At 60.6% G+C, this 57,671-nt stretch carries 48 protein-coding genes and 1 riboswitch (2 of these 49 only partly in view); of the genes, 21 read left to right on the top strand and 27 right to left on the bottom strand.

Annotated features, from left to right (window positions below):
* Window positions 1-695 carry the final stretch of a PTS fructose transporter subunit IIBC gene (fruA, locus tag JS46_RS10185; RefSeq protein ID WP_033750344.1) on the top strand. 1,003 nt of this gene lie to the left of the window's left edge, so 695 of the gene's 1,698 nt are visible here — the last part of the coding sequence; its start codon lies beyond the left edge, outside the window; its stop codon occupies window positions 693-695.
* A gap of 286 nt (window positions 696-981) precedes the next feature.
* Here the strand turns inward: fruA and nfo are convergent, their stop codons facing one another.
* Both nfo and JS46_RS10175 read right to left on the bottom strand, forming a co-directional pair.
* The gene (gene nfo / locus JS46_RS10180) at window positions 982-1,827 is read right to left on the bottom strand and encodes a deoxyribonuclease IV (RefSeq protein ID WP_033750342.1); all 846 of its coding nucleotides are present in this window, start codon (window positions 1,825-1,827) and stop codon (window positions 982-984) included.
* Window positions 1,828-1,881: 54 nt separating this feature from the next.
* The gene (locus JS46_RS10175) at window positions 1,882-2,934 is read right to left on the bottom strand and encodes a YeiH family protein (RefSeq protein ID WP_033750339.1); all 1,053 of its coding nucleotides are present in this window, start codon (window positions 2,932-2,934) and stop codon (window positions 1,882-1,884) included.
* A 100-nt stretch (window positions 2,935-3,034) separates the two neighbouring features.
* On the opposite strand from JS46_RS10175, the gene JS46_RS10170 reads away from it, so the two are divergent.
* The 5 genes from JS46_RS10170 (at window position 3,035) to JS46_RS10150 (ending at window position 7,877) form a co-directional block, all read left to right on the top strand.
* A complete protein-coding gene (locus JS46_RS10170) occupies window positions 3,035-3,415 on the top strand; it encodes a YkvA family protein (protein ID WP_033750337.1) in 381 nt (126 codons plus the stop codon).
* A gap of 9 nt (window positions 3,416-3,424) precedes the next feature.
* Window positions 3,425-4,291: a DNA-binding transcriptional regulator YeiE gene (gene yieE / locus JS46_RS10165; RefSeq protein ID WP_033750334.1), complete on the top strand. Its 867-nt coding sequence runs from the start codon at window positions 3,425-3,427 to the stop codon at window positions 4,289-4,291.
* A 129-nt stretch (window positions 4,292-4,420) separates the two neighbouring features.
* Window positions 4,421-5,887 (top strand): amino acid permease, encoded by a 1,467-nt coding sequence (locus JS46_RS10160; protein ID WP_033750331.1) that lies wholly within the window; start codon window positions 4,421-4,423, stop codon window positions 5,885-5,887.
* Window positions 5,888-6,033: 146 nt separating this feature from the next.
* Entirely contained in the window at window positions 6,034-7,092 is a 1,059-nt protein-coding gene (locus JS46_RS10155; RefSeq protein ID WP_033750328.1) for an iron ABC transporter permease, read from the top strand.
* Window positions 7,089-7,877, top strand: coding sequence for an ABC transporter ATP-binding protein (locus JS46_RS10150; RefSeq protein ID WP_033750325.1), 789 nt, complete (start codon window positions 7,089-7,091; stop codon window positions 7,875-7,877). Before JS46_RS10155 ends, JS46_RS10150 begins: the two co-directional genes overlap by 4 nt.
* 31 nt (window positions 7,878-7,908) lie before the next feature.
* On the opposite strand, the gene fghA is transcribed toward JS46_RS10150, so the two are convergent.
* The 3 genes from fghA to JS46_RS10135 form a co-directional block, all read right to left on the bottom strand.
* Window positions 7,909-8,751, bottom strand: a complete 843-nt coding sequence (fghA, locus tag JS46_RS10145) for an S-formylglutathione hydrolase (RefSeq protein WP_033750323.1) — start codon at window positions 8,749-8,751, stop codon at window positions 7,909-7,911.
* A gap of 12 nt (window positions 8,752-8,763) precedes the next feature.
* Window positions 8,764-9,888: an S-(hydroxymethyl)glutathione dehydrogenase/class III alcohol dehydrogenase gene (locus tag JS46_RS10140; RefSeq protein WP_033750320.1), complete on the bottom strand. Its 1,125-nt coding sequence runs from the start codon at window positions 9,886-9,888 to the stop codon at window positions 8,764-8,766.
* An 88-nt stretch (window positions 9,889-9,976) separates the two neighbouring features.
* Window positions 9,977-10,888: a LysR family transcriptional regulator gene (locus tag JS46_RS10135; RefSeq protein ID WP_033750317.1), complete on the bottom strand. Its 912-nt coding sequence runs from the start codon at window positions 10,886-10,888 to the stop codon at window positions 9,977-9,979.
* Window positions 10,889-10,992: 104 nt separating this feature from the next.
* On the opposite strand from JS46_RS10135, the gene JS46_RS10130 reads away from it, so the two are divergent.
* From JS46_RS10130 to mglC, 7 genes are all read left to right on the top strand, one after another.
* Window positions 10,993-12,123, top strand: a complete 1,131-nt coding sequence (locus JS46_RS10130; protein ID WP_033750314.1) for a YbfB/YjiJ family MFS transporter — start codon at window positions 10,993-10,995, stop codon at window positions 12,121-12,123.
* Between the two features lie 122 nt (window positions 12,124-12,245).
* Complete coding sequence (gene folE / locus JS46_RS10125; RefSeq protein ID WP_033750312.1) at window positions 12,246-12,911, top strand: GTP cyclohydrolase I FolE; 666 nt, start codon at window positions 12,246-12,248, stop codon at window positions 12,909-12,911.
* Between the two features lie 67 nt (window positions 12,912-12,978).
* Window positions 12,979-14,139: a DUF418 domain-containing protein YeiB gene (yeiB, locus tag JS46_RS10120; RefSeq protein ID WP_033750310.1), complete on the top strand. Its 1,161-nt coding sequence runs from the start codon at window positions 12,979-12,981 to the stop codon at window positions 14,137-14,139.
* Between the two features lie 146 nt (window positions 14,140-14,285).
* Window positions 14,286-15,326: an HTH-type transcriptional regulator GalS gene (gene galS, locus JS46_RS10115; RefSeq protein ID WP_033750307.1), complete on the top strand. Its 1,041-nt coding sequence runs from the start codon at window positions 14,286-14,288 to the stop codon at window positions 15,324-15,326.
* Window positions 15,327-15,640: 314 nt separating this feature from the next.
* Window positions 15,641-16,636 (top strand): galactose/glucose ABC transporter substrate-binding protein MglB, encoded by a 996-nt coding sequence (gene mglB, locus JS46_RS10110; protein ID WP_033750304.1) that lies wholly within the window; start codon window positions 15,641-15,643, stop codon window positions 16,634-16,636.
* A gap of 69 nt (window positions 16,637-16,705) precedes the next feature.
* A complete protein-coding gene (gene mglA, locus JS46_RS10105; RefSeq protein WP_033750301.1) occupies window positions 16,706-18,226 on the top strand; it encodes a galactose/methyl galactoside ABC transporter ATP-binding protein MglA in 1,521 nt (506 codons plus the stop codon).
* A gap of 19 nt (window positions 18,227-18,245) precedes the next feature.
* Window positions 18,246-19,256 (top strand): galactose/methyl galactoside ABC transporter permease MglC, encoded by a 1,011-nt coding sequence (gene mglC / locus JS46_RS10100; RefSeq protein WP_033750298.1) that lies wholly within the window; start codon window positions 18,246-18,248, stop codon window positions 19,254-19,256.
* A 310-nt stretch (window positions 19,257-19,566) separates the two neighbouring features.
* On the opposite strand, the gene sanA is transcribed toward mglC, so the two are convergent.
* The 6 genes from sanA to metG all read right to left on the bottom strand — a co-directional run bounded on the left by sanA (window position 19,567) and on the right by metG (window position 26,637).
* Window positions 19,567-20,286 (bottom strand): outer membrane permeability protein SanA, encoded by a 720-nt coding sequence (sanA, locus tag JS46_RS10095; RefSeq protein WP_033750294.1) that lies wholly within the window; start codon window positions 20,284-20,286, stop codon window positions 19,567-19,569.
* A 135-nt stretch (window positions 20,287-20,421) separates the two neighbouring features.
* Complete coding sequence (locus JS46_RS10090) at window positions 20,422-22,119, bottom strand: NAD-dependent malic enzyme (RefSeq protein ID WP_033750291.1); 1,698 nt, start codon at window positions 22,117-22,119, stop codon at window positions 20,422-20,424.
* Between the two features lie 155 nt (window positions 22,120-22,274).
* A complete protein-coding gene (gene cdd / locus JS46_RS10085; RefSeq protein WP_033750287.1) occupies window positions 22,275-23,165 on the bottom strand; it encodes a cytidine deaminase in 891 nt (296 codons plus the stop codon).
* Between the two features lie 119 nt (window positions 23,166-23,284).
* Complete coding sequence (locus JS46_RS10080) at window positions 23,285-23,977, bottom strand: CidB/LrgB family autolysis modulator (RefSeq protein ID WP_033750285.1); 693 nt, start codon at window positions 23,975-23,977, stop codon at window positions 23,285-23,287.
* Entirely contained in the window at window positions 23,970-24,359 is a 390-nt protein-coding gene (locus tag JS46_RS10075) for a CidA/LrgA family protein (RefSeq protein ID WP_033750282.1), read from the bottom strand. The genes JS46_RS10080 and JS46_RS10075 overlap by 8 nt, the downstream gene beginning before the upstream one ends.
* A gap of 247 nt (window positions 24,360-24,606) precedes the next feature.
* Window positions 24,607-26,637 carry a methionine--tRNA ligase gene (gene metG / locus JS46_RS10070; RefSeq protein WP_033750279.1) on the bottom strand — a complete coding sequence of 677 codons (2,031 nt, stop codon included), beginning with the start codon at window positions 26,635-26,637 and terminating at the stop codon, window positions 24,607-24,609.
* A 163-nt stretch (window positions 26,638-26,800) separates the two neighbouring features.
* Here metG and apbC point away from each other — a divergent pair, with 163 nt between their 5' ends.
* Complete coding sequence (gene apbC / locus JS46_RS10065) at window positions 26,801-27,913, top strand: iron-sulfur cluster carrier protein ApbC (protein ID WP_033750276.1); 1,113 nt, start codon at window positions 26,801-26,803, stop codon at window positions 27,911-27,913.
* Window positions 27,914-27,934: 21 nt separating this feature from the next.
* On the opposite strand, the gene JS46_RS10060 is transcribed toward apbC, so the two are convergent.
* Window positions 27,935-28,363, bottom strand: coding sequence for a GNAT family N-acetyltransferase (locus tag JS46_RS10060; RefSeq protein WP_033750275.1), 429 nt, complete (start codon window positions 28,361-28,363; stop codon window positions 27,935-27,937).
* Window positions 28,364-28,650: 287 nt separating this feature from the next.
* Between JS46_RS10060 and ahpC the strand changes: the two genes are divergently transcribed.
* Window positions 28,651-29,214: an alkyl hydroperoxide reductase subunit C gene (ahpC, locus tag JS46_RS10055; RefSeq protein WP_033750273.1), complete on the top strand. Its 564-nt coding sequence runs from the start codon at window positions 28,651-28,653 to the stop codon at window positions 29,212-29,214.
* A gap of 71 nt (window positions 29,215-29,285) precedes the next feature.
* Window positions 29,286-30,854 carry an alkyl hydroperoxide reductase subunit F gene (ahpF, locus tag JS46_RS10050; protein ID WP_033750272.1) on the top strand — a complete coding sequence of 523 codons (1,569 nt, stop codon included), beginning with the start codon at window positions 29,286-29,288 and terminating at the stop codon, window positions 30,852-30,854.
* A gap of 53 nt (window positions 30,855-30,907) precedes the next feature.
* On the opposite strand, the gene JS46_RS10045 is transcribed toward ahpF, so the two are convergent.
* Together JS46_RS10045 and JS46_RS10040 are read right to left on the bottom strand one after the other, a co-directional pair.
* Entirely contained in the window at window positions 30,908-31,867 is a 960-nt protein-coding gene (locus JS46_RS10045; protein ID WP_033750753.1) for an AEC family transporter, read from the bottom strand.
* A 76-nt stretch (window positions 31,868-31,943) separates the two neighbouring features.
* Window positions 31,944-32,240, bottom strand: coding sequence for a yippee family protein (locus JS46_RS10040; RefSeq protein ID WP_227741490.1), 297 nt, complete (start codon window positions 32,238-32,240; stop codon window positions 31,944-31,946).
* A gap of 82 nt (window positions 32,241-32,322) precedes the next feature.
* A riboswitch (TPP riboswitch) is annotated at window positions 32,323-32,419 on the top strand.
* A 34-nt stretch (window positions 32,420-32,453) separates the two neighbouring features.
* Here JS46_RS10040 and thiM point away from each other — a divergent pair.
* The 3 genes from thiM to fbaB all read left to right on the top strand — a co-directional run bounded on the left by thiM (window position 32,454) and on the right by fbaB (window position 35,245).
* Window positions 32,454-33,248: a hydroxyethylthiazole kinase gene (gene thiM / locus JS46_RS10035; RefSeq protein ID WP_033750748.1), complete on the top strand. Its 795-nt coding sequence runs from the start codon at window positions 32,454-32,456 to the stop codon at window positions 33,246-33,248.
* Window positions 33,245-34,045, top strand: coding sequence for a bifunctional hydroxymethylpyrimidine kinase/phosphomethylpyrimidine kinase (gene thiD / locus JS46_RS10030; protein ID WP_033750269.1), 801 nt, complete (start codon window positions 33,245-33,247; stop codon window positions 34,043-34,045). The genes thiM and thiD overlap by 4 nt, the downstream gene beginning before the upstream one ends.
* 147 nt (window positions 34,046-34,192) lie before the next feature.
* A complete protein-coding gene (gene fbaB / locus JS46_RS10025) occupies window positions 34,193-35,245 on the top strand; it encodes a class I fructose-bisphosphate aldolase (protein WP_033750266.1) in 1,053 nt (350 codons plus the stop codon).
* 337 nt (window positions 35,246-35,582) lie between these two features.
* Here fbaB and JS46_RS10020 read toward each other — a convergent pair whose 3' ends face one another.
* From JS46_RS10020 to JS46_RS09960, 13 genes are all read right to left on the bottom strand, one after another.
* A complete protein-coding gene (locus JS46_RS10020) occupies window positions 35,583-36,269 on the bottom strand; it encodes a GntR family transcriptional regulator (protein ID WP_033750263.1) in 687 nt (228 codons plus the stop codon).
* 100 nt (window positions 36,270-36,369) lie between these two features.
* A complete protein-coding gene (locus tag JS46_RS10015) occupies window positions 36,370-37,830 on the bottom strand; it encodes a mannitol dehydrogenase family protein (RefSeq protein ID WP_033750260.1) in 1,461 nt (486 codons plus the stop codon).
* A 64-nt stretch (window positions 37,831-37,894) separates the two neighbouring features.
* Entirely contained in the window at window positions 37,895-39,178 is a 1,284-nt protein-coding gene (locus JS46_RS10010; protein ID WP_033750256.1) for an MFS transporter, read from the bottom strand.
* 82 nt (window positions 39,179-39,260) lie between these two features.
* Window positions 39,261-40,268: a Zn-dependent oxidoreductase gene (locus JS46_RS10005; protein ID WP_033750254.1), complete on the bottom strand. Its 1,008-nt coding sequence runs from the start codon at window positions 40,266-40,268 to the stop codon at window positions 39,261-39,263.
* A 10-nt stretch (window positions 40,269-40,278) separates the two neighbouring features.
* Window positions 40,279-41,493 carry a D-mannonate dehydratase ManD gene (gene manD, locus JS46_RS10000; protein ID WP_033750251.1) on the bottom strand — a complete coding sequence of 405 codons (1,215 nt, stop codon included), beginning with the start codon at window positions 41,491-41,493 and terminating at the stop codon, window positions 40,279-40,281.
* Between the two features lie 221 nt (window positions 41,494-41,714).
* The gene (yegS, locus tag JS46_RS09995; protein ID WP_033750248.1) at window positions 41,715-42,614 is read right to left on the bottom strand and encodes a lipid kinase YegS; all 900 of its coding nucleotides are present in this window, start codon (window positions 42,612-42,614) and stop codon (window positions 41,715-41,717) included.
* Window positions 42,615-42,836: 222 nt separating this feature from the next.
* Complete coding sequence (gene yegQ, locus JS46_RS09990; protein WP_033750245.1) at window positions 42,837-44,201, bottom strand: tRNA 5-hydroxyuridine modification protein YegQ; 1,365 nt, start codon at window positions 44,199-44,201, stop codon at window positions 42,837-42,839.
* A gap of 117 nt (window positions 44,202-44,318) precedes the next feature.
* The gene (gene baeR / locus JS46_RS09985; protein WP_033750242.1) at window positions 44,319-45,026 is read right to left on the bottom strand and encodes a two-component system response regulator BaeR; all 708 of its coding nucleotides are present in this window, start codon (window positions 45,024-45,026) and stop codon (window positions 44,319-44,321) included.
* A 6-nt stretch (window positions 45,027-45,032) separates the two neighbouring features.
* Window positions 45,033-46,421: a two-component system sensor histidine kinase BaeS gene (gene baeS, locus JS46_RS09980; RefSeq protein WP_033750239.1), complete on the bottom strand. Its 1,389-nt coding sequence runs from the start codon at window positions 46,419-46,421 to the stop codon at window positions 45,033-45,035.
* Window positions 46,418-47,824: a multidrug transporter subunit MdtD gene (gene mdtD / locus JS46_RS09975; protein ID WP_033750236.1), complete on the bottom strand. Its 1,407-nt coding sequence runs from the start codon at window positions 47,822-47,824 to the stop codon at window positions 46,418-46,420. The genes baeS and mdtD overlap by 4 nt, the downstream gene beginning before the upstream one ends.
* A gap of 14 nt (window positions 47,825-47,838) precedes the next feature.
* Window positions 47,839-50,913, bottom strand: coding sequence for a multidrug efflux RND transporter permease subunit MdtC (gene mdtC / locus JS46_RS09970; protein ID WP_033750233.1), 3,075 nt, complete (start codon window positions 50,911-50,913; stop codon window positions 47,839-47,841).
* Window positions 50,910-54,032, bottom strand: coding sequence for an MdtB/MuxB family multidrug efflux RND transporter permease subunit (locus JS46_RS09965; protein WP_033750230.1), 3,123 nt, complete (start codon window positions 54,030-54,032; stop codon window positions 50,910-50,912). Before JS46_RS09965 ends, mdtC begins: the two co-directional genes overlap by 4 nt.
* Complete coding sequence (locus tag JS46_RS09960) at window positions 54,032-55,255, bottom strand: MdtA/MuxA family multidrug efflux RND transporter periplasmic adaptor subunit (protein ID WP_033750227.1); 1,224 nt, start codon at window positions 55,253-55,255, stop codon at window positions 54,032-54,034. The genes JS46_RS09965 and JS46_RS09960 overlap by 1 nt, the downstream gene beginning before the upstream one ends.
* 238 nt (window positions 55,256-55,493) lie before the next feature.
* On the opposite strand from JS46_RS09960, the gene JS46_RS09955 reads away from it, so the two are divergent.
* Both JS46_RS09955 and JS46_RS09950 read left to right on the top strand, forming a co-directional pair.
* Window positions 55,494-56,453, top strand: a complete 960-nt coding sequence (locus JS46_RS09955) for an aldo/keto reductase (protein WP_033750224.1) — start codon at window positions 55,494-55,496, stop codon at window positions 56,451-56,453.
* 212 nt (window positions 56,454-56,665) lie between these two features.
* Window positions 56,666-57,671: the 5' portion of a carbohydrate porin gene (locus tag JS46_RS09950; protein ID WP_033750222.1), read on the top strand. It continues 335 nt past the right edge of the window; the window shows 1,006 of its 1,341 coding nt (coding positions 1-1,006); its start codon is at window positions 56,666-56,668; its stop codon lies off the right edge, out of view.

Raw genomic sequence — 57,671 nt, 5'->3', positions numbered from 1 at the left:
AGCTGATCAGCGGCAAGCTCAAGCTGCCGCAAAGTATGGAAGCGCTGAAGCCTATTTTGATTATCCCGCTGGTGGCCAGCCTGATTACCGGCCTGCTGATGATCTACGTGGTAGGCAAACCGGTCGCGGCGATCATGACCGGCCTGACCGCCTGGCTGGCGAACATGGGCACGGCGAACGCGGTGCTGCTGGGCGCGATTCTGGGCGGCATGATGTGTACCGATATGGGCGGTCCGGTGAATAAAGTGGCCTACGCCTTCGGCGTCGGCCTGCTGAGTTCGCAGACTTACGCGCCGATGGCGGCGATTATGGCGGCGGGCATGGTGCCGCCGCTGGCGATGGGCGTCGCGACCCTGGTAGCGCGCCGTAAGTTTAATAAAGGTCAGCAGGAGGGCGGTAAAGCGGCGCTGGTGCTGGGGCTCTGCTTTATCTCTGAGGGCGCGATTCCGTTTGCGGCACGCGATCCGATGCGCGTACTGCCGTGCTGTATCGTCGGCGGCGCACTGACCGGCGCTATCTCGATGTATATCGGCGCGAAGCTGATGGCGCCGCACGGCGGTCTGTTCGTGCTGCTTATTCCTGGCGCGATTACGCCGGTGCTGGGCTACCTGGTATCGATTATCGTCGGCACCGCGGTGGCGGGACTGGGTTACGCGATCCTGAAACGCCCGGAAGAGGAGCTGGCGAAAGCCTGATCCTTGCTGCGGGACGTCTGCGGACTCCCTACAGCGGCTGAGTAGTTTATAAAGCCGGTGACAGGGACCGAAGAGCAAAGCGTCCCGCGACAAGGACAAAAACGCCGGGAGCGTTTTTGAACAACGCAGCGCGTTGGCCCGGTAACGGGCGCACCTCAGGGATGAGGTGCGTATTGTGCGGGCCGAGCTGGCAGGGATGCCGTTTTTTGCGTCTTTGCGATCGGGCCCTGTCACCTGCGATGAGCACAGCATTAACAACGATAAGGGAGCCATGTGGCTCCCTCTTTTAGTTTTTCTGCTCTGCCTTTAGCCAGGCGATCTCATCCTTCCAGATATCCGGATTAATGGTCTCCAGAATCAGCGGAATACCATCAAAGCGCGCATCCTTCATCAGCCAGCTAAACGGCGTTTTGCCGATATTGCCTTCGCCCAGGCTGTGATGACGGTCGACGCGGCTGCCGAAGGCGCTCTTGGCGTCGTTCAGGTGCATGCCGCGCAGATACTGGAAGCCGACAATGCGCTCGAACTCGGCGAAGGTCTCTTCGCACGCCGCTTCGGTACGCAGATCGTAGCCGCCCGCGAAGGCATGACAGGTATCGATACAGACGCCGACGCGCGATTTATCCTCGACGTGCTCGATAATGGTCGCCAGATGTTCAAAGCGAAAGCCGAGGTTGCTGCCCTGGCCGGCGGTATTCTCGATCACCGCCACTACCTGCGAGGTCTTATCCAGCGCGAAATTCACCGACTCGGCGATGCGCTTCAGGCACGCCTCTTCGTCTATCTTGTTCAGATGACTGCCGGGATGGAAGTTAAGCAGCGTCAGACCCAGCTGCTCGGCGCGCTGCATCTCGTCGATAAAAGCGGCGCGCGACTTCTCCAGCGGCTCCGCTTCCGGATGGCCCAGGTTAATCAGAAAGCTGTCGTGCGGCAGGATCTGCTGCGGGCCAAAGTGATATTTTTCGCAGGCGGCCTTAAAGGCGTCGATGGTCTCCGCCGAAAGCGGGGCCGCCTTCCACTGCCGCTGATTCTTGGTAAACAGGGCAAACGCGGTGGCTTCCAGTTCATGGGCACGAATCACTGCCTGCTCTACGCCGCCAGACGCGCTGACGTGTGCGCCGATATATTTCATGCCGCTTCTCCAGAAAAGGCTGACTAAAAGAAGCCCGCATCATACCCGATGCATCTACTGCAAGAAATGCTGCGCCAGCAGATTGATGGCGCCGCCGCCGACGATCAGCCAGACAAAAACCATCAGCCCCAGCAGCAGCGGTTTCACGCCTGCCTGACGCAGCGCGCCGAAGCGCGTGGTGAGGCCGAGCGCCGCCATCGCCATCGCCAGCAGCAGGTTGGCGGCCTGATTAATATCGGCGACCCAGGCGGCCGGCAGCAGATGCAGCGAGTTGAACAGCGCCACGCCGATAAAACCGAGCGCGAACCAGGGAAACGCGATGCCCTGGCGCGGCGATTGCTGCGGCGCGCGGCGCAGCCAGCCGCTCAGGCAGAGCAGAAACGGCGCCAGCATCATGACGCGCAGCATTTTCGCGATCACCGCGCTGTTCTCCGCCTCCGGGCCGATTGCATGACCGGCCGCCACTACCTGCGCCACCTCATGGATGGTCGAGCCGGTAAAGATGCCGAACTGCGCGACGCTCAGCTGAGGGAAAGAGTGTTGCGCCACCAGCCAGAGCGGGGGATAGATCAGGATCGCGAGGGTGCCGAACAGCACCACGGTCGCCACCGCCACCGCCACTTTCGTCGGCGACGCTTTTACCACCGGCTCGGTGGCGAGCACCGCTGCCGCGCCGCAGATGCTGCTGCCCGCGCCGATCAGCCAGACCGTTTCGCGGTCAAGCTTCAGCAGCTTTACGCCCAGCAGACAGGTAATAAAGAAGGTTGAGCTCAGCGTCAGCACGTCGATCAGCACGCCGCTCGCGCCGACGTCGGCGATCTGCTGCAGCGTAATGCGAAAACCGAACAGAATAACGCCGAGGCGCAACAGCTTCTGCTTCGCCAGCAGCACGCCCGCGTCGCAGTGCGGGGCGAGAGAAGGGTAAAGCGTGTTGCCGACCAGAATGCCGAGCATAATCGCCAGCGTCAGCGCACCGAGGCCCAGACCGGCGATCTCCGGGCGCTGCGCCAGCCAGGCCGCACCGCCGGCAATCGCAGCGGTCAGCAGCAGGCCGGGAAAACGGTGTTGAATAAAAAAGGGAAGTCGGGGAAAAGTCAGCTCTGCCATAATCTGCTCCTTGTGTCAGGCAAAGCATGCGCCGCGCTGGCTTAAAAGTGAAATTGATAATATATTTATAATTAACCAGATAAAACGATAAGGCCGAAAGATGTTATTTGGACGTTTGCGCCGCTGGGCCGCCCTGATTAAAAAAGATGTGCTGACGCTGTGGTTCGCCTGTCGCGACCCGCGCACTCCATGGTGGTTCAAGCTGCTGGCGTTTGGGCTGGTGGCCTATGCGCTCAGCCCCATCGATCTGATCCCCGATTTCATCCCCATCGTCGGCCTGCTCGACGATGCGATTATCATTCCGCTTGGCGTGCTGATCCTGCTGCGTCTGCTGCCGCGCGACGTCCGTATCGGCAGCGCGGAGCGCGCCGAAGTGCAGCGCGCGCGTGGCAAAAAAGTGGTCAGCGGCTTCGGCCTGTTTCTGATGGTGCTGATCTGGCTGGGAGTGCTGTACTACCTTGTCCAGCGCTACGCGATGTAAGGAAAATCCATGCATATCACGCTGCGACAGATAGAAGTCTTTACCGAAGTGCTGAAAAGCGGCTCGACCACACAGGCCTCGCAGGTGCTGGCGCTCTCGCAGTCGGCGGTGAGTGCGGCGCTGGCGGATCTGGAAGGCCAGCTTGGCGTGCAGCTATTCGATCGCGTCGGCAAGCGGCTGGTGCTCAACGAACACGGCCGTTTGCTCTATCCGCGCGCCATTGGCCTGCTGGAGCAGGCGGGCGAAATCGAACAGCTGTTCAAAGAGGACAACGGCGCGATCCGCATCTACGCCAGCAGCACCATCGGCAATTACCTGCTGCCGGGCATGATAGCCGCCTATCGCCGCGACTTTCCCGGCCTGCCGCTGGAGCTGAGCGTCGGCAACAGCCAGGATGTGATTAACGCGGTGGCCGATTTTCGCGTCGACGTCGGCCTGATCGAAGGGCCGTGCCATATGACCGAGCTGGTAAGCGATGCCTGGCTGGAGGATGAGCTGGTGGTCTTCGCCGCGCCCGATGCGGAGATCCTGCGCCAGCCGGTGACGCTGGAAAGCCTCGGGAACGCGCCCTGGATCCTGCGCGAGCACGGCTCCGGCACGCGCGAAATCGTCGACTATCTGCTGCTCTCGCACCTGCCCGCGTTTCAACTGGGCATGGAGCTGGGCAATTCCGAGGCGATCAAGCATGCGGTGCGGCACAATATGGGCATCAGCTGCCTGTCGCGGCGCGTGATCGCCGATCTGCTGGAGGCGGGCACCTTAGTGGAGCTGACGATTCCGCTGCCGCGGCTGACGCGTACCCTGTACCGCATCCATCATCGTCAGAAGCACCTTTCCAGAGCGCTTGACCGCTTTCTCTCCTACTGCCGCGAGTAGCCGCAAGAGGTTTTTGCTTATAATTCAGCGGCGATCATGAAGGTAACTAATAACACGGCGTCAATGCTATACAGAGCAGGGTGAATTGCTACAATCGCGCCTCATTTTTAGCGAGCCTAGTGTTTACACATGCATAACGACACAAATACAACACAACAACCTGCGTTACGACGCGAGTTAAAGGCGCGTCACCTGACGATGATCGCCATCGGCGGATCGATCGGCACCGGCCTGTTCGTGGCCTCCGGCGCCACCATCTCCCAGGCGGGACCGGGCGGCGCGCTGCTCTCCTACGCGCTGATTGGCCTGATGGTCTACTTTCTGATGACCAGCCTCGGCGAGCTGGCAGCCTTTATGCCGGTTTCCGGCTCCTTCGCCACCTACGGCGCAAAGTATGTGGAAGAGGGCTTTGGTTTCGCCCTCGGCTGGAACTACTGGTACAACTGGGCGGTGACCATCGCCGTGGATCTCGTCGCCTCGCAGCTGGTGATGAACTACTGGTTTCCCGATACGCCGGGCTGGATCTGGAGCGCGCTGTTCCTCTGCCTGATGTTCCTGCTTAACGTTATTTCGGTCAAAGGCTTTGGCGAAGCGGAGTACTGGTTCTCGCTGATCAAGGTGGCGACCGTGATTATCTTTATCGTGGTCGGCGTACTGATGATCGTGGGCATCCTGCGCGGCGGCGAGCATGCTGGCTGGCATAACTGGCAGGTCGGCGACGCGCCGTTCGCCGGCGGATTCGCCGCGATGATCGGCGTGGCGATGATTGTCGGCTTCTCTTTCCAGGGCACCGAACTGATCGGCATCGCGGCGGGCGAATCAGAAGATCCGGCGAAAAACATTCCGCGCGCGGTGCGCCAGGTGTTCTGGCGTATTCTGCTGTTTTATATCTTCGCGATTCTGATTATCAGCCTGATCCTGCCTTACACCGATCCGCAGCTGCTGCACAACGACGTCACCGACATCAGCGTCAGCCCCTTTACGCTGGTGTTCCAGAACGCGGGACTGCTCTCGGCGGCGGCGGTGATGAACGCGGTGATCCTGACGTCGGTGCTGTCGGCGGGCAACTCCGGCATGTACGCCTCGACGCGCATGCTCTATAACCTGGCAAGCGAAGGCAAAGCGCCGCGCATTTTCGCCCGGCTGTCGAAAGGCGGCGTGCCGCGCAACGCGCTGCTGGCGACCACCGTCGTGGCGGGCCTCTGCTTCCTGACCTCGAAGTTCGGCAATCAGGAAGTTTATCTCTGGCTGCTCAATACCTCGGGCATGACCGGTTTTATCGCCTGGCTGGGTATCGCCATTAGCCACTATCGCTTCCGTCGCGGCTATATCAAGCAGGGCCATAGTCTGGACGACCTGCCGTACCGCTCGGGCTTTTTCCCGCTCGGCCCGATTTTCGCCTTCGTGCTCTGTCTGATCATCACCCTGGGCCAGAACTACCAGGCGTTCCTCAACGACAGCATCGACTGGTACGGCGTCGCCGCTACCTATATCGGCCTGCCGCTGTTTTTGCTGATCTGGATGGGCTATAAGCTGACGCGCGGCACCCGCTTCGTGAAGTACAGCGAGATGGAATTCCCGACGCATAAAGAGTGAGGTTAACCTTCACCATCACAGTAAGCGCGGCCTGGCCGCGCTTTTTTCGTTAAGGTGCCGTTTTGTTTAGGTTGAAGAATTGATAATTATTATCATCTGCTCTATTGTGGCAGCGTTTTCGACCGAACCCTTAAAACAGGCTTTTTATGACGGACTCAACTCTGCCCGCGCAGGGCGCTATGGGCCGCTATCATCAGGTATTGCGCCGCCGCATGCTGATGATCGCCGTGCTGGTGCTGGCGATTATCGCCTCGCTGGTGCTGGACTTTACCCTTGGCCCGGCCGGCCTCTCGCTGCCGACTCTCTGGCAATCGCTGCTCCATCCCGCCACGGTTGACGCCGGCACGCGCGTCATCGTCTGGGATATTCGTTTGCCCTACGCGCTGATGGCGGTCGTGGTCGGCTTTTGCCTCGGACTGGCGGGCGCCGAGATGCAAACCATCCTCAATAACCCGCTGGCCAGTCCCTTTACCCTCGGCGTCTCTTCGGCGGCGGCGTTCGGCGCGGCGCTGGCGATTATTCTCGGCATCGGCATTCCCGGCGTGCCGGATCAGTGGCTGATCTCTGCCAACGCCTTTGTGTTCGCGCTGTTCGCCGCGCTGATGCTCGACGGCGTCACGCGCTGGACGCGAGTCTCCACCTCGGGCGTGGTGCTGTTCGGCATCGCGCTGGTGTTCACCTTTAACGCGCTGGTGTCGATGATGCAGTTTATCGCCAGCGAAGATACCCTGCAGGGGCTGGTGTTCTGGACCATGGGCAGCCTGGCGCGCGCCTCCTGGGAGAAGCTCGGCGTGCTGAGCGCGGCCTTCGCGCTGCTGCTGCCGTTCTCGCTGCTCAGCAGCTGGAAGCTGACCGCGCTGCGCCTCGGCGAAGATCGCGCCGTCAGCTTCGGCATCGACGTGCGCCGCCTGCGCCTGGCGACGCTGCTGCGCATCAGTATTCTCTCCGCGCTGGCGGTCGCCTTTGTCGGGCCGATCGGCTTTATCGGGCTGGTAGCGCCGCATATCGCCCGCATGATCTTCGGCGAAGATCACCGCTACTATCTGCCCGCCAGCGCCCTGACAGGCGCCCTGGTGCTCTCGATGGCGTCGGTCGCCTCCAAGAACCTTATTCCCGGCGTGATTATTCCGGTTGGCATCGTCACCTCGCTGGTCGGCGTGCCGTTCTTCCTGAGTATTATTCTGCGCCATCGGGGGAATGTATGACTCAGGGTCTGACGTTAAAACATTTCACCGCGGGCTATCCCAAACGCAAGGTCATTGAGGATCTCAGCGTGGGGCTGCTGCCGCGCGGCCAGATCACCGTGCTGCTGGGGCCGAACGGCTGCGGCAAGTCGACGCTGCTGCGCGCGCTGGCCGGGCTGAACAAAGGGCAGGGCGAGCTGTGGCTGAACGGCGAAGAGCTGATGCAGCAGCCGTTCGCGCGCCGCGCCCAGCGCGTGGTTTATCTGCCGCAGACGCTGCCGGCGGGCGTGCATCTGCACGTGCTGGAGTCGATTATCGTGGCGCAGCGCGCCTCCGGCGGTTTGCATAACGCCGCCAGCGAAGCGGAAGTGATGTATCTGCTGGAGCAGCTCGGCATTTCGCATCTGGCGATGCGCTATCTCGATCAGCTTTCAGGCGGGCAGAAACAGCTGGTCGGTCTGGCGCAGTCGCTGATCCGTCGCCCGGAGCTGCTGCTGCTGGATGAGCCGCTGAGCGCGCTGGACCTGAACTATCAGTTTCACGTGATGGATCTGGTGCGGCGCGAAACCGCTCAGCGCAATATCGTCACCGTGGTGGTGGTGCACGATATCAATATCGCCTTACGGCATGCGCACCATGCGCTGATGCTGAAAGAAGGTGCATTGATAGCGGACGGCGTGCCGGAGCAGGTGATTACGCCGGAGACGCTGGCGCAGGTGTACGGCGTGAAAGGGCGTATCGAACACTGTTCGCAGGGAATGCCGCAGGTGATGATCGACGGGCTGGTCGGCGCGGAACTGGTTTAAGAAAAAGGGCCGCATCGCGGCCCTGAACGACCTACACCAGCAAGTGCTGCGCATGGAAGCGCAGATGATCCTCGACGAAGGTCGCAATAAAGTAGTAGCTGTGGTCATAGCCCGGCTGCACGCGCAGCGTCAGCGGAAACCCAACCTCTTTCGCCACCACATCCAGCCGCTCCGGCTGCAGCTGATCCGCCAGGAACTGATCGCTGTCGCCCTGATCGATCAGGATCGGCAAGCGCGACTGCACCTCGCGCATCAGCGCGCAGCTGTCGTATTCGCGCCAGGCCGCGCGATCCTCGCCCAGATAGGTGCTGAACGCTTTCTGCCCCCAGGGCACCTCGCCCGGATTGACGATAGGCGCAAAGGCCGACGCCGACGCAAAGCGGTTGCCGAGACGCAGCGCCAGCATCAGCGCGCCGTGGCCGCCCATCGAATGCCCCATAATCGACTGCCGCTCGCTGATGTTGAAGTTGTCGGCGACCAGCGCCGGCAGCTCCTGACTCAGGTAGTCGAACATGCGAAAGTGCGCCGACCAGGGCGCCTGGGTCGCGTTAAGGTAAAACCCCGCGCCCTGGCCGAGATCGTACGCCTCGTCGTTGGCGACCGCCTCGCCGCGCGGGCTGGTGTCCGGCATAATCAGCACCAGGCCCAGCTCCGCCGCGACGCGCTGCGCGCCGGCTTTGGTGCTGAAGTTCTCATCCGTGCAGGTCAGGCCTGCCAGAAACCACACCGCAGGCGGCGGCGTGTCGCCTTTCGGACTGGGCAAAAAAATGCTGAAGGTCATCGGGCAGTTAAGCGCGACTGACTGATGCCGCCAGCGTTGCTGCCAGCCGCCGAACATCCGGTGTTCTTCCAGCAGTTCCAGCGTGGATGCCATATCGCCTCCCGATTACTTGTTAAAGTGCACCACCGAACGGATCGATTTCCCTTCATGCATCAGATCGAAGGCGTCGTTGATCTCTTCCAGCGGCATGGTGTGGGTAATAAAGTCATTCAGGGCGAATTTGCCGTCCAGATAATCCTGTACGATACCCGGCAGCTGCGAGCGGCCCTTCACGCCGCCGAAGGCGGAACCGCGCCAGACGCGACCGGTCACCAGCTGGAACGGACGGGTTGAGATCTCTTCGCCCGCGCCAGCCACGCCGATAATCACCGATTCGCCCCAGCCTTTATGACAGCATTCCAGCGCGGAACGCATCACGTTGACGTTGCCGATGCACTCAAAGGAGAAATCGACGCCGCCGTCGGTCATCTCGACGATGACTTCCTGAATCGGCTTCTCATGATCTTTCGGGTTCACCAGGTCGGTAGCGCCCAGCTTGCGCGCCAGGTCGAATTTGCTGGTGTTGATGTCGATAGCAATGATGCGTCCCGCTTTTGCCATCTTCGCGCCGATAATCGCCGACAGTCCGATGCCGCCGAGGCCGAAAATCGCCACGGTATCGCCTTCTTTCACTTTGGCGGTATTCATTACCGCGCCCATGCCGGTGGTCACGCCGCAGCCCAGCAGACAAACTTCTTCCAGCGGCGCCTCTTTGCTGATTTTCGCCAGCGAAATTTCCGGCACCACGGTGTACTCGGAGAAGGTTGAGGTGCCCATGTAATGGAAAATCGGCTTGCCGTCTTTAAAGAAACGCGTGGTGCCATCTGGCATCAGGCCTTTGCCCTGGGTGGCGCGGATCGCCTGGCAGAGGTTGGTTTTGCCCGACAGGCAGAATTTGCACTTGCCGCACTCTGGGGTGTACAGCGGGATCACGTGATCGCCGACTTCAACGCTGGTCACGCCTTCGCCGACCGCTTCTACCACGCCGCCGCCTTCATGACCGAGGATGGCCGGGAATACGCCTTCCGGATCTTTGCCCGACAGGGTATAGGCATCGGTATGGCATACGCCGGTAGCAACGATGCGCACCAGCACTTCGCCTTTCTGCGGCGGCATCAAATCCACTTCTTCGATTTTCAGCGGTTCGCCAGCAGCCCAGGCAACGGCGGCGCGGGTTTTAATCATGTTCATGCAATCCCTCTTGCGGTCAGATAGGGACGCGCCGGTCTGGACGCGTCCGTGAGTCGTGATATCAATAAAAATAGCGCGTAATCGGCAATTACTCTGCCAGCTGCAGCGGATGCAGCAGCTGGTCGTCCTGCGGCCGGTCGTCGAACATATCAATAATCAAATATTTCAGCGCTTCGACGTTGGGGGTAAAGGCGTCGCGACGCCACATTAGCCAGGTGGCGGTGTCGCGATACGCCGCCGGCAGCTGATGCGCCTGCACGCGGGCGCGCTCAGGCATCTGCTTCAGCACCGATTCGGGGATCATCGCCACGCCTGCGCCGCCCGCCACGCAGGCCATCATCGCGTGGTAGGACTGGATCTCCATTACGCTGCCAGGGGCGACGCCGCTGTCGCGATACCAGGCTTCCAGCTTCACGCGATAGGAGCAGCTGTTGCGAAACGCGAACAGGGTGTCGTTTTGCGCGTCGCGCGCGCTCTCCACCGGCGCATGATCCAGGCTGGTGATCAGCGTCAGGGTTTCGCGAAAGGCGATGCAGCCGTTGAGATCGTCATAAGGCGCGGGGCCGTCAACCAGCGCGGCGGCCAGCGTGCCTTCACGCACCTTGTCGATAATCTCGCCGGATGTGCTGGTGATCAGCGACAGCGCTACCTTCGGGAAGCGCTGATGATAGGCCGCCAGCAGGCCGGGCAGACGCGTCGCCGCGGTGCTCTCCATCGAGCCGAGCGCGAAGTTGCCGGCCGGTTCGCCCGCGCGCGCCATGCTCAGCGCCTCGTCGCTCAGCGCCAGGATGCGCTGCGCATAATTAAGGAAGTTGTGGCCCATCGGCGACAGACGAATGCGCTGTTTCTCGCGTATAAACAGATCGACGCCCATCTCCTCTTCCAGCTGGCGCAGCCGCGTGGTGAGGTTGGATGGAACGCGATGGAGTTGTTCCGCGGCACGCGCCAGCGAACCGGTTTCGGCCACGGAACAGAACATGCGTAGCTGGACAAGATCCATATATTCTCTTCCCGTAAACAACTTGATGTGAATTATTCAGTTTTCGTGAGTTTAATAAGCTGGCATGTTATAAGCAAGCACTAATAAAACCCAGGAGTAGGGATATGGCTTTTCGCGTGGCGCTCAGCGCCTTTCTGGCGCTGGTGGTGGTGATGGGCATCGGACGTTTCGCCTTTACGCCGCAGGTGCCGCTAATGATCCACGACGGCCAGCTGACGCTGACCAGCGCCAGTCTGGTGGCGGCGCTCAACTATCTCGGCTATCTGTGCGGATCTTTTGACGCGATGCGCGCGCGACGGCGCGTCGAGCTGCGCCTGCAGCTGGGCGTCTGGGGCGCGGTGATCCTGACGCTGCTCTCCGCCTGCGTCAGCGGCCCCTGGCTGCACGGCGCGGTGCGCTTTTTAATCGGCTGGGCGAGCGGCGTGGCGCTGGTGCTGGTGGCGGCCTGGAGCAGCGAGCAGCTGCATCACTACGGTCGGCCCAGCCTGTCGGCGGCGGTGTTCGCCGGGCCGGGCGCGGGCATTTTCATCAGCGGCCTGCTGGCGGTGCAGCTGCATGCGTCGCAGGCGTCCGCTTCGCTGGCGTGGGCTGCCTACGGCCTGCTGGCGCTGCTGATTATCGCCGCTATCGCGCGCAATTTGCCGCGCCGCGTCGGCGAGCTGCATCGTCCCGATCAGACGCCGGATCCGCTGGTGCTGACCGCTGATCTGCGGCGGCTGGTGCTGAGCTACAGCCTGGCGGGCTTCGGCTATATCCTGCCCGCCACCTTTCTGTCGCAGATGGCGGCGGCGCGCTTTCCCGACGGCGCTTTCGCCCAGTTCGTCTGGCCGATTTTCGGCGGCGCGGCGATAGTCGGCATCGCGCTAGGGATTGCGACGCGCGGCCTCGCCAGCAATAACCGGCGGCTCGCTTTCGTGCTCTGGGCGCAGGCGCTGGGCGTTGCGGCGGCGGCGGCGCTGCCCGGCTTTAGCGGCCTGCTGCTCGGCGCGCTGCTGGTGGGCGGCGGCTTCCTCTGCGTGGTGCAGCTGGCGCTGGCCTATGCGCGCGAGCTGGCGCCGCAGCACACGCGCTATATGGCGGGGCTGCTGACCACCGGCTACGCCGTCGGGCAGCTGGTGGGGCCGGTGCTGTCGTCGCTCTCGACCGCGCTGCTGCATCGGCTGGAGCCGGCGCTGTGGATTGCCGGACTGGGACTGGCGGCGGCCGGACTGCTGGTATGGCGACGATCGTCGTGAAAAGCTTTCATCGCCGATTGGATTGATTACTGGATTACCCCAGCGGAAAGCTTCACAATACGCGCTCAGAATTGAACCCGCCGGTCTCTCCGGCGGGCGTTACACCTGCGGAGATGAGTACGATGAGCACCCTTAGTCAGGAAGCTATCCTGGTCCACGAAGCGCTGCTGGCGCGAGGCCTGGAAACGCCGTTACGCGCGCCGACGCGTGAAATGGATGATGAAACCCGTAAGCGCCTGATCGCCGGCCACATGACCGAGGTCATGCAGCTGCTGAATCTGGATCTTGAGGATGACAGCCTGATGGAGACGCCGCATCGCATCGCCAAAATGTATGTGGATGAGGTCTTTTCCGGTCTGGATTACGCTAACTTCCCCAAGATCACCGTCATCGAAAACAAGATGAAAGTGGATGAGATGGTGACGGTGCGCGATATCACCCTGACCAGCACCTGCGAGCACCACTTCGTGATTATCGACGGCAAAGCGACCGTGGCCTATATTCCAAAAGAGAAGGTGATCGGCCTGTCGAAGATCAACCGCATCGTGCAGTTCTTCGCCCAGCGCCCGCAGGTGCAGGAGCGTCTGACGCAGCAGGTGCTGGTAGCGCTGCAAACGCTGCTCGGCACCAACAACGTCGCGGTCTCTATCGATGCGGTGCACTACTGCGTGAAAGCGCGCGGGGTGAAAGACGCCACCAGCGCCACCACCACCACCTCGCTGGGCGGCCTGTTTAAGTCGAGCCAGAATACCCGTCAGGAGTTCCTGCGCGCGGTGCGTCATATTTAAAGGTTACCCGCCGCCTTAGCCGCCGCCTGCTATCAGGCGGCGGTGCTTCACGCCAACAGGGATCGCTATGCAACGTTATCATGCGCTGGATTTCATTCGCGGCTGCGCCATCCTCGGCATTTTGTTGCTCAATATCGTCGGCTTCGCCTTACCTTCCGCCGCCTATCTTAATCCCGCCTGGCGCGGCGATCCCGCAACCGACGAGGTCTGGACCTGGGCAGTACTCGACATCCTGGCGCAGCTGAAATTCCTCACCCTGTTCGCGCTGCTGTTTGGCGCGGGCCTGCAGCTTCAGCTGCCGCGCGGCAGCCGCTGGCTGTCGGCGCGCCTGACGCTGCTGGCGCTTATCGGCCTGTTTCACGCCGTGGCGATGTGGGAAGGGGATATCCTGCTCGATTACGCCATTATCGGCCTTATCGTCTGGCGTATGCTGCGCGACGTGCCTTCGACGCGCAGCCTGTTTCATACCGGCGCGCTGCTCTACCTGGTGGGCTGCGGCGTGCTGCTGATCTTCGGCTCCATCTCCGATCCCGAACCGAGCCGCTCGTGGCTGCCCGGCGCGGCCGACCTGGAGTATGAGCGCTTCTGGAAACTGGCCGGCGGCTGGGAAGCGGTGCAGAACCGCCTCGACCATCTCTCCTCCAGCCTGATGGCGCTGGCGGCGCAGTATGGCTGGCAGCTGGCCGGGCTGATGATGATGGGCGCCGCGCTGCTGCGCTGCGGCTGGCTGACCGGCGAGTTTAGCCTGCGCCACTACCGGCGCTGCGCTGCGCTTCTGCTGGCCGTCGGCTATGTCATCGCCCTGTCTGGGGTGGCGTCGCAGTGGATGCTGCACTGGTCGTTTCGCTGGAGCGGCTTCTACCTGCAGGTGCCGCGCGATCTCGCCAGCCCCTTTATCAGTCTCGGCTATGCCGCGCTGATCCTCGGCTACTGGCCGCAGCTGGCGCGCTGGCGCCTCACTTCGGCGATTCAGTGCGTCGGCCGCATGGCGCTGAGCAACTATCTGCTGCAAACGCTGATCTGCACCACGCTGTTCTACCGCTTCGATCTCTTTATGCGTTTCGATCGCCTGCAGCTGCTGGCGTTTGTGCCGGCTGTCTGGCTGGTCAATATTCTCTTCTCGGTGATCTGGCTGCGCTTTTTCCCTCAGGGCCCGCTTGAATGGCTATGGCGTCGCCTGACGCGGCTGGCGGCAGGCAAAACGCCGCATTGCTCCTCATTCAGATAATGATGTTCATCACAAAGGTTACATAATTGTATGTAACCGTTTTCATGAGTGTGACGTGATTCACGCTGCTGCCTCGCCGCGCCTGCCAGAATAGCGCCGGATTACTTCCTGGCGTGATGCCTTTTTTTCCTCTGTGGAACAGCTGCATGATAACGATTCGTGATGTTGCCCGTCTGGCTGGCGTGTCGGTGGCGACCGTCTCACGCGTGCTGAATAACAGCAGCGCCGTTACCGCGGAGACGCGCGACGCGGTGCTGCAGGCGGTGGATTCGCTGGGCTACCGGCCCAACGCCAACGCGCAGGCGCTGGCAACGCAGATCAGCGACACCATCGGCGTCGTGGTGATGGACGTCTCCGATCCCTTCTTCGGCGCGCTGGTGAAAGCGGTGGATACCGTGGCGCAGCGCCTGCACAAACATGTGCTGATCAGCAACTCCTGGCATCAGGAAGATAAAGAGCGCCATGCGATTGAGGTGCTGATCCGCCAGCGCTGCAATGCGCTGGTGGTGCACGCGAAAACGCTTTCAGACGAAGAGCTCGCCTCGTTTATGCAGCAGGTGCCGGGCATGGTGATGGTCAACCGCATCGTGCCGGGCTTCGCTCATCGCTGCGTCAGCCTGGATAACGTGGCGGGCGCGCTGATGGCGACCCGCATGCTGCTGCAGCAGGGACACGGCCGCATCGGCTATCTCTGCTCCAGCCATGACATCGAAGATGTGCAGCAGCGGCGCGAAGGCTGGGAGCAGGCGCTGGCGGAGCAGGGGATTCGTCCGCAGGAGAGCTGGATCGCCAGCGCCGAGCCTGATATGCAGGGCGGCGAGGCGGCGATGGTGGAACTGCTGGGTCGCAACGTGCATCTCAGCGCTATTTTCGCCTACAACGACGGCATGGCGGCCGGCGCGCTTACCGCGCTGAAAGATAATGGCATTCAGGTGCCGCAGCATTTCTCTGTCATCGGCTTCGATGATATTCCGATGTCGCGTTACACCGATCCTCAACTCACTACGGTGCGCTATCCCATTGTTTCTATGGCTAAACTCGCCACCGAGCTGGCGCTGAGCGGCGCGGCGGGCCAGCTGGACGTCAGCGCGCAGCACATCTTTATGCCGACGCTGGTGCGTCGTCATTCCGTGGCGCAGCGGCAAAATGTGGAGTCGGTCACTAATTCAGGCGATAGCGCCATGTAACCGTTTTCAATCTGTGATTGTATTCACAGTTAATTAACATGCCGCTCACTATGATGGCAGCGTCTTACCGGACTGAAACATTATGTAACGCCGCACTAACCGCAGCAGGCGTGGTTTCAGCAACCCGTTGAAAAGGTTCATCACATCTTCAGGATGCGTTGTCGCACATGGAAGTCAGGTTTCTGGACGGCGATTCAGCGGGGCAGCGCGATCTCACTCGCCTCTTTGCGACTCGCCGAATCTTATTTTACCGAAAGCTCATGCGCGCCTGACGCGTCTGAGCCAGTACTACCCTGCAAAAAACCGGAGATACCATGAATAAGAAGGTTTTCACGCTCACAGCTTTGGTTGCCAGCATGATGTTCGGCGCAACGGCACACGCAGCGGACACGCGTATCGGCGTGACCATCTACAAGTATGACGATAACTTTATGTCGATGGTTCGTAAGGACATCGAGAAAGAGGCTAAAAACCTCGGCGGCGTACAGCTGCTGATGAATGACTCGCAGAACGACCAGTCCAAACAGAACGACCAGATCGACGTGCTGATGGCGAAAGGCGTGAAGGCGCTGGCGATTAACCTGGTGGATCCGGCCGCAGCGGCCGTGGTGATCGATAAAGCGCGCGGCAACGACGTGCCGGTAGTGTTCTTCAACAAAGAGCCGAACGCGAAAGTGCTGGCCAGCTACGACAAAGCTTACTATGTCGGCACCGACTCTAAAGAGTCCGGCATTATTCAGGGCAAACTGATTGAGAAGCACTGGAAAGCCTCGCCGAACTGGGACCTGAACAAAGATGGTCAGATTCAGTTCGTGCTGCTGAAAGGCGAGCCGGGCCATCCGGATGCCGAAGCGCGCACCAAATACGTTATCGATACCCTGAATCAGGACGGCATCAAGACCCAGCAGCTGGCGATGGATACCGCGATGTGGGATACCGCGCAGGCGAAAGACAAGATGGATGCGTGGCTCTCCGGCCCGAACGCCAACAAAATCGAAGTGGTGATCGCCAACAACGACGCCATGGCGATGGGCGCGGTTGAAGCGCTGAAAGCGCATAACAAGACCTCGATTCCGGTGTTCGGCGTCGATGCGCTGCCGGAAGCCCTGGCGCTGGTTAAGTCAGGCGCGCTGGCGGGTACCGTGCTGAACGATGCGGAAAACCAGGCGAAAGCGACGCTGGATATGGCGAAAAACCTGGCGGACGGCAAAGCCGCGACCGAAGGCACCAGCTATAAGATCACCGATAAGATCGTTCGCGTGCCTTACGTGCCGGTCGATAAAGAGAACCTGTCTCAGTTCCAGAAGTAATCCTGTCCGGGCGCGGCTGAGCCGCGCCCTGTTTTCACGTGACCAACGCTTTTTTTAGCCAGGTAAATTATGGCCAGTGATAATCCGACCGCGCAGCGTGAATATCTGCTGGAAATGACGAACGTCTCTAAATCATTTCCAGGGGTTAAAGCCTTAGATAATGTGAATTTAAAAGTGCGGCCTCACTCCGTTCATGCATTGATGGGTGAAAACGGCGCCGGTAAATCGACATTATTGAAATGCCTGTTTGGTATTTATAAAAAAGATACGGGGAGCATCCTGTTTCAGGGTGAGGAAATCGATTTTAAAAGTTCGAAAGAGGCGCTGGAAAACGGCGTTTCGATGGTGCATCAGGAGCTGAACCTGGTTTTACAGCGCACCGTTATGGACAATATGTGGCTGGGCCGCTATCCGCAAAAAGGGCCGTTCGTCGATCAGGACAAAATGTATCGCGATACCAAAGCGATATTCGACGAGCTGGATATCGATATCGATCCGCGCGACAAAGTGGCGACGCTCTCGGTTTCGCAGATGCAGATGATCGAAATCGCCAAGGCGTTCTCCTATGACGCCAAAATCGTCATCATGGACGAGCCGACCTCTTCGCTGACCGAGAAAGAGGTGAACCATCTGTTCACCATTATTCGCAAGCTGAAAGATCGCGGCTGCGGCATTGTTTATATCTCGCACAAGATGGAAGAGATTTTCCAGCTGTGCGACGAGATCACTATTCTGCGCGACGGTCAGTGGATCGCCACCCAGCCGCTGGAAGGGCTGGATATGGATAAGATCATCTCCATGATGGTCGGCCGCTCCCTGAACCAGCGCTTTCCTGACAAAAGCAACGTGCCGGGCGAAACCATCCTTGAGGTGCGCCATTTAACGTCGCTGCGTCAGCCGTCGATTCGCGACGTGTCGTTCGATTTGCGCAAAGGGGAGATTCTGGGCATCGCCGGGCTGGTGGGCGCCAAGCGTACCGATATCGTCGAAACCCTGTTTGGGATCCGCGAGAAGGTAAGCGGCACCATTAAGCTGCACGGCAAGCCGATTAATAACCACAGCGCCAACGAAGCGATTAACCACGGTTTCGCGCTGGTGACGGAAGAGCGCCGCTCGACCGGTATTTATGCCTTTCTCGATATCGGGTTTAACTCGTTAATCTCCAATATCAAGAAGTATAAAAACAATATCGGGCTGCTCGATAACAAGCGGATGAAAAGCGATACCCAGTGGGTTATCGACGCTATGCGCGTAAAAACGCCGGGCCACCATACGCAAATTGGATCGCTTTCGGGCGGCAACCAGCAAAAGGTGATTATCGGCCGCTGGTTACTGACTCAGCCTGAAATATTGATGCTCGACGAACCGACGCGCGGCATTGACGTCGGCGCGAAGTTCGAAATTTACCAGCTGATTGCCGAACTGGCGAAGAAAGAGAAGGGCATCATTATTATCTCTTCCGAAATGCCGGAACTGTTGGGCATTACCGATCGTATTCTGGTGATGAGCAACGGTCAGGTAGCGGGCATTGTAGATACCAAGACAACCACGCAGAACGAAATATTGCGTTTAGCGTCATTACACCTTTAATGAAGCAAGGGCTGTTAACATGAAAGCGACTACTAAAAAGAATGCGCTAACCTGGCTGAAAGAGGGCGGCATTTATGTCGTTCTGCTGGTTTTGCTGGCTATTATTATTTTCCAGGATCCGACATTTTTAAGCCTGATGAACCTGAGTAATATTCTGACCCAATCCTCGGTGCGTATTATTATCGCGCTGGGCGTGGCGGGACTGATTGTTACGCAGGGCACCGACCTGTCGGCCGGTCGTCAGGTGGGTCTGGCGGCGGTGGTGGCGGCGACGCTGCTGCAGGCGATGGATAACGCCAATAAGGTGTTTCCGACGCTGGATACCGTGCCGATTCCGGTGGTAATTCTGGTGGTGTGCGTGATCGGCGGCCTGATTGGCCTGGTGAACGGCCTGATTATCGCCTACCTTAAGGTGACGCCGTTTATTACTACGCTCGGCACCATGATTATCGTCTACGGCATCAACTCGCTCTATTACGATTTCGTCGGTGCGTCGCCGATTGCCGGGTTTGACAGCGGCTTCTCGAAGTTCGCTCAGGGCTTCCTGCGCTTTGGCGACTTCAAGCTCTCTTACATTACCTTCTACGCGATTGCCGCCATCATTTTCATCTGGATCCTGTGGAACAAGACTCGCTTTGGCAAGAATATTTTTGCTATCGGCGGCAACCCGGAAGCGGCGAAAGTGTCTGGCGTTAACGTCAACCTGAACCTGATTTTGATCTATGCGCTTTCCGGCGTGTTTTACGCCTTCGGCGGCATGCTGGAAGCGGGTCGTATCGGCAGCGCCACCAACAACCTCGGCTTTATGTATGAGCTGGACGCCATCGCGGCGTGCGTGGTAGGCGGCGTTTCTTTTGCCGGCGGCGTAGGAACGGTTGCGGGCGTGGTGACCGGCGTGCTCATCTTTACCGTGATCAACTACGGTCTGACCTATATCGGCGTGAACCCTTACTGGCAGTACATTATCAAGGGCGGCATTATTATCTTCGCCGTGGCGCTGGATTCGCTGAAGTATTCGCGTAAGAAGTAAGAGCAAAAGTATGTTGAAAAAGAGCGACCTGCAGGTCGCTCTTTTTGTTTGCGGGTGCCCTTTGTATGTGTCAGAAGCGGCGCGGGCGACAGGGGCTGTTCCGCAAAGTCGCTCAAGGCATCCCTGCTCGCTCGGCCCGCGCGGACACGCACCTCGTCCCTGAGGTGCGCCCGTACCGGGCCAACACGGGGCGTTGTTCAAAAACGCTCCCGGCGTTTTTGTCCCTGGCGCGGGACGCTTTGCTCCACAGCCCCTGTCGCCCACCTGGCCGGCTTTTGAGCCGCCTGAATGAAACGGCAAGGAGCTCTTTCTATTTCCGCGCTTTCTGCTCGCTTTCCAGCAGCTGCTCCGGCGTTACTGCCGGATAGCTCTGCGCATCTTCCGGCACCTCATGCACCGCCGGGATCGGCACCAGCGGGCCGAGGAAACGCGGCTCACGCTTCATCACGTAGAGATCGGCCAGCGCGCCGAGGCGCGCGCCCACCTCGCGGAAGCGGACGCTAAGCATATTCTTCGGCGACGGTACCGCATAGCACTGCGCCTGAATCCCCATATGCAGGGCGATAAACAGCGCGCGCTCGCAGTGAAAGCGCTGGGTAATGATAATAAAGTCGTTGGTGTCGAATACCTTGCGCGTGCGCACGATAGAGTCGAGAGTGCGGAAACCGGCGTAGTCCAGCACGATATCCTGCGGATCGACGCCGGCTTTGATCAGATCGCGGCGCATGGTCATGGGCTCGTTATAGCTGCTCATGGCGTTGTCGCCGCTCAGCAGCAGATAATTGACCTTGCCGCTGTTATAGGCGTTCAGCGCGCCCTGAATGCGATAAAGGTAGTACTGATTATAGACGCCGGTGCGGTAATACTTTGCGGTGCCCAGCACCACGCCAACCTGACGATGCGGCAGCGAGGCGACATCTTCATAAATATAGGGCGCGGTTTTCCAGCTGATCCAGCGATCCAGGCCGAGCGCGGTCGCCACCACCAGTAAGATGATGAATAAGAGACCAATAAAAACGCGTTTCAACATACGCGTGAGCGCTCGGGGTCAGGAAAAATCGGTGCATCAAGGCTACTTGAGGACCGGTTACGAAGCAAGGCGCCGCCGGTTGGCTGATGGATTTTTGCGCGGCAGCCGGGCCTGAAACGGCCCGGCGACCGGTTGTCAGATCGAGGTACGACGATAGTGACGATACTGCGGCAGCCAGAAATTGCTGGCGACCGCTTGCGACAGCACATCTTCCGACGTGACCACCGCGACGCCCGCCAGCTGCGCGGCTTTGCCCACTTCCATGGCGATAATTTTCGACACGCCCTGAATATCTTTGATCTCCGGCAGCACCGGACCTTCGCCTTCGTTCACCAGCGGCGAACAGTCGGCCAGCGCGCGGCTTGCCGTCATCAGCATCGAGTCGGTGACGCGCGTCGCGCCGGCGGCAATCACGCCCAGACCAATACCCGGGAAAATATAGGAGTTGTTGCACTGCGCGATCGGGTAGATTTTGCCTTTCCAGCTCACCGGCGAGAAGGGGCTGCCGGTCGCGACCAGCGCCGCGCCGTCGGTCCACGCGATAATATCCGCCGGCGTCGCCTCTACGCGCGATGTCGGGTTCGACAGCGGCATTACGATAGGACGCGCGCAGTGCTTATGCATCTCGCGAATAATCTCTTCGGTAAACAGGCCCGGCTGGCCGGAGACGCCGATCAGAATATCGGGACGGGCATTGCGCACTACGTCCAGCAGCGAGATGGAATCGCTGGCGGTATCCCACTCTTTCAGGTTCTCGCTCTTCTGCACCAGCTTGCTCTGGAAATCGAGCAGGTTCGGCAGCTTGTCGGTCAGCAGGCCGAAGCGGTCAACCATCAGCACGCGGGCGCGCGCCTCTTCGTCGCTCAGGCCTTCCGATTTCATCTGCGCGATGATTTGCTCGGCGATGCCGCATCCGGCGGAGCCTGCGCCGAGGAACACCACTTTCTGCTCGCACAGGCGGCTGCCTGCGGCGCGGCTGGCGGCGATCAGCGTGCCGACGGTCACGGCGGCGGTGCCCTGAATATCGTCGTTGAAGCAGCAGATCTCGTCGCGATAGCGCTGCAGCAGCGGCATGGCGTTTTTCTGCGCGAAGTCTTCAAACTGTAGCAGCACGTTCGGCCAGCGGCGTTTTACCGCCTGGATAAAGTCGTTAACGAAGGCGTCGTACTCTTCGCCGGTGATGCGCGGATGACGCCAGCCCATATAGAGCGGATCGTTAAGCAGCTGCTGATTGTTGGTACCGGCGTCCAGCACTACCGGCAGCGTATAGGCCGGCGAAATGCCGCCGCAGGCGGTATAGAGCGACAGCTTGCCGATAGGAATGCCCATGCCGCCGATGCCCAAATCGCCGAGGCCGAGAATGCGCTCGCCGTCGGTGACCACAATCACCTTCACGTTCTGCTTGGTGGCGTTTTGCAGCATATCTTCAATGCGATCGCGGTTGGGATAGGAGATAAAGACGCCGCGCGCGCGGCGGTAGATCTCGGAGAAGTGTTCGCAGGCCGCGCCGACGGTCGGGGTATAGATAATCGGCATCATCTCTTCGAGATGGTTGTCGAGCAGGCGATAGAAAAGGGTTTCGTTGGTGTCCTGAATGTTACGCAGGTAGACGTGCTTATCGTTATTGTTTTTAAAGTCCTGGAACTGACGCCAGGCGCGCTCTACCTGCTCTTCAATACTCTCGACCGCTTCAGGCAGCAGGCCGTTGAGGTTAAATTCGTTGCGCTCTTCCAGCGAGAAGGCGCTGCCTTTATTCAGCAGGGGAAATTCCAGCAGGATTGGGCCAGCGTAGGGGATGTACAGCGGACGCTTACTTTCGTACTCATGTTCCATGAATTGATGCTCCGGTTGCGGTGTTGTCTGGCAAAGCTCAGACGCCAGTCGTTCTTTTTTTGTGTTGCTGGCGCACGATCCTATGAAATTTCTCGCCGATGTACAGCTTTTGTAAATAAAAGATATCGTAAGTGTTGGAAAGCGTGTTCTGTGCCTCAGCCCTGGCGCAGCGTGACGCGCGTCAGCTGTTCGCATCCCAGCGCGGCCAGGGTCGCCTGCGTCGCAGCGAACTGATTCAGCGTGGCGTTTTCCACTTCGGCCAGCGCGGCGGCCTCGATGTTTTCGCAGGCTTCGCCCTGCATATTAAGCAGGATCAGCGCGGCCTGCAGCGGCGGCAGGCTCGGGTTGAAAGCGGCGTTCTCGGCGTAGCGTCCGGTGACTGTCGCGCCGCTCGCGGTGCGCAGCGCAATGCCGCTGTGCGAGCCGCTGTAAGGCGCATGGCTCTGGTTGGCGGCGGCGATGGCCGCCTGGGCGAGCGCGTCGCCTTCCCCCTGATAGCCGTGATCCACTTTATCCAGCAGCAGGGTAGTGATGTTCAGATCGCGCGGGCCGAAGGCGTCCGGCAGGTAGTCCGCCAGGGTGCTGACGCCGCGGCCGGGCAGGCTGATGCGCAGATCGGTGCCGCTGTTGAGTTCGTTCATAAACTGGCGACAGTGGCCGCACGGCGTGTAGTTGACCGTGACCGCCTCAAGGCGCTGCTCGCCGCGCAGCCAGGCGTGCGCGATAGCGCTCTGCTCGGCATGGACCGTTTGCTGCATCGCCACGCCCGCAAACTCCATATTGGCGCCGAAATACCAGCACCCGCTGACGCCGCGCGCCACGGCGCCGACGTTGAAGCGCGAGACCGGCGCGACCGCGCAGGCCGCCGCCAGCGGCAGCAGCGACAGCGCCAGCGCATCGGCATCCAGCTGGGTCTGCTGCATCAGCGATGCGACCTGCTCCGGCGTCAGCGCCGCCTGAAACTGCGCGTCGTCAAGAATCGGACGCAGCGCGCTTTGCAGAGCAGCGGGCAGCGCGTCGAAGGCGGAGGTGAAACGTGGATGCATGATAGCCTCGTTAATATAGGGCGGCCCATTGCCGCCAGAGGGGTTATATGTGATCTGTATCGCTCTGACAATGCAACAGATTTGCATCGTTTCAACTTTGCGAGATCTATCGCAAAGTTTTACCCGAACGCGTGCAGCAGCAGCGGAAAAATAAAGGGCGCCAGCAGCGAGGTGATGATGCCGCACAGCACCAGCGCCAGCGAGCTGAACGCGCCTTCCTGGTAATCCACCTCCGCCGCGCGCGCCGTGCCGAGCGCGTGCGACGCGTTGCCTATCGCCAGTCCGCGCGCCGCACGGGTTTTTATCCCCAGCAGGTTCAGCACCATATGGCCGAAGACCGCGCCGAGCACGCCGGCGATCAGCACGCAGATGGCGCTGATAGCGGGGATGCCGTGCAGCGAGGCGGAGACCGCCATCGCAATGGGCGTGGTCACCGATTTCGGCAGAATGGTAGCGGCGATTTCCGGCGTCGCGCCCATCCACAGCGCGATAGCGGTGCCGGAGACCATCGCGGTCACGCTGCCGATAAAGCAGACGCCGATCAGCGATTTCCAGCGCGCGCGGATTTGATGCATCTGCTCGTAGAGCGGCAGCGCCAGCGCGACCACCGCCGGCTGCAGCAGCTGATTGAGGATCTTGCTGCCGGCGAAATAGCGCGCGTAGGGGATTTGCAGCACCAGCAGCAGTGGAATAATGATCGCCATCGCTACCAGCAGCGGATTGAGCAGCGAGATTTTCAGCTTTGCCGCCAGGCGACGCGCCAGCATAAAGGCGCCAACGCTGAGCGGCAGCGACCACCAGATGTCACTCACTGGGCTTCTCCCGTACGCTGCGCGTATGAATTTTATGGGCGCTCCAGCCGACAATCGTCAACACCAGAAAGGTGCTGATCACGATGGAGACCACGATCGGACCGAACTGTGCGCTGAGCACGTCGGTGTAGTTGATGATGCCGACGCTGATGGGCACAAACAGCAGCGCCATATAGCGGATCAACAGGTGGCAGCCGGGTTTTACCCATTCCACCGGGAGGATTTGCGTCGCCAGCAGGGCGAACAGCGTCAGCATGCCGAGGATGCTGCCGGGAATGGTGATAGGCAGCAGCAAGGAGAGGGCGTTGCCCGCATAGAGGCAGAGATAGATGATAACGAAGGCGCGCACGTAGCGCCAGCACAGAGACAGCACGGTGGGCATAGCAGGCTCCTGTTTTCACTGCACAACATCATACGCGACATGGGATAAAAAAGGGCGACATTGCTGTCGCCCTGGGGCTTTAACTACGTGCCCGTCGCGGGTGGCCTGGCCCGATCGCAAAGACGCAAAAGGCGGCATCCCTGCCAGCTCGGCTCGCGACATCCTTGTCGCGGGACGCTTTGCTCTTCGGTCCAGGCCACCCGCTCTGAGGCATTGAGCGTGGCTGCCAAATCGACAGCCAGTCCCCTTACTTAACCGGCATGCCCGGCTGCGCGCCGCTGTCGACGGAGAGCACAAACAGATCTTTGCCGCCCGGACCCGCTGACAGCACCATGCCTTCCGACACGCCGAAACGCATCTTACGCGGCGCGAGGTTGGCGACAATAATCGTCATTTTGCCGATCAGCACCGACGGATCCGGATAGGCCGCGCGGATGCCGGAGAAGATCTGGCGCTTCTCGCCGCCCAGATCGAGCTGCAGACGCAGCAGCTTATCGGAGCCTTCCACCAGCTCGGCGTGTTCGATCAGCGCTACACGCATATCGACTTTGGCGAAATCGTCAATGGTAATGGTATCGCCAATCGGCGCATCCGCCAGCGGGCCGGTCGCCGGCTGGCTGGCCGCGGCGGCATCTTCTTTCGACGCTTCAATCAGCGCGTTAACTTTCGTCATTTCAATACGTCCATAGAGCGCTTTAAACGGCGCCACCTGATGATTGAGCAGCGGCTGAGCAATGGTATCCCACTTCAGTTCGCTGTTAAGGAACGCCTCGGCGCGCTCGCTCAGGCTCGGCAGCACCGGCTTCAGCCAGGTCATCAGCACGCGGAACAGGTTGATGCCCATTGAGCAGATCGCCTGCAGATCGGCGTCGCGGCCCTCTTCCTTCGCCACCACCCACGGCGCCTGCTCGTCCACATAGCGGTTAGCCAGATCGGCCAGCGCCATGATTTCGCGAATGGCGCGGCTGTACTCGCGGCTCGCCCAGGCTTCGCCAATCTTCTCTGAGGCGTCGACAAAGGTCTGGTAGAGCGCCGGATCCGCCAGTTCGGCCGAAAGCTGACCGTTAAAGCGTTTGGTCAGGAAGCCGGCGTTGCGCGACGCCAGATTCACCACCTTGTTGACGATATCGGCGTTCACGCGCTGCACGAAATCTTCCAGATTCAAATCGATATCGTCGATGCGCGAAGAGAGCTTGGCGGCGTAGTAGTAGCGTAGGCTGTCGGCGTCCAGATGCTGCAGCCAGGTGCTCGCCTTAATAAAGGTGCCGCGCGACTTAGACATCTTGGCGCCGTTTACCGTCACATAGCCGTGCACGAACAGATTGTTAGGCTTGCGGAACTGGCTGCCTTCCAGCATCGCCGGCCAGAACAGGCTGTGGAAGTAAACGATATCCTTGCCGATAAAGTGATAGAGCTCGGTGGTGGAATCTTTCTTCCAGAACTCGTCGAAATCGATATCGCCGCGCTTGTCGCACAGATTTTTAAACGCGCCCATATAGCCGATCGGCGCGTCGAGCCAGACGTAAAAATATTTGCCCGGCGCGTCGGGGATCTCAAAGCCGAAATAGGGCGCGTCGCGTGAGATATCCCACTGCTGCAGCCCAGACTCGAACCACTCCTGCATCTTGTTCGCCACCTGCTCCTGCAGCGCGCCGGAGCGCGTCCAGGCCTGCAGCATGGCGCTGAACGACGGCAGATCGAAGAAGAAATGCTCTGAGTCGCGCATCACCGGCGTCGCGCCGGAGACCACCGACTTCGGCTCGATCAGCTCGGTCGGGCTGTAGGTCGCGCCGCACACTTCGCAGTTGTCGCCGTACTGATCCGGCGATTTGCATTTCGGGCAGGTGCCCTTGACGAAACGGTCCGGCAGGAACATGCCTTTTTCCGGATCGTAGAGCTGAGAGATAGTGCGGTTTTTAATAAAACCGTTCTCTTTCAGTCGGGTGTAAATCAGCTCCGACAGCACGCGGTTCTCGTCGCTGTGCGTCGAGTGATAGTTGTCGTAGCTGATGTTGAAGCCGGCGAAATCGACCTGATGTTCCTGACTCATTTCGGCGATCATCTGCTCCGGCGAGATGCCTAACTGCTGCGCTTTCAGCATGATCGGCGTACCGTGCGCGTCGTCGGCGCAGATGAAATAGACCTGATTGCCACGCATTCGCTGGTAACGCACCCAAATGTCTGCCTGGATATGCTCGAGCATGTGGCCGAGATGGATCGATCCGTTCGCGTACGGCAGGGCGCACGTTACCATTATTTTTTTAGCGACTTGAGTCATAGTTTGCGTAGCTTTCTGTTGATTGAAAAAACGGGCTTAGATGGTAACTCATGCCCTGGCGGGCGTAAACACAAGGGCGGTCTGGCGTCGACCGCGCCGACATCTGATATCATTGTTGTGTTACCGCTGAACCCAGCGACAGAAAAAATAACAAGGAGTGGGGATGACAGCACAATCCCGGACATCACATTCACCTGAAGCCTTGCGCGCCGTGGTTATGGGCGTGTTAAGCGGCTTCCGGCATCCGACCCTCGATCGCAACCTCACCGCGCTGAAAGCGCTGCATCATGTGGCGCTGCTGGACGGCAAGCTGCATATCGAACTCTGCATGCCCTTCGCCTGGGCGAGCGCGTTTGAAGAGCTGAAGGCGCAGGCCAGCGCCGAGCTGCTGCGCCTGACCGGCACCCAGGCGATCGACTGGCGGCTGCGCCACGATATCGCCACCCTGAAGCGCGTCAAAGGTCAGCCCGGCGTAAACGGCGTGAAGAACATTATCGCCGTCAGCTCCGGCAAGGGCGGCGTCGGCAAGTCGAGCACCGCCGTCAATATGGCGCTGGCGCTGGCGGCGGAAGGGGCGCGCGTCGGCATTCTCGACGCGGATATTTACGGCCCGTCGGTGCCCAATATGCTGGGCACCGAGCATGAGCGTCCCACCTCGCCGGACGGCACCCATATGGCGCCGATTATGGCGCACGGCCTTGCCACCAACTCGATCGGCTATCTGGTGACCGACGATAATGCGATGGTGTGGCGCGGCCCGATGGCGAGCAAGGCGCTGATGCAGCTGCTTAACGAAACGCTGTGGCCGGATCTCGACTATCTGGTGCTCGATATGCCGCCAGGCACCGGCGACATTCAGCTGACGCTGGCGCAGAGCGTACCGGTGACCGGCGCGATTGTCGTCACCACGCCGCAGGATATCGCGCTGATCGATGCGCGCAAAGGCATGGTGATGTTCGAGAAGGTCAACGTGCCGGTGCTCGGCGTGGTTGAGAATATGAGCCTGCATATCTGCAGCCACTGCGGCTTCCACGAGCCGATCTTCGGCACCGGCGGAGCGGAAAAGCTGGTGGCGGACTATCAGACGCAGCTGCTGGCGCAGCTGCCGCTGCATATCAACCTGCGCGAAGATCTGGATGATGGCGAACCGACGGTGATCCGCCGACCGGAGAGCGAATTTACCGCGCTCTATCGCCAGCTGGCGGGCCGCGTCGCCTCGCGCCTCTACTGGCAGGGCGAAGTGATCCCCGGCGACATCGCCTTCCGCGCGCTTTAACCGCGCGCCGCTGGCGTCGGCTCAGGACGCCAGCGGAAAGTGCATCAGCAGATATTTTCCCTGTTCGCTCTCGCCCTGCGCGATAATCTTCCAGCCGTGCTTTAAATAGAACGCCTGTGCCGCCTTGTTCATCAACAGGCACTTCAGCGCGCCGGTGCTGGTAAAACTTGCCTGCACTCTCTCCAGCAGCGCGGCGCCGACGCCGCGGCCCTGATAAGCGGGATCGACGTAAAGGCTGTGAAGGAAGTTGTCATTTTCCAGCACGCCGGCAAAACCGACGCGATGGCCGTTAAGCTCGGCCACCCAGACGGTTTCGCCCAGGATCACGCTGTCGAAATCTTCCAGCTGCCAGTGGCTGTCGTCGAGCCAGCGCCAGTTATGGCGACGCGCGGCGAGAAACAGCGTGCGCAGGAACGGACGATCGGCTTCGGTATAAGAACGTATCTGCACGGTAAACTCCCTTAACGGCAATCAGAGTGCTGGCCATATCCGCAAACGGGAGAGAGGGCGCTGGCTCGTTATCAATAAGCGTCTCTACAAAACTAGCAGTTCTGCGATGAAAAGATAAACCGCGTTAAATCAAGGTGCTTTGCGTGTAGAATGCCGGGGCGGCGTCAATAGCGGTGCGGCTTGCCGCGTTTGATAGCTTTCGTTTATCTGATTGATAACGACTGCGTATTAGAAGTTGGCCCGAAAATTTTGTAACGTACATCACATCTTTTAGCGGAGGACTTCAGATGTCTATCATTAATACCAAAATCAAACCGTTCAAAAACGCTGCGTTTAAAAACGGCGAATTCATCGACGTAACTGAGAAAGACGTTGAAGGTAAATGGAGTGTGTTCTTCTTTTATCCGGCTGACTTCACCTTCGTTTGCCCGACCGAACTGGGCGACGTGGCTGATCACTACGAAGAATTCCAGAAACTGGGCGTAGATATCTACTCTGTTTCTACCGACACCCACTTTACCCACAAAGCCTGGCACGGTTCTTCTGAAACCATCGCGAAAATCCAGTACGCCATGATCGGCGACCCGACTGGCGCGCTGACCCGCAACTTCGAAATCATGCGCGAAGCTGAAGGTCTGGCTGACCGCGGTACTTTCATCGTTGACCCGGAAGGCATCATCCAGGCGATCGAAATCACTGCTGAAGGTATCGGCCGCGACGCGTCTGACCTGCTGCGTAAAGTGAAAGCCGCTCAGTATGTCGCTTCTCACCCAGGCGAAGTTTGCCCGGCTAAATGGAAAGAAGGCGACGCAACCCTGGCTCCGTCTCTGGACCTGGTCGGCAAAATCTAATTTCCACACCGGCTTTTCGATCTTCTCTATCGGGTGCTGCGGCACCCGATTTCTTCTGACAGGAACTCACTATGCTCGACACAAATTTAAAAACCCAGCTCAAGGCCTACCTTGAGAAATTAACCAAGCCTGTTGAGTTGATCGCCACCCTGGACGATGGCGCCAAATCAGCGGAAATTCGCGATTTGCTGGCGGATATCGCAAGCCTGTCTGAAAAAGTCAGCTTCCGCGAAGAGAACGATCGTCCGGTGCGTAAACCCTCTTTTCTGATCACCAACCCTGGCTCGCACAGCGGCCCGCGCTTTGCCGGTTCGCCGATGGGTCACGAATTTACCTCTCTGGTGCTGGCGCTGCTGCAGACCGGCGGCCATCCGTCGAAAGAGACGCAGAGCCTGCTTGACCAGGTGGCGTCGCTGGATAGCGACCTGCATTTCGAAACGTACTATTCGCTGTCATGCCACAACTGCCCTGACGTCGTGCAGGCGCTGAACCTGATGGCGATTATCAACCCGCGCGTCTCGCACACGGCGATTGACGGCGGCATGTTCCAGAATGAAATTACCGAGCGCAACGTGATGGGCGTGCCGGCGGTCTACCTGAACGGCAAAGAGTTCGGTCAGGGCCGCATGAGCCTCGCTGAGATCGTCGGCAAGGTCGACACCAACGCCGAGAAGCGCGCGGCGGAAGAGCTGAACAAGCGCGACGCCTATGAAGTGCTGATCGTCGGCAGCGGCCCGGCGGGCGCGGCGGCGGCGATCTACTCGGCGCGTAAAGGCATCCGCACCGGCCTGATGGGCGAGCGTTTCGGCGGCCAGGTGCTCGACACCGTAGACATTGAAAACTACATCTCCGTGCAGAAAACCGAAGGCGCTAAGCTGGCTGGCTCGCTGCGCGCCCACGTTGACGACTATGACGTTGACGTGATCGATACCCAGAGCGCTATTAAGCTGATCCCGGCGGCGAAAGAGGGCGGTCTGCACGCGATTGAAACCGCCTCTGGCGCCGTGCTGAAATCACGCAGCATCATCATCGCCACCGGCGCGCGCTGGCGCAACATGGGCGTGCCAGGCGAAGATCAATATCGCACCAAAGGCGTCACCTACTGCCCGCACTGCGACGGCCCGCTGTTTAAAGGCAAGCGCGTCGCGGTTATCGGCGGCGGCAACTCCGGGGTTGAAGCGGCTATCGACCTGGCGGGCATCGTCGAACACGTGACCCTGCTGGAGTTCGCCGGCGAAATGCGCGCCGATCAGGTGCTGCAGAACAAGCTGCGCAGCCTGAAAAACGTTGACGTGATCCTGAACGCGCAGACCACGGAAGTGAAAGGCGACGGCAGCAAAGTTACCGGCCTGGCCTATATCGATCGCAACAACCAGACGGCGCACGACATCGCGCTGAGCGGTATCTTCGTGCAGATCGGTCTGCTGCCGAACACCACCTGGCTGGAAGGCGCGGTAGAGCGCAATAAAATGGGCGAGATCCTGATCGACGCGAAATGCGAAACCAGCCTGAAAGGCGTATTCGCGGCGGGCGACTGCACCACGGTGCCGTACAAGCAGATCATCATCGCCAGCGGCGAGGGCGCGAAAGCCTCCCTGAGCGCTTTCGACTACCTGATCCGCACCAAACCGGCTGAATAACGTTTTGCGATAGCCACGCAACGGCCCTGGGACCTCTGTCTCGGGGCTTTTTTTTAATAGCCCGCCCACGACATCAGCATCATCCACACCGGTGTCGTCACCGCCGCGAATAGCGTAGAAAACAGCATGCTTGCCGCCGCCGGGCCGGTCAGCACGTTGAACTTCTGCGACATCAGATAGACGTTGACGCCAACCGCCATCGAGCCGAGCAGCACCACAACCCGACTCTCCAGCGGCGGCAGATGCACCAGCCAGGCGATCGCCCAGATGGTCATCGGCTGTAAAATCAGCTTAAGCAAACAGATGGTATAGCTTTCGCGTAGCCCGTCGCGCACGCGATAGTGCGCCAGGCTCATACCGAGCGTTACCAGCGAAAGCGGCGCGGCGATAGAGCCGAGCATGCGCAGCGGTTCGGCGGCGATGGTCGGCAGCGGCTGTTTTAAAAAGCTCCAGGCGGTGCCGCTGAGGATGCCGATAATCAGCGGATTCTTCGCCACGCTGAGCAGGGTATGGCCGATGCCTTTCAGCGAGAAGCTGCCCTGTTTCGCCCACTCCACCGAGAGCGTCAGCAGCGTCCAGAGGATCAAACTGTTGAACACCAGCACCAGCGCCACCGACGGCAGCGCCTGCGGGCCGAGCAGCACCGTCGCCACCGGAATGCCGAGCATCACGTTGTTGGAGAAGATGCCGCCGAGCGCGAAAACCGTGCCCGCGACGCCGTCGAGCTTAAACAGCCGCGCGCCCAGGACGCGGCCGAGGATAAATATCAGTAAGCAGCTGCCGAAAAAGGCCAGCAGCAGCCGCACATCCACCGGCGGGCTTTTGTAGAAGTCGCTCATTACGCGGAACAGCATGCAGGGCAGGGCGACGTTGAAGACAAAGCGGTTCATGCCTTCGCTGATGGTTAGCGGCCATTTGCCAACGCGCGTCAGGGCGTAGCCAAGAAAAATCAAAATAAACAGCGGAGCGGAAAGGTAAATCTGATGGGTAAGGGTATCAAGCAAGCCAGGCATAGCGCGTCTGTTATCGGCATCAGGTAACATCAGCCTAACATGATGTTGCGAAAAGCGTCACCTGGCAGCGCATACTCTAGCCCAGCCAGCGTCGCGCCTGCGCGTCGCTGATATCGCGATAATAGACGCGATGTAGCGTCTGGTCGCAGCTTCTGCAGCGGGCAGTAATATGAGTAGAAAAATAGCTTCTGCCATTCGGGGCAATGGCATTGGCACGAGTAATTACAACATCCTGCCAGTGGTGCCAGTGCGGGATAAGCGAGAGCAGTTTCATCAGGTTCCTCTGAAACGGATAGCCAGGATTAAACAGCATGGTTTGCGGGCCCGGAGCATTAGGCTTGTTTTTCGGCCGCCACTGGTTGATCGAGATCATGCTGAACCGTGCTAACTGGTAATACCTCTTAAGAGGTAGGCATATTGCTTTCGTTTGCCGCCTCTCCTATGCTGCTGGCGTAACATTCGACTCGGGGTGCCCTTCTGCGTGAAGGCTGAGAAAAACCCGTATTACCTGATCTGGATAATGCCAGCGTAGGGAAGTCAGATGCCTGACCGCATTCGCCTTCTTGCTCGCCGGTTGGGAGTTATGATGATCCGCCAACCTCAACGTTTTTCCGATGCGCACTTCGCGCCCGTTCTCGCCCGCTTCGTTCAGCGCCAGCCGCTGGTGCACTGCATGACCAACGACGTGGTGCAGAACATCACCGCTAACGTCCTGCTGGCGCTCAACGCCTCGCCCGCCATGGTGATCGATCCTGATGAGGCCGCGCAGTTCGCCGCCGTGGCCGACGCCTTGCTGATCAACGTCGGCACGCTGACCCGCGATCGCCGTGACGCCATGCTGGCAGCGGTGCAGGCCGCCGACGCGGCGCAAAAGCCCTGGGTGCTCGACCCGGTCGCGGTCGGCGCGCTGCGCCTGCGCACTGAGTTCTGCCAGCAGCTTCTTGCCCTGCGGCCTGCCGCCGTGCGCGGCAACGCCTCTGAAATTCTCGCGCTGGCGCAGCAGGGCGCAGGTGGACGCGGCGTGGATACGCAGCACCAGTCGGAAGCGGCGCTGGAGGCGGCGCGCGAGCTGGCGCGGCAACATCAGACGCTGGTGGCGATCAGCGGCGAGGTTGACTACGTCACCGACGGCACGGAGACGCTGAGCGTACCCGGCGGCAGCGCGCTGATGACGCGCGTGGTCGGCACCGGCTGCGCGCTCTCCGCCGTGGTGGCCGCCTTTTGCAGCCTGCCTGGCGACCGGCTGAGCAACGTCGCCAGCGCCTGCCGCGTCATGGCGCTGGCGGGCGAACGCGCCGCCGCGCAGATTGCCGCACCCGGCAGCTTCGCCGCGCTGTTTATCGATGCCTTGTGGCAGCTGGCACAGGAGGCGCGCGCATGAAGCGTATCAACGCGCTGACCATTGCTGGCACCGATCCCAGCGGCGGCGCCGGCATCCAGGCGGATCTCAAGGCCTTTTCGGCGCTCGGCGCCTATGGCACCAGCGTCATTACCGCGCTGGTGGCGCAAAACACCTGCGGCGTGCAGTCGGTTTATCGTATTGAGCCAGACTTTGTGGGCGCGCAGCTTGATTCGGTACTCAGCGACGTGCGCATCGACACGGCGAAAATCGGCATGCTGTCGGAAACCGCCATCGTGCAGATCGTGGCGGAAAAGCTGAAACGAGCCGACATCCCTTTCGTGGTGCTGGATACGGTGATGGTGGCGAAAAGCGGCGATCCCTTGCTCTCGCCTGACGCTATCGCCAGCGTGCGCGAGCTGCTGCTGCCGCAGGTCTCGTTAATTACGCCCAATCTGCCGGAGGCGGCGGCGCTGCTGGAGTGCGCGCCGGCGCACAGCGAAGAGGCGATGCTGGAGCAGGGCGAAGCGCTGCTGGCGCTCGGCTGCCAGGCGGTGCTGATGAAGGGCGGCCATCTCAGCGACAGCGAAAGCCCGGACTGGCTTATCACCCGTGACGGCGCGGAGCGCTTTACCGCGCCGCGCGTCAATACGCGCCATACCCACGGCACCGGCTGTTCGCTCTCCGCCGCGCTGGCGGCGCTGCGTCCGCGCCATAGCAGCTGGGCAAACACGCTGCGCGAGGCGAAAGCCTGGCTGCAGCAGGCGCTGATGCAGGCCGATACGCTGGAAGTGGGCAAGGGAATTGGGCCGGTGCACCATTTTCATCGCTGGTGGTAGGGTAAAACGCCTTTAACGGGTCAATTTTGCTACGGATCCGTCTGAAAAATGGAGTCAGCAATTTGCGTCGCGATTCGGCGACGTTCAGGCTGTGGTGGCTCGCGCCGGTCTGCGCCGGCGCATCACCTTTTTCTGACAGGAGTTAACATGACGGACATCGTACAGTTACTGGGCCAGGACGCGGATTCTCTTCTTCAGCATCGCTGTCTGGCGCTTCCCGCAGAAAACCTCTATTTGCCCGGTCCGGATTATGTTGATCGCGTGATGATCGACAATAACCGTTCGCCTGCTGTGCTGCGCAATATGCAGACGCTGTATAACACCGGCCGCCTGGCGGGAACCGGCTATCTCTCTATTCTGCCGGTGGATCAGGGCGTCGAACATTCTGCGGGCGCCTCTTTTGCCGCCAATCCGCACTATTTCGATCCCAAACATATCGTCGAGCTGGCGATTGAGGCGGGCTGCAACTGCGTGGCGTCGACCTATGGCGTGCTGGCGTCAGTGGCGCGTCGTTATGCGCATCGCATTCCCTTTATGGTGAAGCTGAATCATAACGAAACTCTGAGTTACCCGACGCAGTACGATCAAACGCTCTATGCCAGCGTCGAGCAGGCGTTCAATATGGGGGCGGTGGCGGTCGGCGCCACGATCTATTTCGGTTCCGAACAGTCGCGCCGCCAGATAGAGGAGATCGCCGCCGCCTTCGAACGCGCGCACGAGCTGGGCATGGTTACCGTGCTCTGGGCCTATCTGCGCAATAACGATTTCAAGAAAGATGGCGTCGACTATCATGCCAGCGCCGATCTGACCGGCCAGGCTAACCATCTGGCGGCGACCATCGGGGCGGATATCGTTAAGCAGAAGCTGGCGGAGAACAATGGCGGCTATAAGGCGGTGAAGTTCGGTCATACCGACGAGCGCGTCTATAGCACCCTGACCACGGATAACCCAATCGATCTGGTGCGTTACCAGCTCGCGAACTGCTATATGGGCCGCGCCGGGCTGATTAACTCCGGCGGTGCGTCGGCGGGCGAAACCGATATCGCGGAGTCGGTGCGCACGGCGGTGATCAATAAGCGCGCGGGCGGCATGGGGCTGATCCTGGGGCGTAAGGCGTTTAAGAAGTCGCTGAAGGATGGCGTGGCGTTGATTAATGCGGTGCAGGATGTTTATTTGTCGAAAGAGGTCACCATCGCCTGATTAAGCCTGGCTTGCTCGCCATTTCCCGCCCGGGCAGTGCTCGGTCCTGGTCACATACCTGAGTATGCTCCCAGGCCCTGCGCGCTGGCCGGGCGTGAACTGGCTTCGCCACCAACGGCTTAATCGCGTGTGTTCGTCGCTAAGTTTACCGGACATACGGAGGTTAACAGACTGTACCTGTCGGCAGGTTAATGTTGTGGCGCGTGGGCAGGCTGGCTAATTTAGCAGGGTTCCTCGCCGAAGGCGTTATACAGCGCTGGACGCCAAGGGCGTGCCATCTGGCGCAGAGACAAAAAAGGCCAGCTGAGCGCTGGCCTTTTTGATGGTTGCGTGCAGTTTACAGCGACTCAAACCACTCGCTGTTGCGCTCGGCAATCGGCGTAATCGAGAAAATCATCTCCTGCAGATGGCGGCGCATCGCTGCTTCGGCCGCGTCGGCATCGTGGTTTTTCAGCGCTGACAGGATCTCTTCATGCTGCTCAATCAGGCTGTCCGGCGGCGAGACCTCGCTCAGCGTCAGAAAGCGCACGCGGTCCATCGCCGCTTTAATATTTTCTACCGTCTCCCACGCCAGCAGGCAGTTGATACTCTCGGCAATCAGGCGGTGAAACTCATCGTCGAGGCTGAGAAACGCCTGGCTGTCATGGCGATCGGCGGCCATTTTCTGCAGCTGAAGGTTGTGCTCCAGCGCCATTAGCGCTACCGGCTCTATCTCCAGCGCCGCGCGGCGCACTACCGACACCTCAACCGCTTCGCGAATAAAGCGGCCGTCCGCGACGCGACGCGCGGAGATTTTACGCACGAAGGTGCCGCGCTGCGGCAACACCTGCACCAGACCCGCTTCCGCCAGCTTGATAAAAGCTTCGCGCACCGGCTGACGCGACACGTTGAACCGGGCCGACACTTCTTTTTCTGACAGCAGCGAACCCGGCTGAATGACGCAGGTCACGATATCCTTACGCAGATAACGATAAATCTGCTGGTTAACCGGTTCGCTGGTGGTGATGGTATAGGCGATTGACATGCGGCATATCCGTATTACGGCTGGCCGCAGCCAGCCCGTTGGGAAAGTGTCAGTCTAATCAGCGCGCTGCAACTGCGCCAGCGCTTTTGATACTGAACAATTACGGCGAACCCACCGCCTGCGCCACCGTGGCGCGCGCGCCGTGCTCGCGTAGCTGCAGCCAAAAGCGCGTCAGCGTCGCGACCACCTCGGCATTCTGCGCCAGATCCTCGCCAAATACCGCTTTCATGCCCAGCAGCGCCTTCACGCGCGCTTCGCCTTCGCCGCTGCCGGCTACGCGCTCCGCCAGTTCCGCCTTCAGCGGATCGCGGATCTCGATCGGCGCGCCTTGCTCGTCCACGCCGCCGACATAGCGCATCCAGCCGGCGACGCCCAGCAACAGCAGGTCGCAGTTGCTGCCGTTGCGCAGATGCCAGCGCACGCTGTCGAGCAGGCGCTGCGGTAGCTTCTGCGTGCCGTCGGTCGCTATCTGGTAAGTGCGATGCTTGATGGCGCGGTTTTCATAGCGCGCGATCAGCGAGTCGGCGTAGGCGGTGAGATCCACGCCCTGGGTGCGCAGCGTCGGCGCCTGCTGCTCCAGCATCAGCCTGCGCGCGGCGGTGCGCAGGTTCGCGTCCGCCATACAGTCGCTGATGTGCTCATAGCCGGAGAGGAAGCCGAGATAGGCCAGAAACGAGTGGCTGCCGTTAAGCATACGCAGCTTCATTTCCTCAAACGGCAGCACGTCCTTAACCAGCTCGGCGCCTGCCTGCTCCCAGGCGGGCCGGCCGCTGACGAAATTATCCTCGATGACCCACTGAAAAAACGGTTCCGCTTCCACCGCGACCGGATCGCGACTGCCGAGGCGCTCGGCAAGCTGGGCAAACGCGCTGTCGGTCATCGCCGGAACGATGCGATCGACCATGGTAGAGGGGAAGGTAACATGCTGCTGGATATAGTCCGCCAGCGCGCTATCCTGCCGCTGCGCCAGCTGCACGATCACATTGCGCGTGACGTGGCCGTTTTCCGGCATATTGTCGCAGGACATCACGCTGAAGGGCGGCAGGCCTGCGTCGCGACGGCGGCGGATGGCCGCCAGAATCAGGCCCGGCAGCGAGCGAGGCGCATCGGGATGGGCCAGGTCATGCACAATATCGGGATGGTCCGGGTTGAGATCGCCGCTGGCGGGATGATGGCAGTAGCCTTTCTCGGTGACCGTCATCGAGACAATTGCCACGTCCGGCTGGCTCATGGCGGCGATCACCGCCTCGATGCCGTCGCTTTTGCCGTGCAGCGCCGAGGTAATCACGCCAATAATCTGCGTGTTGAGCGAATCGTCGGCCATTTCCGTCAGGCTATAGAGGTGATCCTGCTGGCGCAGCGCCTGGATCAGCTCGCCGCTATTGAGGTTAACTTCGCAATAGCCCCAGTCGCTGCCCTGTTCAGCCAGCTTGTCGCTGCATAACGCCTGATGCGCGCGATGAAAAGCGCCGAAGCCGATATGCACCATGCGGGTTTTCAGTTTGCTGCGATCGTAGCGCGGGCGCTGCACGTCGGCGGGAAGGCGATCAATCTCTAACATAGTTCGTCCTTATGGCAAACGGGGCGTCCAGCGCCCCGTGATTCAGTCATGTAAAACCTGCTGCTTATGCCGAAATCGGCTTCTTGCTCGCTTTCGGGCTGCGGATAACGAACAGCACCAGGAAGGCGCCGACGGCAGCGACGCCGCCTGCCAGCACGAAGGCGCTGTCGAATTTGCCGGTATGCTGCACGATAAAGCCGGTAACGATCGGACCGATAATGCCCGACAGGCTGCCCACCAGATGGATAAAGCCGCTGATGCTGCCGACGCGGCTCTTGTGCACCACGTCCTGAATAATCGCCCAGTAGATGGCGCCGGTGATGTAGAGGAAGAAGATAGAGATCGACATCATCATGACCGCAGAGTTGACCTCTTTTACCGTACCCGCCAGCGCCACACAAACGGCGGCGGCGAACAGTGAGACCACCAGCACAATTTTACGGGAGAGCAGTAACCTGCCGGTAATATTGAAGATCTTGTCTGAGATCCAGCCGCCGAGCGCAAGGCCGACGAAGCCGACAATCCACGGGATCATGGTGGTGATCGACATCGATTTAATATCCAGGCCGTGCGCCTGCACCAGATAGGCAGGGAACCAGCTCAGGAAGAAGAACAGAATATAGTTGTAGCAGAAGAAGGCGAAAGCGGTGACCAGGATAATCGGCTGACGCAGATAGTAGCCGAATCCGTGCGACGCCTGCGCCAGATCCGCCTCTTCGCCCGGCTGCTCGGCTTTCAGTTTGTCGACCAGCGCGCGCTCCTCGGCGGAAACGTGACGGCTCTTCGCCGGGTTATCCGCTGAAACGAACAGCCAGATCGCCATCCACACCAGACCGATCAGGCAGATGATCACGAAGGCCGGACGCCAGCCGAACGCGAGCGCGAGATAGCCGATAATCGGCCCGGCGATCGCGCCGCCCAGCGGCGAGCCGGCGCTCAGCAGGCCCATTGCGGTGGCCGCCTGTTTTTTCGGAAACCAGCCGTTAATCGCTTTGTTGGCCGAGGCGCAAATCGGGCCTTCCGCCATGCCGAACAGCACGCGCAGGATCAGCATCGACCAGAAGCCGGTCGCCAGCGCGGTCATGCCGCAGAACAGCGACCACATGCCAACCGCGATGCCGAGCACGATTTTGGGGCCAAAGCGGTCAGTGGCGACGCCGCCGACGAAGTTGAACAGGGCATAGCCGAAGAAGAAGCTGCCGAAGATCATGCCGAACTGTTCGGCGTTGATCGCCAGATCTTTTTCTACCAGCGGTAGGGTCAGAGAGAGGGCGACACGATCGAGGTAATTGATCATGTAAACAAGAAACAACAGCAGTACGATTGTCCAGCGCAGATTTTTAAACATAGTGGCTCCAACGCTTTTTTTATAGTGATATAACGCCGGCAGCGCGCCGCCGGCTGAATCCCCGGTGAGGGTAGTGCAACAGCTACATGGCCAGCACGACCTTGCAGCAGGTACGGGGGTCTTTTTCGAACAGCGTCATCGCGCGTTCGATTTCATCGAGCGAAAAGTAGTGCGTAACCAGTTTTTCCGGCTGGATCAGGCCCTGCTCCATCCATTCAATTACCTGCGGAAAGCGGTGGCTGTTAAGACGCGAGGTAAACAGCGACAGCTCTTTGCTGGTCAGGCTTTGTTGGGTAATGCTGCAGGGCTCGCCGGAGAAGCCGAGCAGACCGATACGGGCGGCGGGCGAGGCGAGCGCCGCCGCTTCCGCCAGAATAGAGGGGTGACAGGCGGCGTCGATAATCAGCGTGGGCTGCACGCCTTCGAGCTGGGCCGCCAGCGGCACCTCGGCATTGTTGAACACCCGATCCGCGCCGTTGGCTTTCGCCAGCTCAAGACGTTCCGGCAGACGATCCACCACCAGCACCTGCGCCACCTTATAGACGCCCTTCAGCACCTGAATCGCCGTCAGGCCCATGGGACCGGCGCCGTAGATCAGCGCCACATCCTGCGGCTGCGGTTTGAGGAACGCGGTGATATTGGCTGCGATGGTGAACGGCTCTACCATGCTGGCGAGCTTGTCCGGGATCGCCGCTGGCAGCCGGTACGCATTACCGGCCGGCGCAACCGCATATTCGCTAAAGCCGCCGTCGCGATGCACGCCGATGACGCTCAGCGTGGTGCAGACGTTAGGACGGCCCACCGAGCAGGGATAGCAGCTACCGCAGCTCACGACGGGATCGACCGCTACCCGCTCGCCGATGCGGCTGGCGTCGACGCCGTCGCCGACCGCGTCAATCACGCCGAAAAACTCGTGGCCGATGACGCGCGGATATTTCGCGAAAGGATTGTGGCCGTGCCAGATATGCACGTCAGAGCCGCAGATGCTGGCGTATTTCACCTTGACGCGGACTTCACCCGCTGCGGGCGTCGGCAGCGGACGCTCTGCCAGTACCAGCTCGCCGGGTTGTTCAATCACGACACTTTTCATGATGCGCTCCTTACCAGTTCCACAGCGTGCCGTCTTCCAGACGGGCCACCGGAAGATAGGCGGGTTCATAGGGATATTTCGCCGCCAGCTTCTCGTTGAACTCGATACCCAGGCCTGGCTTGTCGCCCGGATGCATAAGGCCGTCTTCGAACGTCCAGCTGGCGTCGAACAGCTCCATCATCTGCTCAGAGAAGCCCATGTACTCCTGTACGCCGAAGTTCGGCACCCACAGGTCAAAGTGCAGCGCCGCCGCCATGCAGACCGGCGAGAGATCTGACGGGCCGTGCGAGCCGGTGCGCACCTGATAGAGCGAAGCGAAATCAGCGATGCGGCGCATGCCGGTGATGCCGCCCGCATGGGTAATGGTGGTGCGGATATAGTCGATCAGCTGCTCTTCAATCAGCTGTTTGCAGTCCCAGATGCTGTTGAAGACTTCGCCCACCGCAATCGGCGTCACGGTATGCTGGCGGATCAGGCGGAAACACGCCTGGTTTTCCGCCGGCGTCGGATCTTCCATCCAGAACAGACGGTAATCTTCGACGCTTTTGCCGAAGCGCGCCGCTTCAATCGGCGTCAGGCGGTGGTGCATATCGTGCAGCAGGTGCTCGTTGAAGCCGAACTTATCGCGAATCGCTTCAAACAGCTTCGGGGTAAAGTCGAGGTATTTCTCGGTCGACCACAGCTGCTCTTCCGGCCAGTTACCTTTGGTCGCCGGCTCATAGGCGAGGCCTTTGCCTTTCGCCATGCCGTAGGTGGTCTTCATGCCCGGCACGCCGCACTGGGCGCGGATCGCCTTGAAACCCATCTCTTTGTGCTTCGCGTAGTCGTCCATCACTTCGTCGATGGTATGGCCGGTGGTATGGCAATAAACCATGACGCCGGTGCGCGACGCGCCGCCCAGCAGCTGGTAGAGCGGCATATTGGCGGCTTTGCCTTTGATATCCCACAGCGCCATATCGACCGCGGAGATCGCCGACATAGTGACCGGCCCGCGGCGCCAGTAGGCGCCTTTATAAAAGTACTGCCAGATATCTTCGATCTGATGCGCGTCACGGCCGATCAGTTGCGGGCAGATATGATCTTTCAGGTAAGAGGCGACCGGCAGTTCGCGGCCGTTGAGCGTGGCGTCGCCGATGCCGGTGATGCCGTCGTCGGTGGTGATTTTCAGCGTAACGAAGTTTCTGCCTGCGCAGGTGACAAAGACTTCAGCGTTAACAATTTTCATCTCTCGGAGCCTTCTTTCAGCAATCAATGCTGAAAAAGTACGCGCATTTATACTACCATACAAGTTGATGTAACAGAGTTGTGAAGGCAATCACAGAGAGAAATTTACGCGCTGCCTGGGGTAAGGAATCGAGCTTTATTTGCATTTACAGGCTGCATAAAAGTTAAAACGCGGGCCAGGCTGCCCGCGCAAGCGCTTATCTTACAGCCTGAAACGCGACCTTAAGCTAACAGCGCGCACTGCGGCGGCAAGCGGCAGCTTAGCGCGCCGGGCATCACCTCAATCTCAAACTCGCGGCCGGAGAGCGGCTCGCCATCCAGATTAAAGGTCATCTCATTAGGGGAAACGATGCGCAGCGAGGTCAGCTTCGCGGTCACGATATTCGGGTTGTCATCGTTGCTGGTCAGCGAGTGCAGCAGGGTAGGCAGCAGCTCCTGCGCGGTGACGATGCTCACATCGAGCTGGCCGTCATTGATCAGTGCCGACGGACACAAGCGCTGCCCGCCGCCCGCCTGGCGTCCGTTGCCGACGCCGATCGCCAGCGCGTCGCCCTGCCACTGAAAACCGGGGCCGGAAATCTCGCAGCTGTCTGGCTTCAGCGTATCCATGCGCATCAGGCCGTGAATAAAATAGGAGACGCCGCCCAGCGCAGATTTTAACTTTTCCGGCGTTTCGGTGGTGATACGGGTGCCGAAACCGCCGGTCGCCATATTAATGAAATAGCGATCCTGATTAACCCGCGCCAGATCGATCACGTGGGCTTTGCCCTGAACCGCGAGGCGCAGCGCGGGCTCCATCTCGGCAGGAATGCCGACGCTGGTGGCGAAATCATTGGCGGTGCCCAGAGGAAGAATGCCGAGCACCGGCCGACGCGCGGCGTCAACGGCGGCCAGGGCGGTAGCGATCTCGTTAATGGTGCCGTCGCCGCCGCCAGCGACCACGGTCTCAGCGCCCAGCCGCAGCGCTTCTTCAACGTAGCGTTCGCCGTCGCCTTTCTCCCAGGTAACGCGCACGGCGACGTCGAAGCCTTCATCGCGCAGCGCGGTGACGGCCGCACGCAAATCTTCGTTGCCTGCGCCTTTGCCGTTAAGAATAAGTAGAGTAAGCGGTCGTTTTTCCATTTTCCGTTCCTTGAAAACCCACAAAGATTTCTGCTTATAGCATAGTCAGGCGGGAAAATTTACGGGAGAAAAGCGGAAAAAAGAAAACCCGCACGGGGGAGCCGGGCGGGTGAATGAGGTGGTTCCTGATACAACAGCTATTAGTTGTTACTCGTTCGCAGCAGGCGCGACTATAAAGGAGCGCGCCGCGGCGGTCTGTGATCCTGTTCTAACTTCATCGGTTTACTTGCGCGACGTGAGTAATTTGCTATGGGGATCGCGCGTGCTGCTGCCGTCGGTAAAATTGCGCAGCAGCAGACCAAAGGCGAGTTCGACGTCCGCGGGCACCGGCATCCAGACGCGATGGCCGTCGCCGGGCGCAACCTCAATGGCGCCGCCGCGCGCGTCCTGCAGCGCCTCCAGCGTGCAGTTCAGGTTGCCGTTCGGCGTCATAATCTCCAGGCTGTCGCCGAGCAGAAATTTATTCTTCACCGCGACTTCCGCCCAGTCGCCGCGCCGCTCGCCGGTAAATTCGCCGACGAACTGCTGACGCTCGGAGATCGAATAGCCCTGCGCATAGTTTTGATAGCTGTCGTGGGTATGGCGGCGCAAAAACCCCTCGGTATAGCCGCGATGCGCCAGACCTTCCAGCGTGGTCAGCAGCTCAGGATCGAAAGGTTTGCCGGCTGCGGCGTCGTCGATAGCGCGGCGGTAAACCTGCGCCGTCCGCGCACAGTAGTAGAACGATTTGGTGCGGCCTTCGATCTTCAGCGAATGGACGCCCATCTCGCTCAGGCGTTCAACGTGCGCCACAGCGCGCAGATCCTTAGAGTTCATGATGTAGGTGCCATGCTCATCTTCAAAGGCGCTCATCACTTCGCCCGGCTTCATCTTCTCTTCCAGCAGAAATACCTTATCGGTTGGCTGGCCAAGCCCCAGCGTCGGCGTCACCTCCTGCACCTCGACGATATTACCGACCTCGCCCTGTTTACCTTCCTCGACCTTATATTCCCAGCGGCAGGCATTGGTGCAGGTGCCCTGATTCGGGTCGCGCTTGTTCATATAGCCGGAGAGCAGGCAGCGGCCGGAGTAGGCCATGCAGAGCGCGCCGTGCACGAAAATCTCAATCTCCATCTCCGGCACCTGCTGGCGGATCTCCGCGATCTCCTCCAGCGACAGCTCGCGCGACAGGATCACGCGCGTCAGCCCCATCTGCTGCCAGAACTTCACCGTCGCCCAGTTGACCGCATTCGCCTGCACCGAAAGATGGATCGGCATCTGCGGAAAGGCCTCGCGCACCAGCATAATCAAACCGGGATCGGACATGATCAGCGCGTCCGGCTGCATCTCCACCACCGGCGTCAGGTCGCGAATAAAGGTCTTTAGCTTGGCGTTATGCGGCGCGATATTCACCACCACATAGAACTTCTTGCCCAGCGCGTGCGCTTCGGCAATGCCTTTGGCGAGGTTGTCATGGGTGAATTCGTTATTGCGCACGCGCAGGCTGTAGCGCGGCTGCCCGGCATAAACCGCGTCGGCCCCATAGGCGAAGGCGTAGCGCATATTCTTCAGCGTGCCCGCTGGAGAAAGCAGTTCTGGTTTCATGATGTTCTCACTGATGTCAGGTCAGCATGCCGCCTGGCGCGGCACGTGCCGCGGCCACAAGGTGAGCGGCCCGGCAAAAGGTGCAAAATTGTAGGCGGTGACGCGCGTCAGTCAGTTGATCTAGATCAACTGGCACAGATCCGCTTCCCAGCGATAGCCCATGCCGTAGACGGCGCGGATAAAGGGCTGGTCGGCGTCGAGATTCTCCAGCTTGCGCCGCAGATTTTTGATATGGCTGTCGATGGTGCGATCGGTCACGACGCGGTAGTCGTCGTAGAGATGATTGAGCAGCTGCTCGCGCGAAAAGACTTTGCCCGGCTCCAGCGCCAGGGTTTTCAGCAGGCGGAATTCGGCCGGAGTCAGCTCCAGCGGCTGTTCGCGCCAGCTCGCCTGGAAGCGGCCTTCGTCGATTTTCAGCAGCGACGCTTTGCCGGGCTCTTCTGGCGCGCGCTTCACGCGGCGCAGAATGGTTTTCACGCGCGCCACCACTTCGCGCGGGCTAAAGGGCTTACAGATGTAGTCATCCGCGCCGATCTCCAGGCCAAGCAGGCGATCGATCTCCTCGGTGCGCGCCGTCACCATAATGATCGGCAGCTCAGAGAAGCGGCGGATTTCGCGGCACAGCGAGAGGCCATCTTTGCCGGGCAGCATTAGATCCAGCAGCATCAAATCGGGCGGCGTCTGCTGGATGAAAGGCAGCACGTCGCTGCCGTGGGCGATATGGTGCGTGCGGTAGTTGGAAGCTTCAAGATAGTCGATCATCAGCTGCGCCAGCTTCGGCTCGTCTTCCACTACCAGAATCAGCGGGTCGGTTTTTTCGGCGGTCATCGTCAGTTACGGCTGGGGAACATAGCGCAATTGTAGCGCGATTTTCAGTCCACCTAAATCAGAGTGCTCCGCAGCGATATGGCCGCCGTGGGCGTCGACGATATTTTTGCAGATCGCCAGCCCCAGTCCGGAGCCGCCGCTGGCGCGATTGCGCGATCCTTCCGTGCGGAAAAAGCGCTCGAAGATCTTCGCCTGCTGCTGCGCGTCGACGCCTGGCGCGCTGTCGACAAAGCTCATCTGCCACCAGGGCGCCTCATAGGTGAGACGTACCTCGACCTGTCCCGGCGCGTCGGTATAGCGCAGGCTGTTCTCCAGCAGGTTGGTGAAGAGCTGCATCAGGCGATCGGGATCGCCGAAGAAAGGCGCTTCGTCCGGCATCTGCAGCGTCAGCGTCAGCCCGTGGCTGCGATAGCGCTCGTTGAAGCTGCCGGCGGCCACCTCCAAAAGCTGCACCAGATCGGTGGCCTGTTTGCGATAGGCGAGGGCGCCTTCGTCGGAGAGCGAAAGCTGGTGCAGATCGTCCACCAGCTTGCTGAGCACCCCGACTTCGCTCTGCAGCGAGGCGATCGCCTCTGGCGTCAGCTTGCGCACGCCGTCCTGCATCGCCTCTAGCTCGCCGCGCAGGATCGCCAGCGGCGTGCGCAGCTCGTGGGAGATATCGGCCATGAAGGCGCGACGCATGCTCTCGTTCTTTTCCAGCGAGCTGGCCAGGCGGTTAAAGTCCTGCGCCAGCTGGCCCAGTTCGTCGCGGCTGTCGACCTCGACGCGCGTGGCGAAATTGCCCGCCGCCAGATGATGGGTGCCCGCCACCAGCCGCTTGACCGGCGCCAGCAGGCCGCGCGACATCAGCCAGGTGACCAGCGCCGCCAGCAGCGTCGACAGGCCGACAATCAGCCAGCTGGTGCGCTTCTGCTGGTGATCGAAATTGATATCGGTGCTGCGCGTCAGCCGCTCCGGCGGCGAACCCACTACCCAGCCGACCACTTTACCGTTGCTGGTGGTGATATTACGGCGCGAGCCTTCCGGCGGCACCGGCGCGCGCGGCCCGACCAGCACCTTATATTGCTGGTCGATAATCCAGAACTGGGTGCGCCAGCCGTGGGGCGGCAGCTGGTTATTGCTGTCGGGATTCTGCTCCAGCGAGCGCAGCATGGTGAACACCAGCCGATCGTTATGCCGCAGGAAATCCCAGTTGCCGTGCTGTTCATACTGATCGGCCAGCGCATCGCCGAGCATGGCGAGCCGCTGCTCGTTGCCGCGCTTGATGTAGTCGACAAAGCCGTGCTCGAAGCTCAGACGCACGCCCCAGTGCATAGTGATCAGCACCAGCATGCAGGTGGAAAAAATCGCTAAAAAGAGTTTGGCGCTGATGCCCAGGCGCAACGGCAACTTCATGGTTTTCTCCGGCGTCGCAGATCGACATTTTGACTGGTGTCCTTCGGCACGCGCCAGAACACCAGCGCGGGCAGGGCGATAATCAGCGCCATGCAGGCGTAGGCGGTCATAAACAGACTGTGGGTATGGTCGCTGTTCGCCAGCGCATCCTGGCCGAACGCGCCCAGCAGCAGGCCGGCGATAGTGACGCCGACGCTCATCGACAGCTGCATAATCATCGACAGCAGACTGTTGCCGCTGGAGGCGAGCTCGTCCGGCAGATCCTTCAGCGTCAGGGTATTCATCGAGGAGAAGCGCAGCGCGTTCACCATGCCCTGCATCAGCAGCACCAGCGGCAGCAGCCACAGCCAGCCGAGCAGCGCCACCAGCGGAAAGAGCAGCACCACCACGGCGAGCGCCAGCGTAGTGCCGACCAGCGCGTTGCGGTAGCCGAACAGGTTAACGATACGCACCACCATGCGTTTGATGCCCATATTGCCGAGCACCATCGGGATCATCATCAGCCCGGCGTGAAACGGCGTAAAGCCCATACCGACCTGCAAAAATATCGGCGTCATAAAAGGCAGCATGCCGCTGCCGATACGGCCTAAAAAGCTGCCGAGCAGGCCAATTGAGTAGAGGCGGTTGTCGAACAGCTTCAGGCTGAACAGCGCATTGCCGTTGCCGCGCGCATGCATCAGATAATACAACAGCGAAAAGAGGCCAGTCAGGATCATCGCGCCGAGCAGCAGCGAGGAACCGCCGCTGCTGCGCTGGCCGTCGAGCGCCAGGGTCAGCGTCGCCATGCCGACGGCCAGCAGCAGAAAGCCAAGGAAATCGAAGCGCCGCGTCTGCATCGAGTAGTTCGGCATCAGCGTCAGGGTGGCGATAGCGCCGATAATGCCGACCGGGATATTGATCAGGAAGATCCAGTGCCAGCTCGCATACTCCACCAGCACGCCGCCCAGCGCCGGACCCACCAGCGGGCCGATCTGTCCCGGCAGGGTGACGAAGGTCATCGCTGACATATACTGCTCGCGCGGCACGATTTTCATCACGGTCAGGCGGCCGACCGGCACCATCATCGCGCCGCCGACGCCCTGCACCACGCGCGCCATCACCAGCTGATCGAGCGTCGAAGAGAAGGCGCAGAGCAGCGAGCCGATGCTGAACAGCACGATGGCGCTGAAGAAAATGTTGCGCACGCCGAAGCGATCCGCCAGCCAGCCGCTCATCGGCAGGGTAACCGCCACCGTCAGCAGATAGGAGACGATGACCGAATGCATATGCAGCGGGCTGACGCCCAGATCCTGCGCCATTGAGGGAAGGGCGGTGTTGACGATGGTGGTGTCCAGCGTCTGCATAAAGAAGCCGAAGGCGACAATCCATAGCTGCCAGCGAACCGTGGCGTTTTGGGCGTTCATTTCCTGTTCTCTCCTTAACTCTCCACCGGCTGGCCGATTTTACCGCGCTTGCGCCGCAGCTTGTCCATATAGAGATAGACCACCGGCGTGGTATAGAGCGTCAGCAGCTGGCTCATAATCAGCCCGCCGGCGATAGTGATGCCGAGCGGCTGGCGCAGCTCCGCGCCGTCGCCGCTGGTGATCACCAGCGGCAGCGCACCGAACAGCGCGGCGAGCGTGGTCATCAGAATCGGGCGAAAACGCAGCAGGCAGGCCTGAAAAATGGCGTCGCGCGCGCTCAGGTTACCGTTGCGCTGCGCCTCCAGCGCAAAATCCACCATCATAATGGCGTTCTTTTTCACGATGCCGATCAGCAGCAGGATGCCGATAAGGGCGATCAGGCTAAAAGGCGTATCGAACAGCGTCAGCGCCAGCAGCGCGCCGACGCCCGCTGAGGGTAGCGTCGAGAGAATGGTCAGCGGATGGACATAGCTCTCATACAATATGCCCAGCACGATATAGACGGCGGCGATGGCGGCGAGCATCAGCCAGAGCTGGCTGCTCTGCGACTGCTCAAACACCTGCGCGGTGCCGGCGAAGCTGCCGCGCACGCTGGAGGGCACGCCAATAGCCGTCATGGTGCGATCGATCGCCGCAGAGGCCTCCGACAGCGAAACGCCCTCCGGCAGGTTAAAGGAGATGGTCGAGGCGGCGGAGAGCCCCTCATGGTTAACCGACAACGGCGCGTTGGCGGGCTGCCAGCGGGCGAACCACGACAGGGGAATCGGTTTGCCGTCGCTGTTAATCACAAACATCTGATCCAGCGCGCTAATGTCCTGGGTGTAGCGCGGATCGACCTCCATCACCACCTTGTACTGATTCAACGGCTGATAGATGGTGGAGATCTGCCGCTGGCCGAAAGCGTTGTTCAGCAGGGCGTTTGCCTCAGAGACGTCGATGCCGAGGCGCGACATGCTTTCGCGATCGTAGATCAGCGCCATTTCGCTGCCTTTGTCCTGCTGATCGGAGTTGACGTCCGCCAGCTGCGGCAGCGCGGAGAAGGCCTGACGGATTTTCGGCTCCCATTCGCGCAGCGCGGCGAGATCGTCGGAGAGCAGCGAATATTGATAGCTGGCGTTAGATTCGCGGCCGCCGGCGCGCAGATCCTGCACCGCGTTGAGATAGAGGCTGGCGCCGGGCTCTTTCGCCAGCTTCGCGCGCAGCCGGGCGATCACCGCCTGGGCGTTTTCGCTGCGCTCGGAGAGCGGTTTCAGCGAGATAAACATCGAGCCGCTGTTGGTGCGCATGCCGCCGGTAAAGCCCACCACGCTCTCGACCGCCGGATCGGCCTTCACGATCACCATAAAATCCTGCAGCTTCTGGCGCATCGCCTGGAAGGAGATGCTCTGATCGGCGGAGATGAAGCCCGACAGGCGGCCGGTGTCCTGCTCCGGCATAAAAGTTTTCGGCACCTGAATAAACAGCCAGACGGTCAGGGCGACGGTGCCGAACAGCAGCAGCAGCACCCAGCGCGCATGGTTCAGCACCCAGCCCAGCGAGCGGCCATAGCCCTGCTGGATCGCCAGCAGCATCCGGCCTGCGCCGCGCCGACGCGGCTGGGCGCGCGGCGCATGCGGCTTCAGCAAATACGCGCACATCATCGGCGTCAGGGTGAGGGAAATCACCATCGAGATGGCGATCGCCACCGATAGCGTAATGGCGAATTCAGAGAAGAAGCGGCCTATCAGCCCGCCGGTCATCAGCAGCGGCAAAAAGACGGCGATCAGCGACAGGCTCATCGACAGCACGGTAAAGCCCACCTCGCGCACGCCGGTCAGCGCCGCCTGCAAGGGTTTCATGCCCGCCTCGACGTGGCGCGCGATATTCTCCAGCACCACGATGGCGTCATCCACCACGAAACCGGTGGCGATGGTCAGCGCCATCAGCGACAGATTATTCAGGCTGAAGCCGCACAGGTACATCGCGGCGAAGGTGCCGATCAGCGAGACCGGCACCGCGGCGGCGGGGATCAGCGTGGCGCGGCCGGAGCGCAGGAAAACGAACACCACCATAATCACCAGCACCACGGCGATGGTCAGCGACTGCTCGACCTCATGCAGCGAGGCGCGAATGGTAGGCGAGCGATCCTGCGCGATCTGCAGGTCGATGGCGGCGGGAATGGTCTGATGCAGCGTCGGCAGCTCGGCGCGAATGCGGTCGACGGTATCGATCACGTTCGCCTCCGGCGTTTTGCGCACCAGCAGCAGCACCGCGGGCTTGCCGTCCGCCATCCCGGCGTTGCGCACGTCCTGCACCGAGTCCTGCACGCTGGCGACGTCCGCCAGCTTCACCGCCGCGCCACTGCTGTAGTGCACCACCAGCGGCGCGTAGTCGCTGGCGGTTTTCAGCTCGTCGTTGGTGCGCAGCTGCCAGCGCTGCTGGCGATCCTCCACCGCGCCCTGCGGACGACGCTGGTTGGCGTTGGCGATCGCCTCGCGCACCGCGTCCAGCGAGACGCCCTGGTTAAACAGCGCCTGCGGATTCAGCGCGACGCGCACCGCAGGCAGCGAGCTGCCGCCGACCGTGACGTCGCCGACGCCTTCGATCTGCGACAGCTTCTGCGCCAGCTGGGTCGAGGCGTAGTCGTAGAGCTGGCCTGGATTATAGATATCCGAGGTCAGCGTCATGATCATAATCGGCGCGTCCGAGGGATTGACCTTGCGGTAGGTGGGGCGGCTCGGCATCCCGGTCGGCAGCAGGCTTTGCGCCGCGTTGATGGCCGCCTGCACGTCGCGCGCCGCGCCGTTGATGTCGCGGTCGAAATCGAGCACCAGAATAATGCGCGTGCTGCCAAGCGAGCTGGTGGAGGTCATTTCGCTGACGCCGGCGATGCGGCCCAGCGAACGCTCAAGCGGCGTCGCCACCGACGAAGCCATGATTTCCGGCGACGCGCCTGGCAGCGAGGCGGAAATCACTATCACCGGGAAGTCGACCTGCGGCAGCGGGGCGACCGGCAGCAGGCGAAAGCCGAGCACGCCCGCCAGCGCTATGGCGAGGGTCAGCAGCGTGGTCGCCACCGGGCGGTGGATAAACAGCGCGAAAAATCTCACTGCTCCGCCTCCCGGCCGCTAAGGCGGCGGCGCGCGGCCTGGCCGAGGCGATCGAACAGCAGATAGATCACCGGCGTAGTAAACAGCGTCAGCACCTGGCTCAGGATCAGGCCGCCCACCATGGCAATGCCGAGCGGGTGACGCAGCTCTGCGCCGACGCCGGTGCTGAGCATCAGCGGCAGCGCGCCCAGCAGCGCCGCCAGCGTGGTCATCAGGATCGGGCGAAAACGCAGCAGGCACGCCTGATAGATGGCGTCATAGGGCGTCATGCCCTGCTCGCGTTCGGCGGCCAGCGCGAAGTCGATCATCATGATGGCGTTTTTCTTCACGATGCCGATCAGCAGAATAATGCCGATGATGGCGACGATATCGAGTTCGCCGCCGCTCAGCATCAGCGCCAGCAGCGCGCCGACGCCAGCGGTCGGCAGCGTCGACAAAATCGTGATGGGATGGATAAAGCTCTCATAGAGCACGCCCAGCACGATATACATCGCCACGATGGCCGCCACGATCAGCCAGACGGTGCTGGTAAGCGCCGCCTCGAACGCCAGGGTGCTGCCCTGGAACTGGGTCATCAGTTCGGCGGGCATGCCGAGCCGCTCTTCCGCCGCGCTGACCGCTTTCACCGCGTCGCCCAGCGAATAGCCGTCGGCGACGTTAAAGGAGAAGGTCGCCGATGGGAACTGATCGAGATGATTGACGCTCAGCGCGCTGTGGCGCTGCTCAACTTTCGCGATGGCGCTGAGCGGCACGCTGCCGCCGTCGGTGCTGGTCAGCCGGATGCCTTCCAAACCCGCCAGGCCTGGCGTGGCGCGGTTGTCCTGCTCCAGCACCACGCGATACTGGTTCGCCTGAGTATAAATAGTGGAGATGAGGCGCTGGCCGAAGGCGTTATAGAGCGCGTTATCGACGTCCGCCATACTGATGCCGAGACGGCTGGCGCTGTCGCGATCGACATTGACGTACGCCTCTAGCCCCTGATCCTGCCAGTCGCTGCTGATGTCGCGCAGCTCAGGCGACTGGCGCAGCGCGTCCAGCAGTTTCGGCACCCAGGTGCCGAGCGACTCCAGCGAGCCGGACTGCAGCGTAAACTGATAGGGCGTGCGGCTCGCCTGGGTTTCAATCGTCAGATCCTGTACCGGCTGCAGCCACAGCGTGACGCCGGGAAGCTGGCTTATCTGCTGCTGCAGCCGCTGCTGCACCTGCGGGATCCGGTCATCGCGCTCGCTCAGCGGCTTCAGGTTGATCTGCAGACGCGCGCTGTTGAGCGCGGCGTTGGTGCCGTCGACGCCGACGAAAGAGGTCATGCTCTGCACCGCCGGATCTTTCATGATCAGCGAAGCGACATCGCGCGTGCGCTCCGCCATGCTGGCGTACGAGGCGCTCTGCGGCGCCTGCAGCGTGCCCTGGATAATGGAGTTATCCTGCTGCGGGAAAAAGCCTTTCGGAATCACTATCCACAGCAGCACGGTGAGCAGCAGCGTACCGAGCGCCACCGACAGCGTCAGCCAGGGATGCGCCAGCACTTTGCGCAGCCAGCCGCCATATCCGGCAATCACCCGCTCGAAAAAGGCTTCGCTGGCGCGCGAAAAGCGGTTTTGCTTGCGCAGCGACTCGGCGCTCAGCATGCGCGCACACATCATCGGCGTCAGCGTCAGCGAGACCACAGCGGAGATCAGGATCGCCACCGCCAGCGTGACGGCGAACTCACGGAACAGACGGCCGATCACGTCGCCCATAAACAGCAGCGGGATCAGCACCGCGATCAGCGAAAAGGTAAGGGAGATAATGGTAAAGCCGATTTCGCCCGCCCCCTTGAGCGCGGCGGTGAGCGGTTTTTCCCCTTTCTCCAGATAGCGGGTGATGTTTTCGATCACCACGATGGCGTCATCCACCACGAAGCCGGTGGCGATAGTCAGCGCCATCAGCGTCAGGTTATTGATAGAGAAGCCGAGGAAGTACATCGCGGCGAAGGTGCCGACCAGCGACAGCGGCACCGCGACGGCGGGAATAATCGTCGCCGGGACGTTGCGCAGGAACAGATAGATAATCATCACCACCAGGCCAATCGCCAGCATCAGCTCATGCTGGGTATCGGTGACCGAGGCGCGAATATTGGTGGTGCGGTCGGTCAGCAGCTGGACCTTCACCGACTTCGGCAGCGAGGCGGTGAGCGAGGGCAGCAGCGCGCGGATATTATCGGCGGTGGCGATAATGTTGGCGCCCGGCTGGCGCTGCACGTTGAGCACGATGGCGGCTTCGCGGTTCGCCCAGGCGCCAAGCCAGCGGTTTTCCGCGCCCTGTTCGATCGTGGCGACATCGCCGAGCCTGACCGGCGCGCCGTTTTTATAGCTGACGATCAGCTGACGGTAATCCTCCGCCGACTTCATCTGGTCGTTAGCGGAGAGAGTAATGGAACGCTCCGGGCCGTCGAGGCTGCCTTTCGCCGAGTTGACGTTGGCGCTGCTGATGGCGGTGCGCACCTCTTCGCTGGTCAGGCCGAGCGCCGCCAGCGCCTGAGCGTTCATCTGCACGCGCACTGCCGGTCGCTGACCGCCGGAGAGCGTCACCAGCCCGACGCCGGAAACCTGGGAGATTTTCTGCGCGACGCGCGTCTCCACCATATCCTGTACCTGGGTCAGCGGCATGCTGCTGGTGGTCACCGCCAGCGTCATGATCGGCGGATCGGCGGGATTGACCTTGCTGTAGACCGGCGGGTTAGGCAGATCGTTGGGCAACAGGCTGGTGGCGGCGTTAATGGCGGCCTGTACTTCCTGCTCGGCGACGTCGAGCGGCAGCGTCAGCTGGAACTGCAGGGTGATCACCGACGCGCCGCCGGAGCTTTGCGACGCCATCTGTTTCAGCCCTGACATCTGGCCGAACTGGCGCTCAAGCGGCGCGGTAATCGCGGAGGTGGTCACGTCCGGGCTGGCGCCGGGATAGAGCGTCACCACCTGGATGGTGGGATAATCCACCTCCGGCAGCGCCGAAACCGGCAGAAAACGGTAGCCAAGAACGCCCGCCAGCAGAATAGCGATCATCAACAGCGTGGTAGCGACCGGACGTAAAATAAACTGACGCGACGGCCCGCCGCTGGCGTCAGGAGGCGTAACCTGCATTACTCGCTCGCTCCTTTGGCCGGTTGCGCCGCGCGGCTGCTTTTCAGCGCGGTGCTCTGCGGCGCGACGACTTCCACCTGCGCCCCTTCCGTCAGGCGATCCAGCCCGTCGGTGACCACGCGTTCGCCTGCGCTCAGGCCGGCGTTAATCACCACCTGATGGCTGTCCTGTAGCCCGGCGGTGACGCTTTTCTTACTCACTTTATTGTCGCTGTTCACTACCCAGACAAAGTGGCCTTCATTGCCCATCTGCAGCGCGGCGGCTGGAATAACGATCGCATCCTGCAGGGTATTGACCTTCAGCCGCGCGTTAACGAACTGGTTGGGAAAGAGCTTGTCATCCTGATTGTCGAAGCGCGCCTTCATTTTGATGGTGCCGGTGGTGGCGTCGATCTGGTTGTCGATGCTGAGCAGCGTGCCCTGGGTCAGCAGCGTCTGGTTGCTGCGATCCCAGGCTTCCACCACCAGCGGCTGGCCGCTCTTTTGCGCCTGCATGATGTCGGGCAGATAATTTTCAGCCAGGCTGAACAGCACGTCGATGGGGTGGGTCTGGGTGATCACCACCAGACCGTTGGTGTCGCCGCTGGTGATGTAGTTGCCGACGTCCACCTGCTTCAGGCCGACGCGGCCCTCAATCGGCGACGTAATGCGGCTGTAGGTCAGGTTGAGCTGAGCGCTGGCGACGCTGCCTTCATCCGCTTTAATGGTGCCTTGGGTTTCGCTCACCAGCGAACGCTGGGTATCGAGCTCCTGCTGCGACACCAGCGAGGTTTTCGCCAGTTTTTCATAGCGCGCCAGATCGCGGCGGGCATTCGCCAGCGTCGCCTGATCCTTCGCCAGCTGACCCTGCGCCTGGGTTAACGCTACCTGATAAGGGCGGGGATCGATCTCCGCCAGCAGCTGGCCCGCTTTAACCTGCTGTCCTTCCTGAAAGTGGATCGCCATCAGCTCGCCGTCGACCCGGCTGCGCACCGTCACGGTGCTGGCGGCGGTCACGGTGCCGAGCCCGCTGAGAAAGTGCGGCACGCTCTGGCTGACGGCGGCGGCGGCCTGTACCGGCGCCGGCGGAGCGCCCGCGCCGCCTTTGCCGCGATGCGGTCGGGTCGACGCCTGAGGATCGGCATCAGGCTGCGCCGGATGGTGCCACCAGTAGTAGCCGCCTGCGGCGGCGGCCAGCACGAACAGCGTCAGCAGGCTCTTTTTCAACAAGGAAGGTCGGTTCATCTTATCGGTTGCTCTCCAGCAGTAGCGAAATCCCCAAAACGCAGGCTGAAACGCGGCAGCCTGCAAATAGCAGAGTGTAGACCCGCAACGCGGGCAGAAGTTGAAGGAATTAAGGATATCTGTCAGTCCGACGTAAGTATCCCTTTCAGAACAAACTTATCGAGGAATTACGCATAAAGCGCGCTTTTCGCTTTTGCTATGCTCTTTGTCTGGGCATTTCTTACACAAGGAGAAGAGGATGAGTCAGGTTGAAACCCGCCAGCTCGGCGATACCGGCATTCAGGTGCCGCTGTTAACCTTTGGCGGTAACGTTTTCGGCTGGACCCTGGATGAGACGAAGTCGTTTTCATTGCTTGATGCGCTGGTGGAAAAAGGGCTGTGGTTTATCGATACTGCCGACGTCTATTCGCGCTGGGCGCCGGGCAATAAAGGCGGCGAATCGGAAACCATTATCGGCAACTGGCTGAAAAAAAGCGGCAAACGCGACCGCATCGTGCTGGCGACCAAGGTCGGCATGGAACTCTCGCCGGAGAAAACCGGCCTGAAGCCGCAGTATATCCGTCAGGCGGTAGAGGATTCGCTGCGTCGTCTGCAAACCGACTATATCGATCTCTATCAGGCGCATCGCGACGATAGCGATACGCCGCTGGCGGAAACCCTGGCGGCGTTCGATTCGCTGATAAAAGAGGGCAAAGTGCGCGCCATCGGCGCCTCGAACTACAGCGCGCCCCGCCTGCAGGAGGCGCTGAAGATTAGCGAAGAGCAGGGCCTGGCGCGCTACGCCACCCTGCAGCCTGAATATAATCTTTACGATCGCGAAGGCTACGAGTCGGCGCTGGAGGCGGTGGCGACGCAGCACGGGCTGGGCGTGATTAACTACTATTCGCTGGCCAGCGGCTTTCTGAGCGGCAAATACCGCAGCGCGGCGGATGCTGGCAAAAGCGCGCGTGGGCAGGGCGTGGTCGAGAAATATCTTAACCCGCGCGGCCTGGCTATTCTGGCGGCGCTGGACGACATCAGCCAGACGCACGGCGTGACGCCGACCCAGGTCGCGCTGGCGTGGCAGATTGCGCGGCCGAGCATTACCGCGCCGATCGTCAGCGCCACCTCGCTCGCCCAGCTTGACGATCTGATCGGCGCGACGCAGCTGCGTCTGACGTCCGAGGAGAGTGAAAAACTGGCGCAGGCCAGCCGCTAATCTCGCCAGACGGGGCGCTAGCGCCTCGTCATTATTTTGCGTGCCAAATAATGCGTTAATCACGGCCGCGATTCCGTTCAGCGATCCCCTTCACACTTGTTTGAAAAAACTGTCTCTTTGCTTATTCGTGCGCACATTTTTACAAAAGTTGAACTTTTTGCAGCACTATTCTCTGCGTGGAATTAACCCTTATTCAGATAAGAAGAACGATTATGAACAGAAAAAAAGCAGTGCAACGCTTCCCGCTGCGCCGTGTGGCGGCCGGCTCCCTGATGTTTGCCATGCTGAGCGCGTCTGCTGTGGCCGCAGATGCCTTTAGCTATGACTCGCCTTATATGTTCGGCGACTGGGGCGGCACGCGAACGCAACTGGAAAATGACGGCGTTAAATTTGACGTCAATTACACCATGGAAAGCGCATCGAACCTCGGCGGCGGCGCCGATACCAACACCTCAATGCGCTACAGCGATCAGTGGGCGTTCGGCGCCAATCTCGATCTGGAAAAGCTGCTCGGCTGGCAGGATACGCAGTTCCAGGCCACCATCACCAACCGTGACGGCCGCAATATTTCCGATCAGGTAGCCGACCGTCGTACCGGCATGCTCTCTTCGGTGCAGGAAGTGTATGGCCGCGGCCAGACCTGGCGTCTGACCCAGTTCTGGCTGAGCAAGGGGCTGTTTGACGACGTCGTCAACCTGAAAGCGGGTCGCGTTACCGTCGGCGAAGACTTCGACAACTTCGACAGCAAGTTCCAGAACCTGGCGTTCGGCAGCGGCCAGGCGGGCAACTGGCGCGGCGACCGCTGGTTTAACTGGCCGGTGTCGCAGTGGGGCGGCCGCGTGAAGCTCAACATCACGCCGGAAGTTTTCTTCCAGGTCGGTTTCTATAACCAGAACCGCGCCAACTACGATCGCGGCGATGGTTTCCGCCTCGACACCAGCAACTCCGAGGGTAACCTGGTGCCGGTGGAACTGGGCTGGAAGCCGACGCTGGGTCCGGACAAGCTGCCGGGTAACTACCGCATCGGCTACTACTATTCGTCCGCCAACGGCGACGTTTACGGCAGCTGGCGCGATGGCGCCTATCAGGATAAAGATCACGCCTACGGCGGCTATGTGCTGTTGCAGCAGCAGCTGACCGCGCAGGGCGGCGACGCCAGCCGCGGCATCGGCGTATCGGTCCAGGCGGTGATGAACGATCACAAAACCTCGAAGACCG

The organism is Pantoea sp. NGS-ED-1003 (assembly GCF_000738765.1).
Lineage (GTDB): Bacteria > Pseudomonadota > Gammaproteobacteria > Enterobacterales > Enterobacteriaceae > Pantoea > Pantoea septica.
The sequence above is the reverse complement of the archived record's forward strand: the minus strand, read 5'-3'. Positions and strand labels throughout refer to the sequence as shown.

Excerpts from the sequence above, each read along its gene's own strand:
- JS46_RS09965 (WP_033750230.1), bottom strand. The coding sequence starts at position 54,032 with ATGCAGGTTACGCCTCCTGACGCCAGCGGCGGGCCGTCGCGTCAGTTT.
- JS46_RS10150 (WP_033750325.1), top strand. The coding sequence starts at position 7,089 with ATGACTCAGGGTCTGACGTTAAAACATTTCACCGCGGGCTATCCCAAA.
- mdtD (WP_033750236.1), bottom strand. The coding sequence starts at position 47,824 with ATGAACGCCCAAAACGCCACGGTTCGCTGGCAGCTATGGATTGTCGCC.
- mglB (WP_033750304.1), top strand. The coding sequence starts at position 15,641 with ATGAATAAGAAGGTTTTCACGCTCACAGCTTTGGTTGCCAGCATGATG.
- manD (WP_033750251.1), bottom strand. The coding sequence starts at position 41,493 with ATGAAAATTGTTAACGCTGAAGTCTTTGTCACCTGCGCAGGCAGAAAC.
- sanA (WP_033750294.1), bottom strand. The coding sequence starts at position 20,286 with ATGTTGAAACGCGTTTTTATTGGTCTCTTATTCATCATCTTACTGGTG.
- JS46_RS10155 (WP_033750328.1), top strand. The coding sequence starts at position 6,034 with ATGACGGACTCAACTCTGCCCGCGCAGGGCGCTATGGGCCGCTATCAT.
- yeiB (WP_033750310.1), top strand. The coding sequence starts at position 12,979 with ATGCAACGTTATCATGCGCTGGATTTCATTCGCGGCTGCGCCATCCTC.
- fghA (WP_033750323.1), bottom strand. The coding sequence starts at position 8,751 with ATGGCATCCACGCTGGAACTGCTGGAAGAACACCGGATGTTCGGCGGC.
- JS46_RS10160 (WP_033750331.1), top strand. The coding sequence starts at position 4,421 with ATGCATAACGACACAAATACAACACAACAACCTGCGTTACGACGCGAG.
- JS46_RS10075 (WP_033750282.1), bottom strand. The coding sequence starts at position 24,359 with ATGCCCACCGTGCTGTCTCTGTGCTGGCGCTACGTGCGCGCCTTCGTT.
- mglC (WP_033750298.1), top strand. The coding sequence starts at position 18,246 with ATGAAAGCGACTACTAAAAAGAATGCGCTAACCTGGCTGAAAGAGGGC.
- baeR (WP_033750242.1), bottom strand. The coding sequence starts at position 45,026 with ATGACCGCCGAAAAAACCGACCCGCTGATTCTGGTAGTGGAAGACGAG.
- JS46_RS10005 (WP_033750254.1), bottom strand. The coding sequence starts at position 40,268 with ATGAAAAGTGTCGTGATTGAACAACCCGGCGAGCTGGTACTGGCAGAG.
- JS46_RS10135 (WP_033750317.1), bottom strand. The coding sequence starts at position 10,888 with ATGGATCTTGTCCAGCTACGCATGTTCTGTTCCGTGGCCGAAACCGGT.
- JS46_RS10015 (WP_033750260.1), bottom strand. The coding sequence starts at position 37,830 with ATGTTAGAGATTGATCGCCTTCCCGCCGACGTGCAGCGCCCGCGCTAC.
- thiM (WP_033750748.1), top strand. The coding sequence starts at position 32,454 with ATGATCCGCCAACCTCAACGTTTTTCCGATGCGCACTTCGCGCCCGTT.
- metG (WP_033750279.1), bottom strand. The coding sequence starts at position 26,637 with ATGACTCAAGTCGCTAAAAAAATAATGGTAACGTGCGCCCTGCCGTAC.
- JS46_RS10170 (WP_033750337.1), top strand. The coding sequence starts at position 3,035 with ATGTTATTTGGACGTTTGCGCCGCTGGGCCGCCCTGATTAAAAAAGAT.
- yegS (WP_033750248.1), bottom strand. The coding sequence starts at position 42,614 with ATGGAAAAACGACCGCTTACTCTACTTATTCTTAACGGCAAAGGCGCA.
- cdd (WP_033750287.1), bottom strand. The coding sequence starts at position 23,165 with ATGCATCCACGTTTCACCTCCGCCTTCGACGCGCTGCCCGCTGCTCTG.
- JS46_RS10140 (WP_033750320.1), bottom strand. The coding sequence starts at position 9,888 with ATGAACATGATTAAAACCCGCGCCGCCGTTGCCTGGGCTGCTGGCGAA.
- JS46_RS10010 (WP_033750256.1), bottom strand. The coding sequence starts at position 39,178 with ATGTTTAAAAATCTGCGCTGGACAATCGTACTGCTGTTGTTTCTTGTT.
- baeS (WP_033750239.1), bottom strand. The coding sequence starts at position 46,421 with ATGAAGTTGCCGTTGCGCCTGGGCATCAGCGCCAAACTCTTTTTAGCG.
- galS (WP_033750307.1), top strand. The coding sequence starts at position 14,286 with ATGATAACGATTCGTGATGTTGCCCGTCTGGCTGGCGTGTCGGTGGCG.
- yieE (WP_033750334.1), top strand. The coding sequence starts at position 3,425 with ATGCATATCACGCTGCGACAGATAGAAGTCTTTACCGAAGTGCTGAAA.
- JS46_RS10090 (WP_033750291.1), bottom strand. The coding sequence starts at position 22,119 with ATGGAACATGAGTACGAAAGTAAGCGTCCGCTGTACATCCCCTACGCT.
- thiD (WP_033750269.1), top strand. The coding sequence starts at position 33,245 with ATGAAGCGTATCAACGCGCTGACCATTGCTGGCACCGATCCCAGCGGC.
- JS46_RS10130 (WP_033750314.1), top strand. The coding sequence starts at position 10,993 with ATGGCTTTTCGCGTGGCGCTCAGCGCCTTTCTGGCGCTGGTGGTGGTG.
- ahpC (WP_033750273.1), top strand. The coding sequence starts at position 28,651 with ATGTCTATCATTAATACCAAAATCAAACCGTTCAAAAACGCTGCGTTT.
- folE (WP_033750312.1), top strand. The coding sequence starts at position 12,246 with ATGAGCACCCTTAGTCAGGAAGCTATCCTGGTCCACGAAGCGCTGCTG.
- mglA (WP_033750301.1), top strand. The coding sequence starts at position 16,706 with ATGGCCAGTGATAATCCGACCGCGCAGCGTGAATATCTGCTGGAAATG.
- ahpF (WP_033750272.1), top strand. The coding sequence starts at position 29,286 with ATGCTCGACACAAATTTAAAAACCCAGCTCAAGGCCTACCTTGAGAAA.
- JS46_RS10175 (WP_033750339.1), bottom strand. The coding sequence starts at position 2,934 with ATGGCAGAGCTGACTTTTCCCCGACTTCCCTTTTTTATTCAACACCGT.
- JS46_RS09955 (WP_033750224.1), top strand. The coding sequence starts at position 55,494 with ATGAGTCAGGTTGAAACCCGCCAGCTCGGCGATACCGGCATTCAGGTG.
- JS46_RS10040 (WP_227741490.1), bottom strand. The coding sequence starts at position 32,240 with ATGATCTCGATCAACCAGTGGCGGCCGAAAAACAAGCCTAATGCTCCG.
- fbaB (WP_033750266.1), top strand. The coding sequence starts at position 34,193 with ATGACGGACATCGTACAGTTACTGGGCCAGGACGCGGATTCTCTTCTT.
- nfo (WP_033750342.1), bottom strand. The coding sequence starts at position 1,827 with ATGAAATATATCGGCGCACACGTCAGCGCGTCTGGCGGCGTAGAGCAG.
- JS46_RS10045 (WP_033750753.1), bottom strand. The coding sequence starts at position 31,867 with ATGCCTGGCTTGCTTGATACCCTTACCCATCAGATTTACCTTTCCGCT.
- JS46_RS10020 (WP_033750263.1), bottom strand. The coding sequence starts at position 36,269 with ATGTCAATCGCCTATACCATCACCACCAGCGAACCGGTTAACCAGCAG.
- JS46_RS09960 (WP_033750227.1), bottom strand. The coding sequence starts at position 55,255 with ATGAACCGACCTTCCTTGTTGAAAAAGAGCCTGCTGACGCTGTTCGTG.
- apbC (WP_033750276.1), top strand. The coding sequence starts at position 26,801 with ATGACAGCACAATCCCGGACATCACATTCACCTGAAGCCTTGCGCGCC.